The organism is Bartonella sp. B17 (assembly GCF_053795755.1).
The window spans coordinates 1,020,858-1,076,917 of the sequence record NZ_CP200032.1; the positions used below are offsets into that span (position 1 = coordinate 1,020,858).

General features: G+C 36.5%; 67 protein-coding genes, 2 tRNA genes and 1 pseudogene (2 of these 70 cut by a window edge). 44 read left to right on the forward strand and 26 right to left on the reverse strand.

Annotated features, from left to right (window positions below; translation table 11 throughout):
* Positions 1–483, forward strand: the 3' portion of a protein-coding gene (gene aspS, locus V4B18_RS04425; protein ID WP_455475271.1) for an aspartate--tRNA ligase. It extends 1,311 nt beyond the left edge of the window; 483 of the gene's 1,794 nt are visible here — the last part of the coding sequence; its start codon lies off the left edge, out of view; the stop codon is at positions 481–483.
* Between the two features lie 532 nt (positions 484–1,015).
* A complete protein-coding gene (gene parC, locus V4B18_RS04430) occupies positions 1,016–3,265 on the forward strand; it encodes a DNA topoisomerase IV subunit A (RefSeq protein WP_455475272.1) in 2,250 nt (749 codons plus the stop codon).
* Positions 3,266–3,381: 116 nt separating this feature from the next.
* Here the strand turns inward: parC and V4B18_RS04435 are convergent, their stop codons facing one another.
* The 10 genes from V4B18_RS04435 to rpe all read right to left on the reverse strand — a co-directional run bounded on the left by V4B18_RS04435 (position 3,382) and on the right by rpe (position 12,514).
* Positions 3,382–4,629 (reverse strand): multidrug effflux MFS transporter, encoded by a 1,248-nt coding sequence (locus V4B18_RS04435; RefSeq protein WP_455475273.1) that lies wholly within the window; start codon positions 4,627–4,629, stop codon positions 3,382–3,384.
* Between the two features lie 74 nt (positions 4,630–4,703).
* Entirely contained in the window at positions 4,704–5,033 is a 330-nt protein-coding gene (gene grxD / locus V4B18_RS04440; protein ID WP_455475274.1) for a Grx4 family monothiol glutaredoxin, read from the reverse strand.
* Between the two features lie 98 nt (positions 5,034–5,131).
* The gene (locus V4B18_RS04445) at positions 5,132–5,371 is read right to left on the reverse strand and encodes a BolA/IbaG family iron-sulfur metabolism protein (protein WP_455475275.1); all 240 of its coding nucleotides are present in this window, start codon (positions 5,369–5,371) and stop codon (positions 5,132–5,134) included.
* Between the two features lie 69 nt (positions 5,372–5,440).
* Positions 5,441–7,651 carry a phosphoribosylformylglycinamidine synthase subunit PurL gene (purL, locus tag V4B18_RS04450; RefSeq protein ID WP_455475276.1) on the reverse strand — a complete coding sequence of 737 codons (2,211 nt, stop codon included), beginning with the start codon at positions 7,649–7,651 and terminating at the stop codon, positions 5,441–5,443.
* A 308-nt stretch (positions 7,652–7,959) separates the two neighbouring features.
* Complete coding sequence (gene purQ, locus V4B18_RS04455) at positions 7,960–8,631, reverse strand: phosphoribosylformylglycinamidine synthase subunit PurQ (RefSeq protein ID WP_455475277.1); 672 nt, start codon at positions 8,629–8,631, stop codon at positions 7,960–7,962.
* A 12-nt stretch (positions 8,632–8,643) separates the two neighbouring features.
* Positions 8,644–8,883, reverse strand: a complete 240-nt coding sequence (gene purS / locus V4B18_RS04460) for a phosphoribosylformylglycinamidine synthase subunit PurS (RefSeq protein ID WP_455475278.1) — start codon at positions 8,881–8,883, stop codon at positions 8,644–8,646.
* A gap of 89 nt (positions 8,884–8,972) precedes the next feature.
* Positions 8,973–9,737, reverse strand: a complete 765-nt coding sequence (gene purC, locus V4B18_RS04465; protein WP_455476530.1) for a phosphoribosylaminoimidazolesuccinocarboxamide synthase — start codon at positions 9,735–9,737, stop codon at positions 8,973–8,975.
* Between the two features lie 167 nt (positions 9,738–9,904).
* Positions 9,905–10,453: an RBBP9/YdeN family alpha/beta hydrolase gene (locus V4B18_RS04470; protein WP_455475279.1), complete on the reverse strand. Its 549-nt coding sequence runs from the start codon at positions 10,451–10,453 to the stop codon at positions 9,905–9,907.
* Between the two features lie 74 nt (positions 10,454–10,527).
* Complete coding sequence (purB, locus tag V4B18_RS04475; protein ID WP_455475280.1) at positions 10,528–11,829, reverse strand: adenylosuccinate lyase; 1,302 nt, start codon at positions 11,827–11,829, stop codon at positions 10,528–10,530.
* Positions 11,830–11,839: 10 nt separating this feature from the next.
* Positions 11,840–12,514 (reverse strand): ribulose-phosphate 3-epimerase, encoded by a 675-nt coding sequence (gene rpe / locus V4B18_RS04480; RefSeq protein ID WP_455475281.1) that lies wholly within the window; start codon positions 12,512–12,514, stop codon positions 11,840–11,842.
* 146 nt (positions 12,515–12,660) lie between these two features.
* Here rpe and V4B18_RS04485 point away from each other — a divergent pair, with 146 nt between their 5' ends.
* Together V4B18_RS04485 and dksA are read left to right on the forward strand one after the other, a co-directional pair.
* Entirely contained in the window at positions 12,661–13,194 is a 534-nt protein-coding gene (locus tag V4B18_RS04485) for a flavin reductase (RefSeq protein ID WP_455476531.1), read from the forward strand.
* Between the two features lie 291 nt (positions 13,195–13,485).
* Positions 13,486–13,902, forward strand: a complete 417-nt coding sequence (gene dksA / locus V4B18_RS04490; protein ID WP_455475282.1) for an RNA polymerase-binding protein DksA — start codon at positions 13,486–13,488, stop codon at positions 13,900–13,902.
* Between the two features lie 52 nt (positions 13,903–13,954).
* Here dksA and V4B18_RS04495 read toward each other — a convergent pair whose 3' ends face one another.
* Positions 13,955–14,494 carry a flagellar biosynthetic protein FliO gene (locus V4B18_RS04495; protein WP_455475283.1) on the reverse strand — a complete coding sequence of 180 codons (540 nt, stop codon included), beginning with the start codon at positions 14,492–14,494 and terminating at the stop codon, positions 13,955–13,957.
* Positions 14,495–14,710: 216 nt separating this feature from the next.
* Between V4B18_RS04495 and V4B18_RS04500 the strand changes: the two genes are divergently transcribed.
* Positions 14,711–17,254: a response regulator gene (locus tag V4B18_RS04500; RefSeq protein ID WP_455475284.1), complete on the forward strand. Its 2,544-nt coding sequence runs from the start codon at positions 14,711–14,713 to the stop codon at positions 17,252–17,254.
* A 251-nt stretch (positions 17,255–17,505) separates the two neighbouring features.
* Here the strand turns inward: V4B18_RS04500 and purN are convergent, their stop codons facing one another.
* Entirely contained in the window at positions 17,506–18,117 is a 612-nt protein-coding gene (gene purN, locus V4B18_RS04505; RefSeq protein ID WP_455475285.1) for a phosphoribosylglycinamide formyltransferase, read from the reverse strand.
* Positions 18,114–19,202, reverse strand: a complete 1,089-nt coding sequence (purM, locus tag V4B18_RS04510; protein ID WP_455475286.1) for a phosphoribosylformylglycinamidine cyclo-ligase — start codon at positions 19,200–19,202, stop codon at positions 18,114–18,116. Before purM ends, purN begins: the two co-directional genes overlap by 4 nt.
* A 167-nt stretch (positions 19,203–19,369) precedes the next feature.
* Between purM and V4B18_RS04515 the strand changes: the two genes are divergently transcribed.
* The 10 genes from V4B18_RS04515 to V4B18_RS04560 all read left to right on the forward strand — a co-directional run bounded on the left by V4B18_RS04515 (position 19,370) and on the right by V4B18_RS04560 (position 26,046).
* Entirely contained in the window at positions 19,370–20,590 is a 1,221-nt protein-coding gene (locus V4B18_RS04515; RefSeq protein ID WP_455475287.1) for an AI-2E family transporter, read from the forward strand.
* The gene (hdaA, locus tag V4B18_RS04520) at positions 20,577–21,272 is read left to right on the forward strand and encodes a DnaA regulatory inactivator HdaA (protein ID WP_455475288.1); all 696 of its coding nucleotides are present in this window, start codon (positions 20,577–20,579) and stop codon (positions 21,270–21,272) included. Before V4B18_RS04515 ends, hdaA begins: the two co-directional genes overlap by 14 nt.
* Positions 21,273–21,863: 591 nt before the next feature.
* Positions 21,864–21,940, forward strand: a tRNA-Pro gene (locus tag V4B18_RS04525).
* A gap of 89 nt (positions 21,941–22,029) precedes the next feature.
* On the forward strand, positions 22,030–22,335 hold the full coding sequence (locus V4B18_RS04530) for an ETC complex I subunit (RefSeq protein ID WP_455475289.1): 306 nt from the start codon (positions 22,030–22,032) through the stop codon (positions 22,333–22,335).
* 39 nt (positions 22,336–22,374) lie between these two features.
* A tRNA-Arg gene (locus tag V4B18_RS04535) sits at positions 22,375–22,451 on the forward strand.
* 1,702 nt (positions 22,452–24,153) lie between these two features.
* Positions 24,154–24,381 carry a hypothetical protein gene (locus V4B18_RS04540; protein WP_455475290.1) on the forward strand — a complete coding sequence of 76 codons (228 nt, stop codon included), beginning with the start codon at positions 24,154–24,156 and terminating at the stop codon, positions 24,379–24,381.
* A 3-nt stretch (positions 24,382–24,384) separates the two neighbouring features.
* Complete coding sequence (locus V4B18_RS04545) at positions 24,385–24,666, forward strand: hypothetical protein (protein ID WP_455475291.1); 282 nt, start codon at positions 24,385–24,387, stop codon at positions 24,664–24,666.
* A gap of 559 nt (positions 24,667–25,225) precedes the next feature.
* On the forward strand, positions 25,226–25,414 hold the full coding sequence (locus V4B18_RS04550) for a hypothetical protein (protein WP_455475292.1): 189 nt from the start codon (positions 25,226–25,228) through the stop codon (positions 25,412–25,414).
* A gap of 84 nt (positions 25,415–25,498) precedes the next feature.
* Positions 25,499–25,642, forward strand: a complete 144-nt coding sequence (locus V4B18_RS04555; RefSeq protein WP_455475293.1) for a hypothetical protein — start codon at positions 25,499–25,501, stop codon at positions 25,640–25,642.
* A 230-nt stretch (positions 25,643–25,872) separates the two neighbouring features.
* Entirely contained in the window at positions 25,873–26,046 is a 174-nt protein-coding gene (locus tag V4B18_RS04560; RefSeq protein WP_455476532.1) for a DUF3987 domain-containing protein, read from the forward strand.
* Positions 26,047–27,159: 1,113 nt separating this feature from the next.
* On the opposite strand, the pseudogene V4B18_RS04565 reads toward V4B18_RS04560, so the two are convergent.
* The 8 genes and pseudogenes from V4B18_RS04565 to V4B18_RS04600 all read right to left on the reverse strand — a co-directional run bounded on the left by V4B18_RS04565 (position 27,160) and on the right by V4B18_RS04600 (position 32,650).
* A pseudogene (locus V4B18_RS04565) lies at positions 27,160–28,204 on the reverse strand (tyrosine-type recombinase/integrase).
* Between the two features lie 7 nt (positions 28,205–28,211).
* A complete protein-coding gene (locus tag V4B18_RS04570) occupies positions 28,212–28,430 on the reverse strand; it encodes a hypothetical protein (protein ID WP_455475294.1) in 219 nt (72 codons plus the stop codon).
* Positions 28,431–28,548: 118 nt separating this feature from the next.
* Complete coding sequence (locus tag V4B18_RS04575; RefSeq protein WP_455475295.1) at positions 28,549–29,172, reverse strand: lambda exonuclease family protein; 624 nt, start codon at positions 29,170–29,172, stop codon at positions 28,549–28,551.
* Between the two features lies 1 nt (position 29,173).
* Positions 29,174–29,959 carry a RecT family recombinase gene (locus V4B18_RS04580; protein WP_455475296.1) on the reverse strand — a complete coding sequence of 262 codons (786 nt, stop codon included), beginning with the start codon at positions 29,957–29,959 and terminating at the stop codon, positions 29,174–29,176.
* A 141-nt stretch (positions 29,960–30,100) separates the two neighbouring features.
* Positions 30,101–30,631 (reverse strand): hypothetical protein, encoded by a 531-nt coding sequence (locus V4B18_RS04585; protein WP_455475297.1) that lies wholly within the window; start codon positions 30,629–30,631, stop codon positions 30,101–30,103.
* Between the two features lie 14 nt (positions 30,632–30,645).
* Positions 30,646–31,377: an antA/AntB antirepressor family protein gene (locus V4B18_RS04590; RefSeq protein WP_455475298.1), complete on the reverse strand. Its 732-nt coding sequence runs from the start codon at positions 31,375–31,377 to the stop codon at positions 30,646–30,648.
* Positions 31,378–31,481: 104 nt separating this feature from the next.
* Positions 31,482–31,856 (reverse strand): hypothetical protein, encoded by a 375-nt coding sequence (locus tag V4B18_RS04595; protein WP_455475299.1) that lies wholly within the window; start codon positions 31,854–31,856, stop codon positions 31,482–31,484.
* A gap of 176 nt (positions 31,857–32,032) precedes the next feature.
* Positions 32,033–32,650 carry a LexA family transcriptional regulator gene (locus V4B18_RS04600; protein ID WP_455475300.1) on the reverse strand — a complete coding sequence of 206 codons (618 nt, stop codon included), beginning with the start codon at positions 32,648–32,650 and terminating at the stop codon, positions 32,033–32,035.
* Between the two features lie 188 nt (positions 32,651–32,838).
* Here V4B18_RS04600 and V4B18_RS04605 point away from each other — a divergent pair, with 188 nt between their 5' ends.
* On the forward strand, positions 32,839–33,030 hold the full coding sequence (locus tag V4B18_RS04605; protein WP_455476533.1) for a hypothetical protein: 192 nt from the start codon (positions 32,839–32,841) through the stop codon (positions 33,028–33,030).
* 25 nt (positions 33,031–33,055) lie between these two features.
* Positions 33,056–33,502 (forward strand): hypothetical protein, encoded by a 447-nt coding sequence (locus V4B18_RS04610; RefSeq protein ID WP_455475301.1) that lies wholly within the window; start codon positions 33,056–33,058, stop codon positions 33,500–33,502.
* Between the two features lie 210 nt (positions 33,503–33,712).
* On the opposite strand, the gene V4B18_RS04615 is transcribed toward V4B18_RS04610, so the two are convergent.
* Entirely contained in the window at positions 33,713–34,381 is a 669-nt protein-coding gene (locus V4B18_RS04615; protein WP_455475302.1) for a hypothetical protein, read from the reverse strand.
* Between the two features lie 71 nt (positions 34,382–34,452).
* Between V4B18_RS04615 and V4B18_RS04620 the strand changes: the two genes are divergently transcribed.
* The 7 genes from V4B18_RS04620 (at position 34,453) to V4B18_RS04650 (ending at position 38,676) form a co-directional block, all read left to right on the forward strand.
* Positions 34,453–34,899: a crossover junction endodeoxyribonuclease RuvC gene (locus V4B18_RS04620; protein WP_455475303.1), complete on the forward strand. Its 447-nt coding sequence runs from the start codon at positions 34,453–34,455 to the stop codon at positions 34,897–34,899.
* Between the two features lie 17 nt (positions 34,900–34,916).
* On the forward strand, positions 34,917–35,762 hold the full coding sequence (locus tag V4B18_RS04625) for a DUF1376 domain-containing protein (RefSeq protein ID WP_455475304.1): 846 nt from the start codon (positions 34,917–34,919) through the stop codon (positions 35,760–35,762).
* Positions 35,763–35,879: 117 nt separating this feature from the next.
* Positions 35,880–36,455 carry an Arm DNA-binding domain-containing protein gene (locus V4B18_RS04630; protein ID WP_455475305.1) on the forward strand — a complete coding sequence of 192 codons (576 nt, stop codon included), beginning with the start codon at positions 35,880–35,882 and terminating at the stop codon, positions 36,453–36,455.
* On the forward strand, positions 36,437–37,102 hold the full coding sequence (locus V4B18_RS04635; protein WP_455475306.1) for a tyrosine-type recombinase/integrase: 666 nt from the start codon (positions 36,437–36,439) through the stop codon (positions 37,100–37,102). The genes V4B18_RS04630 and V4B18_RS04635 overlap by 19 nt, the downstream gene beginning before the upstream one ends.
* Positions 37,103–37,282: 180 nt before the next feature.
* A complete protein-coding gene (locus V4B18_RS04640; RefSeq protein WP_455475307.1) occupies positions 37,283–37,525 on the forward strand; it encodes a helix-turn-helix transcriptional regulator in 243 nt (80 codons plus the stop codon).
* 132 nt (positions 37,526–37,657) lie between these two features.
* Complete coding sequence (locus V4B18_RS04645; RefSeq protein WP_455475308.1) at positions 37,658–38,398, forward strand: antA/AntB antirepressor family protein; 741 nt, start codon at positions 37,658–37,660, stop codon at positions 38,396–38,398.
* Positions 38,395–38,676: a hypothetical protein gene (locus tag V4B18_RS04650; RefSeq protein ID WP_455475309.1), complete on the forward strand. Its 282-nt coding sequence runs from the start codon at positions 38,395–38,397 to the stop codon at positions 38,674–38,676. Before V4B18_RS04645 ends, V4B18_RS04650 begins: the two co-directional genes overlap by 4 nt.
* A gap of 546 nt (positions 38,677–39,222) precedes the next feature.
* On the opposite strand, the gene V4B18_RS04655 is transcribed toward V4B18_RS04650, so the two are convergent.
* Together V4B18_RS04655 and V4B18_RS04660 are read right to left on the reverse strand one after the other, a co-directional pair.
* Positions 39,223–39,792 (reverse strand): ImmA/IrrE family metallo-endopeptidase, encoded by a 570-nt coding sequence (locus tag V4B18_RS04655; RefSeq protein WP_455475310.1) that lies wholly within the window; start codon positions 39,790–39,792, stop codon positions 39,223–39,225.
* Positions 39,785–40,150, reverse strand: a complete 366-nt coding sequence (locus V4B18_RS04660) for a helix-turn-helix domain-containing protein (protein WP_455475311.1) — start codon at positions 40,148–40,150, stop codon at positions 39,785–39,787. The genes V4B18_RS04655 and V4B18_RS04660 overlap by 8 nt, the downstream gene beginning before the upstream one ends.
* Before the next feature lie 191 nt (positions 40,151–40,341).
* Between V4B18_RS04660 and V4B18_RS04665 the strand changes: the two genes are divergently transcribed.
* Together V4B18_RS04665 and V4B18_RS04670 are read left to right on the forward strand one after the other, a co-directional pair.
* On the forward strand, positions 40,342–40,572 hold the full coding sequence (locus tag V4B18_RS04665) for a hypothetical protein (protein WP_455475312.1): 231 nt from the start codon (positions 40,342–40,344) through the stop codon (positions 40,570–40,572).
* Positions 40,573–40,819: 247 nt separating this feature from the next.
* On the forward strand, positions 40,820–41,179 hold the full coding sequence (locus tag V4B18_RS04670; protein ID WP_455475313.1) for a hypothetical protein: 360 nt from the start codon (positions 40,820–40,822) through the stop codon (positions 41,177–41,179).
* Positions 41,180–41,275: 96 nt separating this feature from the next.
* Here V4B18_RS04670 and V4B18_RS04675 read toward each other — a convergent pair whose 3' ends face one another.
* On the reverse strand, positions 41,276–41,926 hold the full coding sequence (locus V4B18_RS04675; protein ID WP_455475314.1) for a hypothetical protein: 651 nt from the start codon (positions 41,924–41,926) through the stop codon (positions 41,276–41,278).
* A gap of 362 nt (positions 41,927–42,288) precedes the next feature.
* Here V4B18_RS04675 and V4B18_RS04680 point away from each other — a divergent pair, with 362 nt between their 5' ends.
* The 18 genes from V4B18_RS04680 to V4B18_RS04765 all read left to right on the forward strand — a co-directional run bounded on the left by V4B18_RS04680 (position 42,289) and on the right by V4B18_RS04765 (position 55,719).
* Positions 42,289–43,713: a DEAD/DEAH box helicase gene (locus V4B18_RS04680; protein ID WP_455475315.1), complete on the forward strand. Its 1,425-nt coding sequence runs from the start codon at positions 42,289–42,291 to the stop codon at positions 43,711–43,713.
* Entirely contained in the window at positions 43,710–44,123 is a 414-nt protein-coding gene (locus tag V4B18_RS04685) for a VRR-NUC domain-containing protein (RefSeq protein WP_455475316.1), read from the forward strand. Before V4B18_RS04680 ends, V4B18_RS04685 begins: the two co-directional genes overlap by 4 nt.
* Positions 44,120–44,926, forward strand: a complete 807-nt coding sequence (locus V4B18_RS04690; RefSeq protein WP_455475317.1) for a hypothetical protein — start codon at positions 44,120–44,122, stop codon at positions 44,924–44,926. Before V4B18_RS04685 ends, V4B18_RS04690 begins: the two co-directional genes overlap by 4 nt.
* A complete protein-coding gene (locus V4B18_RS04695; protein ID WP_455475318.1) occupies positions 44,899–46,959 on the forward strand; it encodes a hypothetical protein in 2,061 nt (686 codons plus the stop codon). Before V4B18_RS04690 ends, V4B18_RS04695 begins: the two co-directional genes overlap by 28 nt.
* A gap of 110 nt (positions 46,960–47,069) precedes the next feature.
* Positions 47,070–48,485 carry a phage tail sheath subtilisin-like domain-containing protein gene (locus V4B18_RS04700; RefSeq protein ID WP_455476534.1) on the forward strand — a complete coding sequence of 472 codons (1,416 nt, stop codon included), beginning with the start codon at positions 47,070–47,072 and terminating at the stop codon, positions 48,483–48,485.
* Positions 48,485–48,994, forward strand: a complete 510-nt coding sequence (locus tag V4B18_RS04705; protein ID WP_455475319.1) for a phage major tail tube protein — start codon at positions 48,485–48,487, stop codon at positions 48,992–48,994. Before V4B18_RS04700 ends, V4B18_RS04705 begins: the two co-directional genes overlap by 1 nt.
* A gap of 2 nt (positions 48,995–48,996) precedes the next feature.
* Positions 48,997–49,299 carry a phage tail assembly protein gene (locus tag V4B18_RS04710; protein WP_455475320.1) on the forward strand — a complete coding sequence of 101 codons (303 nt, stop codon included), beginning with the start codon at positions 48,997–48,999 and terminating at the stop codon, positions 49,297–49,299.
* 35 nt (positions 49,300–49,334) lie between these two features.
* Positions 49,335–49,442 (forward strand): GpE family phage tail protein, encoded by a 108-nt coding sequence (locus V4B18_RS04715; RefSeq protein ID WP_455476535.1) that lies wholly within the window; start codon positions 49,335–49,337, stop codon positions 49,440–49,442.
* 12 nt (positions 49,443–49,454) lie between these two features.
* Complete coding sequence (locus V4B18_RS04720; RefSeq protein ID WP_455475321.1) at positions 49,455–51,533, forward strand: hypothetical protein; 2,079 nt, start codon at positions 49,455–49,457, stop codon at positions 51,531–51,533.
* Positions 51,505–51,948 (forward strand): phage tail protein, encoded by a 444-nt coding sequence (locus tag V4B18_RS04725; RefSeq protein WP_455475322.1) that lies wholly within the window; start codon positions 51,505–51,507, stop codon positions 51,946–51,948. Before V4B18_RS04720 ends, V4B18_RS04725 begins: the two co-directional genes overlap by 29 nt.
* Positions 51,930–52,148, forward strand: a complete 219-nt coding sequence (locus V4B18_RS04730; protein ID WP_455475323.1) for a tail protein X — start codon at positions 51,930–51,932, stop codon at positions 52,146–52,148. The genes V4B18_RS04725 and V4B18_RS04730 overlap by 19 nt, the downstream gene beginning before the upstream one ends.
* Positions 52,149–52,150: 2 nt before the next feature.
* The gene (locus V4B18_RS04735; protein WP_455475324.1) at positions 52,151–52,909 is read left to right on the forward strand and encodes a phage late control D family protein; all 759 of its coding nucleotides are present in this window, start codon (positions 52,151–52,153) and stop codon (positions 52,907–52,909) included.
* The gene (locus tag V4B18_RS04740; RefSeq protein ID WP_455475325.1) at positions 52,906–53,355 is read left to right on the forward strand and encodes a hypothetical protein; all 450 of its coding nucleotides are present in this window, start codon (positions 52,906–52,908) and stop codon (positions 53,353–53,355) included. Before V4B18_RS04735 ends, V4B18_RS04740 begins: the two co-directional genes overlap by 4 nt.
* 12 nt (positions 53,356–53,367) lie before the next feature.
* Positions 53,368–54,033 (forward strand): lysozyme, encoded by a 666-nt coding sequence (locus tag V4B18_RS04745; protein WP_455475326.1) that lies wholly within the window; start codon positions 53,368–53,370, stop codon positions 54,031–54,033.
* Positions 54,030–54,257 carry a hypothetical protein gene (locus V4B18_RS04750; RefSeq protein ID WP_455475327.1) on the forward strand — a complete coding sequence of 76 codons (228 nt, stop codon included), beginning with the start codon at positions 54,030–54,032 and terminating at the stop codon, positions 54,255–54,257. The genes V4B18_RS04745 and V4B18_RS04750 overlap by 4 nt, the downstream gene beginning before the upstream one ends.
* Positions 54,190–54,405, forward strand: a complete 216-nt coding sequence (locus tag V4B18_RS04755; RefSeq protein ID WP_455475328.1) for a hypothetical protein — start codon at positions 54,190–54,192, stop codon at positions 54,403–54,405. The genes V4B18_RS04750 and V4B18_RS04755 overlap by 68 nt, the downstream gene beginning before the upstream one ends.
* A complete protein-coding gene (locus V4B18_RS04760) occupies positions 54,386–54,604 on the forward strand; it encodes a hypothetical protein (RefSeq protein ID WP_455475329.1) in 219 nt (72 codons plus the stop codon). The genes V4B18_RS04755 and V4B18_RS04760 overlap by 20 nt, the downstream gene beginning before the upstream one ends.
* Before the next feature lie 302 nt (positions 54,605–54,906).
* The gene (locus V4B18_RS04765; RefSeq protein ID WP_455475330.1) at positions 54,907–55,719 is read left to right on the forward strand and encodes a DNA adenine methylase; all 813 of its coding nucleotides are present in this window, start codon (positions 54,907–54,909) and stop codon (positions 55,717–55,719) included.
* A gap of 160 nt (positions 55,720–55,879) precedes the next feature.
* Here V4B18_RS04765 and V4B18_RS04770 read toward each other — a convergent pair whose 3' ends face one another.
* Positions 55,880–56,060: the 3' portion of a hypothetical protein gene (locus tag V4B18_RS04770; RefSeq protein WP_455475331.1), read on the reverse strand. Its footprint extends 98 nt past the window's final position; the window shows 181 of its 279 coding nt (coding positions 99–279); its start codon lies beyond the right edge, outside the window; it ends in the stop codon at positions 55,880–55,882.

Consider the following 56,060-nt stretch of genomic DNA (forward strand, 5'->3'; position numbering starts at 1 on the left):
TTTCCATTTTTTGAATGGAATGAAGATGAGAAAAAGCTTGATTTTGCACATAATCCTTTTTCCATGCCACAAGGAGGAAAAGAGGCTCTTGATCATCAAGATCCTCTTACTCTTAAAGCTTTTCAGTATGATCTTGTTTGCAATGGTTATGAGATTGCATCAGGTGGAATCCGCAATCACTCTCCAGAAATGATGCTTAAGGTTTTTGAGCTTGCTGGTCTTTCTAAAGAAGTGGTAGAAGATCGTTTTGGTGGTCTTTATCGTGCATTTCGTTATGGAGCTCCACCGCATGGCGGTATGGCAGCGGGTGTTGATCGTATTATTATGCTTTTACAAGGTGTAAAAAACTTGCGTGAGGTTTCTTTATTTCCTATGAATCAGCAAGCACTTGATCTTTTGATGAGTGCTCCATCTGATGTTTCTGCAATACAATTGCATGATTTAGGGATTCGAATTGCTCCTGCTCTTAAGAATGATTCATAAAGTGTTATAGTAAGGTAAGGCGTTGATATCATTTTTGTGTGTAATAACGCCTTCAAATTATGTGTTAGTGCACATGTTGTTTATGGCAAGCTCGAGTATTCTGCTTTATTTTATCTTTTCAATATTGTAAAAAGGATTAACATACCAGTTTATAAAAATAATACGGTGCTAATAAACATTGTATTGTTTTAGGAGTTTTTAAATTTCATAATTTTTTAAGTTCTCTATAGTATATTTATATTTAAAGTGTATGTGATTATTATAAATATAGTGTATTTGTGTTGAATATTTATAAAATTAAATAGCTAATTATAATTTTAATTTTGAAAAGTATTTTTATTATAAAATAAATAATTTTACTATTTTATTAAGATAAATTTTCAAATTTATATAATTGTTTGTTCATATTTTAATTACAATGTTTATTTTATAGAGTTGATTTTTTAAATAATTAATCAGCTAATGAAAAATTACACTTGAGAAATTTTATAAAATAATTACTCGTCATTTTAAAAATTATTCTCCTAATGCTATGTCTAGTAAAATGAATTTACCTTTTGATAAAGAACATATTAAGTTAATAGAGTTACGTTCTGCTTTACAGGAGCGCTATTTATCTTATGCGCTTTCTACTATTACTCATCGTGCATTACCTGATGTACGTGATGGATTAAAACCTGTGCATCGGCGTATTATTCATGCGATGCGTTTACTCAAACTTAATCCTGGACAGTCTTATGCTAAGTGTGCGCGGATTGTTGGTGATGTAATGGGTAAATTTCATCCTCATGGTGATGCATCTATTTATGATGCATTAGTGCGCTTGGCTCAAAGTTTTGCAGTTCGTTATCCATTGATTGATGGGCAAGGTAATTTTGGTAATATTGATGGTGATAACGCTGCTGCTATGCGTTATACAGAAGCGCGTATGACTGAAGTGGCTGCATTGCTACTTGAAGGGATCAATGAAGATGTTATTGATTTTCGTCCAACATATAATGAAGAAGGAGAGGAACCTGTTGTTTTACCTGGAGCTTTTCCTAATCTTTTAGCTAATGGTTCATCAGGTATTGCCGTTGGTATGGCAACATCTATTCCACCGCATAATGTTGCTGAATTATGTGATGCTGCGTTACGTTTGATTGCTTACCCCGATATAGATGATGAGGAATTAAACCAGCTTGTGCTTGGTCCTGATTTTCCAACAGGCGGTGTTTTGGTTGAGCCTAAAGAGAGTATTGAAGAATCTTATCGTATAGGACGTGGTTTTTTTAGGTTGCGCTCGCGTTGGCATCAAGAAGGTGGTAGCCGTGGTTCTTATGTGATTATTGTCACTGAAATTCCATATCAAGTTCAAAAGTCACGCCTTATTGAAAAAACAGCAGAATTATTGCTTACACGGCGGTTACCAATGCTTGAAGATATTCGTGATGAATCAGCAGAAGATATCCGCATTGTGCTGGTTCCAAAAAGTCGTACAGTTGATCCTGAACTTCTGATGGAGTCTCTTTTTAAGTTAACTGATTTTGAAATAAGATTTCCTCTAAATCTTAATGTTTTGTCTTTTGGAAAAATACCGAATGTTCTTTCGTTACGTGGGTGTTTGCAGCAATGGCTTGAACATCGTCAAGAAGTACTTATTCGTCGTTCCACTTATCGTCTTGATGAAATTGATTGCCGATTAGAGGTTTTACAGGGGTACCTTATTGCATATTTAAACCTTGATGAAGTAATTCAGATTATTCGTGAAGATGATGAACCAAAAAAGAGATTGATTGATCATTTTAAATTAACGGAAAACCAAGCTGAAGCTATTCTTAATATGCGGCTACGCTCTTTACGTAAACTTGAAGAATTTGAAATTCGTAAAGAATTTGAAGCTTTGGAGATTGAAAAAGCAAAATTACAGAATTTGTTAAATTCTAATACAGAGCAATGGAAGATGATTTCAGAAGAAATAGTAAAAGTCCGTAAAATTTTTGGTCCAGAAACCTCTCTAGGAAAAAGGCGTACAACATTTGAAAATGCACCGAGATATGCTGTTGATGAAATTCATCAAGCAATGATTGAAAAAGAGCCAGTGACTATTATTATTTCTGAAAAAGGTTGGATGCGTGCTTTAAAAGGCCATTTAAGTGATTATAAAACGCTTTCTTTTAAAGAAGGAGATTGTTTGAAGTTAGCATTTCCAGCATTCACTACAGATAAGATTGTTATGATCAGTATAGGTGGAAGATTTTTTACTATTAATGCTAATGCTTTACCTAGAGGTCGAGGACATGGTGAACCAGTTCGTATTTTAGTTGATATGGATGATGGAGATGATATTTTCACGGCTTTTGTGCATAATACGCACGAAAAACGGCTTTTGATTTCGTTTTATGGAAATGGTTTTATTATCCCTGAAACTGAGATAATTGCTAATACACGAAAAGGAAAGCAAATTATGAATGTGAAGTCTCCTGACAGAGTTGCGCTTTGTATTTTGGTAAAAGGCAATCATATCGCAGTGGTTGGAGAAAATCGTAAGATGCTTATTTTTGCCATTAAGGAAATACCAGAAATGAGTCGTGGTAAGGGTGTACGCTTACAGCGATATAAAGACGGTGGTGTTTGTGATGCTAAAACTTTCAATTTATCAGAAGGGTTAAGTTGGCAAGATGCTGCAGAACGTAACTTTAATCGTAAAGCTGATGAACTTACCGAGTGGATAGGTGTGCGCGGTGGAGTAGGACGCTTAGTTCCTAAGGGGTTTTCAAAATCAGGAAAATTTACGAATTAACATTATACAAAGCTTCTTGTAAGAAAATTATAAAAACATAAAAAAACAATAGCTTAATTTAGTCTATTGAAGCATGATTTAAAATTTTGGAAATCTTTTTCATAACTATGTTTATTTTATTTTGGATTGTATTGCGTGAAAAAGCGTCCGCGCTCTGCATATAAAACGAGAAATACTGCAATAAGACTTAAGAAAAAAAATCCTGCTGAGTTAGGAATTGTTGTGTTATCAAATTGTTGAGCAATAACAAAAGAAAGACCTGCTCCAATAGAGCTTTGAAGAAAACCAGACACAGCAGATGCAGTTCCTGCAATTTCTCCTAAAGGTTCAAGAGCAAGTGTATTAAAATTAGCCATTATGCCTCCGCATGTAAACATTAATGTGCAGTATAACAACATATAAAAAGGAAAAGGGACAGCACCATCTGAAAAAATTGAGCCAATAAACCAAATACATGAAATAATGCAAAATAAGAGAAGCATAGTATGAGAAATACGCCGCATTCCAAGACGCACAACAAATAGAGAATTTAAAAAGGATGCTATAACTTGAAATGCAGCACTAATTGCAAAGGCTACAGGAAACCAGAATCCTAAATTATAGATTCCTTCATAAACTTGTTGCGAAGTATTTATAGAAACAAAAATACAGCCTAAGACAATAGAAGCAGCAAGTGTATAACAAAGGCTAAAACGGTTAGTTAGAACAAGCCAGAGATTATTCTTGACAGATGAAAAAGAGAGAGAACGTTGTGTGTGAAGAGTCTCAGGTAAACGTAAATAAATCCAAATCATCAATCCAAAACCAATAATGGCCATGAATACAAAAATAAGTTGCCAATATCCGAACAATAAAATTATTTGCCCTGTTGCGGGTCCAACCATTGGTGCAATGAGAAAAACCATCATAACTATAGATATGACTTCTGCCATTTTTCTGCCGCTGTAAAGGTCACGTATAATAGAAATTGTAAGCACACGCATAGCTGCTCCTCCAATTCCCTGTAAAATGCGCAAAATAAGCAACGTAGATAAACTCGATACAAATACAGAACAAACGGCCGCAAGTGAATAAAAAGCAAGACCGATAAGAATGAGCTTGCGTCGCCCATAACGGTCACTTATAGGACCAAAAAATATTTGTGTAAGACCATAGCTGATAAGATAAAAAGAGATAATGTAATGCTGATAATTTTCATCAGAAACGTGTAAATTTTCTAAAATACTAGGCATAGCCGGTAGCATGATATCAATAGCTATGGAGTTAATTATCATGAGTGCTGCAAGGATAATTACGAACTCTTTATACCCAATTTTTTTTTTGATTGCATCTATGTGTTTTTGTTCATCAATTGAGTATAGCATACGCATCCTTAAAAAATAAAAAACTTAATTAAACAACGTTTAACAAGCATCTGAAAAAGATCTGAAGTAATTTACTACATATTAAAAGGAATGTTTTTTTCTTTTAAAAGATTTTGCAATTCATTGTTTTGAAACATTTCTTTAACGATATCGCAACCACCAACGAACTCTCCTTTAATATAGAGTTGCGGAATTGTTGGCCAATTTGAATAATCTTTTATTCCCTGACGTAATTCATTTGAAGTTAAAATATTAACTCCCTTATAATTTAACCCCAAATATTCAAGAATCTGAACAACTTGCCCAGAAAATCCACATTGCGGAGATTTAGGAGTTCCCTTCATGAATAGTACGACATCATTTTCTTTAATTTCTTTATCAATAAAATCATGAGTAGTGGTCATTCTTATTCCTCAATATTGCGGATTTTAAATGTTACGCATTCATTCATGTTAGCATCATTTTTCTAATCGTATTTACAGAATGAATGCAAGGATAAATTTTAAAATTGTTTTGGAATGCTTGTTTGAAGCGCTAAAGCGTGCAGCACATTTCCTACATTCCCTTTAAGAGCATCATAGACCATTCTGTGCTGCTGGATGCGACTTTTTCCTCGAAAACTTTCTGAAATAACTTCTGCTGCGTAATGTTCTCCATCTCCCGCAAGGTCGCGAATTACCACTTTTGCATCAGGAATATTCTCACGAATAAGAGCTTCAATTGCATGAGCATCCATCGCCATGGTTATTTTTCTCCATTTATTTACTATTTCCGTAAAAGTAGCATATAACTAATAGAAACAAATATCTATTTATTTTTCACCCATAAATTCTAGAAACCAGCTTTCATAAGCTTTTGTCAGTTTAGATACGGAAAGTTGTAATACATCTTTTATATCAAGTGTATCACCTTCAACTATACCAAGTTTTGTAATGGGGATTTCATTTATTTGTGCTAAATTTTTAAAATCATTGAGTGAATCTGGTTTAATAGCTAAAAGATAGCGCCCTTGGTCTTCACCAAAAAGTTCAGCATGATGTGGTGATTTGTTACTTAGCTTTATTTTAATTCCTTTATTTGCTTTAATCACCATTTCTGCTAGCGCAATGGCTAATCCTCCATCAGAAATGTCATGAGCAGCATGAACAAAACCACGATGGATCACATCTCTAACAAATTGTCCATGCTTTTTTTCAAGCTGTAAATCTACGGGAGGTGGTGCACCTTCGTCAATATTCAAAATTTCACGTGCATAGATTGATTGTCCTAAATGTGAGCCGCAAGATCCAATTAAAACAATACTATCTTTATTTTGCATACCACTGATTGTTGCTATTTTAGACCAATCATCGAGAAGTCCGACACCAGCTATTGTCGGTGTAGGCAAAATTGCTTCTCCATTGGTTTCATTATAAAGAGAGACATTGCCTGAAACGATAGGGAAGTCGAGAACAGTACAAGCTTCACCTATTCCTTTAATGGCGAAAACCAGTTGTCCCATAATTTCAGGTTTTTCGGGATTACCAAAATTAAGATTATCTGTAGCTGCTAATGGTGTTGCACCTGTTGTGCTAATGTTGCGCCAGCATTCTGCAACAGCTTGTTTTCCTCCTTCATAGGGATCAGCTTCGCAGTAGCGAGGTGTTACATCAGAAGAAAAGGCGAGAGCACGTTTATCATTGTTGTTGATACGAATGACTCCTGCATCACTACCGGGGCAGACAACGCTATTTCCTTGTATAAGTGTGTCGTATTGTTCATAGATCCACCTTCGTGAACTTTGATTAGCAGAATTTAATAATGTAAGAAGTACATCGGCAAGGTTTTCAACTTGCTTGATTTCTTCTACTTTTAGAATAGTTTTTTTAATAGGCGCGCTCCAAGGGCGATCGTAAACAGGAGCTTCGTTTCCAAGATCTTTGATTGGAAGGTTGACCACTTCTTCTCCTTGATGAAATACACGGAAACGTAAGTCATTCGTTGTCTTTCCAATAATAGAAAAGTGAAGACCCCACTTATGAAAAATTTCAGCTGCTTGTTTTTCTAATTCTGGTTTAAGCACCATGAGCATACGTTCTTGGCTCTCAGAAAGCATCATTTCATAAGCTGTCATATTTTCTTCACGAACGGGAACTTTATCAAGATTAAGCTCTATTCCTAAATTTCCTTTTGCACCCATTTCAACAGCAGAAGATGTTAGTCCTGCTGCCCCCATATCCTGAATAGCAATAACAGCTCCAAGTTCCATTAACTCTAAACAAGCTTCAAGGAGGCATTTTTCAGTAAAAGGATCACCTACTTGAACAGTTGGGCGTTTTTCACTGATTGAATCATCAAATTCGGCAGAAGCCATTGTTGCTCCACCGACACCGTCACGTCCTGTTTTAGCTCCAAGATAAACAACAGGGAGTCCTATTCCTTGTGCTTTGGAGTAAAAAATAGAGTCTGTTTTTGCAATGCCAGCTACAAAAGCGTTAACAAGAATATTTCCATTATAACGCGCATCAAAATTTACTTCTCCGCCAACGGTTGGAACACCAAAAGCATTGCTATAGCCACCAATTCCAGAAACAACACCAGAAACAAGGTGACGTGTTCGAGGATGATTTGGAGCTCCAAATCGTAATGCATTCATTGCTGCAACAGGGCGCGCTCCCATTGTAAAAACATCACGTAAAATACCACCAACACCTGTTGCTGCACCTTGATAAGGCTCAATGTAAGAAGGGTGGTTATGGCTTTCCATTTTAAAAATAACGCATTCCCCTTGACCAATATCAATAACACCAGCATTTTCACCAGGACCTTGAATGACACATTTACCTTTTGTCGGTAAAGTTTTAAGCCATTTTTTAGACGATTTGTAAGAACAATGTTCATTCCACATTGCAGAAAAAATTCCAAGCTCAGTAAATGTTGGCTCTCTGCCAATCAAGGTTAAAATACGTTGATATTCATCGTCTTTTAGGCCGTGTTGTGCAATTAATTCTGGTGTAATGGCTATGTTGTTACAAAGATTCATGGGTATTCCATTTCGTCCAATTAATCGAAATTCATCATTTTTAAATTTAGCTGCTTAGCTTATCAATGATTGTGTTGTTTGGTAATGAAACCATTTATAAATAACAGGCTAAAATTTTGATTGTTTCTTAGTAGCTTCAAATTTCAAAAGTGATTTTGAGGGAAACTTTTGTGTTTAAAGCGAGATAATATTCATTATTGTTCATAGCGAGCTTGATCCGTAAATTTATCGCGTATGGTTGAAAGATGAAGATGATACAGATATTTCATTTAAAACGATTAAGTAGTAACATAAAGTCTTTTTTATCATTATCTGTTTGCCACTTCTAAAACGCTTTGAAAAAGTAGAAGACCATCGCTACCACCATGTGCAGGTTCAATTAAATTTTCAGGGTGAGGCATCATGCCAAGAATATTCCCAGCTTTATTAACAATACCAGCAATATCATTAATTGAACCGTTAGGGTTGGTATTTTCTGCATAGCGGAAAACAATTTGTTCATTGTCTTCCATTTTTTTTAATGTTTCACTATCAGCAAAATAATTTCCATCGTGATGAGCAACAGGGCAGCGAATAATTTGTCCTTTAGAATAATATTGAGAAAACTTCGTATTGGCGTTCGTTACTTCAAGTTTTACTTCACGACAAACAAATTTTAATGAAGCATTACGCATCAAAGCACCAGGAAGTAATCTAGCTTCCAATAAAATTTGGAATCCATTACATATACCTATCACCGTGACTCCTTTTTGTGCTTTTTCACGAACAGCTTGTAAAACTGGTGTTCGTGCAGCGATAGCTCCACATCTTAAATAGTCACCATAAGAAAAACCACCAGGAATAATAATAACATCGACATCTGGGATTGTTGTGTCTGTTTGCCAAATTTTAAATGGTTCAACTTTTGTTATACGAGATAATGCTGCAATCATATCCCGATCGCGATTTAATCCAGGTAATTGAATGATAGCAGTTTTCATGGAGTAATCCGTTTAAAGAAGTTCTATAGTGTAATTTTCAATGACAGTATTAGCAAGTAATTCTTTGCACATTTGTTCAAGCTCTTGCTTTGCAGTTTCAGCAGGCATATCATTAAGCGCAATATCAAAAACCTTCCCTTGGCGGATCGAATGAATGTTTTTGAAGGCTAAACTCTTTAAAGCACCAGCAATCGCTTCACCTTGTGGATCAAGGACACTGTCTTTTAAAGTAACTGTAACGCGTGCTTTCATTTTTTATTTCCTGTTGCTAAAAATATTTCTCTTTTAAGGAGTAATACTTCGTATGTATAAAGAAGAGCGACATTACGTCACTTGATTTTCTATTTTACTAAAACTGGACCACTTGGTCGGGGAGGCTCATTTTCATTAATGATACCGAGACGCTTTGCTACTTCTTGATAGGCGTCAAAAATCCCTCCCATATCACGGCGAAAACGATCTTTATCCATTTTTTCTTGTGTTTGCATATCCCATAATCGGGCAGAATCAGGTGAAATTTCATCAGCAAGAACGACGCGCATCGTTTCGTCTTCCCATAAGCGACCAAATTCCATCTTAAAATCAATCAATCGAATATTAACACCTGCAAAGAGGCCTGAAAGAAAATCATTAATACGAACTGAAAGTTGCATAATATCTTCAATTTCTTGTGGAGCTGCCCATCCAAAAGCAGTAATATGCTCTTCAGTCACCATTGGATCATCAAGAGAATCATTCTTATAATAAAATTCGATAATGGATTGTGAAAGAGCGGTTCCTTCTTCTAAACCTAAACGTTTAGAAAGAGAGCCAGCTGCAACATTACGGACAACGACTTCCAGTGGAATAATTTCAACTGCTTTGATGAGCTGCTCGCGCATATTTATACGCTTAATAAAATGTGTTGGAATACCTAAACGACTAAGATGACTAAAAATATGTTCTGAAATACGGTTATTTAAAACACCTTTTCCGTCAATGATTTCACATTTTTTAGCGTTAAAGGCAGTTGTATCATCTTTAAAGAATTGAATGTAGGTTCCTGGTTCAGGACCTTCATATAGAATTTTGGCTTTGCCTTCATAAATACGGTTACGACGATTCATCATGGTTCTTTGTTTATTTGAGAAATTTAAACAGTACTGATAAAGTAATACTATCTTAATTGATAAAAATTCTCAATGATTGCTACAATAATTCTTACAATTTTATCATCTAGATTTTATAAAAAATAAGGATACGTTGGAAGGCTAAAAAAATTGCTTCTGTGGAATCAAAGCTTTGCAAAAAAATGAGCAAGAATCATAAGCCCTTCAGGCCAAGGCCCATGGCCAGATTCTACATTAATATGTCCAGATTGTCCTGCATCAATAAAGAGTGCTCCCCAATCGTCAGCGAGTTTTTCGGCTACTGAAAATTCACAAAATTGATCATTGCGGCTAGCTACGACCACGGATGGGAAAGGCAATTTTTCACGGCGGTATGGTCCAAATGTCTTTAAGTGTTGCGGGCGTATTTTTTCATTGGCAACATCAGGGGGTGCAACAAAAAAAGCGCCGGAAACTTTTTCTGAATTCTGTGCAATTGCATGAATAGCTGTGGGAACTCCTAATGAATGGGCGATAATAGCAACAGGTTTTTGAGCTTGTGCAATGGCAACGCTAACTTCATTAACCCACTCTTCACGAATAGGCTTTGACCAATGGGCTTGTTTAACGCGACGAGCTGTAGACAATTTTTGTTCCCAACGTGTTTGCCAATGATCAGGATCAGATCCTTTATAACCAGGAATAATGAGAATATCGAGTTGATTTGCTTTCATGGATCTTTCATTGTAATGCACTTTAGATCATGCACTAAAGGTAACATATTTATTCTTATATGCAATTATTGTTATTATCCAAAGACGCGTTTAAAAATCGTGTCGATATATTTTGTGTGGTAAGAAAGGTCAAATTTTTCGCGAAGTTCTGATTCACTTAAAGCTTGTGCAACATCTTGGTCGTTGAGCAATTCTTCTAAAAAATCTTTTCCTTGTTCCCAGACTTTCATTGCATTTCGTTGTACAATTTTATAAGAATCTTCACGACTGATGCCCGCTTGCGTCAGCGCTAAAAGTACGCGTTGTGAATGAACAAGACCACGAAATTTATTAAGATTTTTTTGCATGTTTTCCGGATAGACAATTAAATTTTCAATTACGGATGTTAATCGAGCAAGAGCAAAATCAAGTGTAATGGTGGCATCAGGGCCAATATAGCGTTCAACAGATGAATGGGAAATATCACGTTCATGCCAAAGAGCTACATTTTCCATAGCGGGTATTGTAAATGCACGCACCATACGCGCTAGTCCAGTTAAATTTTCTGTTAAAACTGGATTACGTTTATGAGGCATAGCAGATGACCCTTTTTGTCCAGGTGAAAAATATTCTTCGGCCTCAAGAACTTCTGTTCGTTGCAAATGGCGTATTTCTATAGCAAGTCTTTCAATGGATGAAGCAATAACACCAAGTGTTGCAAAGAACATAGCATGACGATCACGTGGTATAACTTGGGTAGAAATGGGTTCAACATGCATCCCCAATGCTTTTGCTACATGTTCTTCAACGCGTGGATCAATATTAGCAAAAGTCCCTACGGCTCCTGAAATGGCACAGGTAGAGATTTCTTCGCGTGCTGCAATAAGACGTTTGCGACAACGGGAAAATTCTGCATATGCAAGAGCAAATTTAGCTCCAAATGTTATCGGTTCAGCATGAATGCCATGACTGCGTCCAATCGTAATTGTTTCTTTATGTTCAAAAGCACGCTTTTTTAATGCTTCAAGAAGTTGCTCTAGGTCTTTTAGTAAAATATCACTGGCGCGCATCAATTGAATATTAAACGCTGTATCTAAAACATCTGATGAAGTCATGCCTTGATGAACAAAACGTGCTTCTGGTCCAATAAATTCAGCTAAGTGAGTTAAAAATGCAATAACATCATGCTTGGTGATAGCCTCAATTTCATTAATGCGATTTACATTAAATTCGGCTGTTGCTCCTTTTTCCCAAATAATTTCTGCAGCTTCTTTGGGAATGATTCCTAATTGAGCAAGTGCATCACAAGCATGGGCTTCAATTTCAAACCAAATGCGATATTTTGTTTTTGGTGACCAAATTGCCACCATTTCTGGGCGAGAATAACGTGCGATCATAATTTTTTCCTTATTGCGAGAGGGTTGCAGCTTGGCGCAATGCATTAATACGTTTTTTGTAAAGCTCTTTATTTCCATCTTTATAAATTGCAGAGCCTGCGACAAATACATTTGCACCAGCTTTTGCAGTTATTCCGATTGTATCGATAGTAATACCACCATCAACTTCGAGATCAATAGATCGGTTAGCAATCATGCTCTTGACTCGTTTGATTTTATTTTTCATTTCTGGAATGAAACTTTGTCCACCAAAACCAGGATTGACTGTCATGATGAGGATCAAATCTAATTGATCAAGTAAATATTCAAGTACATGTTCCGGCGTGCTGGGATTAAGTGAAATCCCCGCTTTTTTTCCCATTGCTTTGATTGTTTGTATTGAACGATGAAGGTGAGGGCTTGCTTCAGCGTGAATGGTTATGATATCTGCGCCAGCTTTTGCAAAAGCTTCAAGATAAGGATCTACAGGTGCGATCATCAAATGAACGTCAAATATAGCTTTAGTTAATGGACGTAGTGACTGGATGATATCAGGTCCAAAAGTGATATTAGGAACGAAGTGTCCATCCATGATATCAAGATGAAGCCAATCTGCGCCAGCATCAACAATGTCTAATACTTCTTGACCAAGTTTAGAAAAATCAGAAGCCAAGAGTGAAGGTGCGATGAGATGGGAACGAGGCATTAATATCTCCTTGATTGGCTCTTTTTAACATGTAGTTCTGTGTATTGAAATATCATTTATATTATGATGTAAAAGAATGAGAATGTGTAATAGATCTTTTAGTGAAATATTTCTTGGAATTTTTAAAAGCTATATAAGTGAAAGATATGCCAAATAATACAACATATTTAATGCCTAAACCTCAACATATTGTTAAGGTCTCTTCGCAAGAATATCGAGATACGATGAGTCATTTTGCAGGAGCTGTTCATATTGTGACAACAAATGGCATTAAGGGAAAGCGTGGTGTAACAATCTCAGCTTGTTGTTCCTTATCGGATGATCCTCCAACACTTTTGGTTTGCTTAAAGCGTTATAATTCTAAAAATAAGTTATTTATGGAGAATGGAAATTTTTGTGTTAATAGTTTAGCAGGAAAACACCGCTCATTAGCGGATATTTTTTCTAAGCGTTGCGCTTCTTCACAAAATGAGCGTTTTGATTTTGCACAATGGAGCACTTTGCTAACAGGTGCACCTAGCCTTTCAGATGCTTTAGCGTCACTTGATTGTCGTTTAATTTGCTGTTACGAACATGCGACCCACTACGTTTTAATTGGTGAAGTTGTTGCAATAAATCGTAGTCATGAGAAAGATGCTTTAATATATGTAAATCGTAAATATCATACTTTGCCATTGTAAGTGCTTTGTTTTGCATATTGGAGTGTTTTTTATGCATTAAATTTTACATCCCCAAAGGCGATATCATTTTCTGTGCCTTTTAGGCGCATTTTTACTAAGTGCGGCTGAAATTTACAAAAAATATATGAAAAAATTCATCATGAAATTAATATATTATAAAAAATAGTAGTTAAAAACTTCAGTAATAACTTTAAACATATCTGTATGTTGTTATAAGAAGAATTTTGCTCTTGCTTTGGCTCGTATTGCACAATATATAAACCGCACATATCATATATGGAGGTTTATGGCATGAGCGAACAGGTTGATAGCCAGTATCGTCCTAGTGAAGATGAGCCTTTCATGAATGAGCGGCAAAGGGCGTATTTTCGTGCTAAATTGATTTCTTGGAAAAATGATATATTGAGAGAGGCTCGTGAAACTTTAGAAAGTTTGCAAGAAGATAGTGTTGGTCAGCCCGATTTAACAGATAGAGCATCTTGTGAAACTAATCGTACAATAGAATTGCGTGCTCGTGATCGTCAAAGAAAGCTTATCTTAAAGATAGATGCAGCTTTGGAACGCATTGATAATGGTACTTATGGATTTTGTGAGGAAACTGGTGAGCCTATCAGTATAAAGCGTCTTGAGGCTAGGCCGACTGCAGTTTTGTCGTTGGAAGCACAAGAACGTCACGAACGACGAGAAAAGGTTTATCGTGATGATTGAAATTCATCAAAATGGTAAACAAATGAAGTGTTTAGTGCTATAATCGTGTATTTCATTTTTTCTGGACAGGAACAGATAAAAATGGTTCCTGTCGCCCTTCAATTTCGGCAGTGATTGCTGAATCTTTTAGATGTTGTTTCATAACAGGCGTGGAGGTGTCATCATACATCTGCTTCACTTCGTCTATGAAAAAAGGTACTTCTTTTGTAAGTTTTGGATTTTTAGTGATGTCTGTCACTGTTAATGTCGATTGTGTATTTCTTTTTTGTTGATAGATGCTTTCGTGTGTGGTTCTTGTGCTTACGGCTTTAGATTCTACAATAATATCTTTTTGTCCGCCAATAAGAAGTAAATGTTCAGTATTATCATGACGTATCAAAATAAGACGACGTGTACGATCGATAGTGATTGTATCGCATATGGTTAATCGCGATGGACACTTCTTTCTGTTTATATTAAAGTTTTTTATATTTAAACGATACAAGAATACGATGATTGCAAAAATAGCTACAATCATTATGATGAAAAGCACAAGGCTTATGACTATGTTTGCTGCAGATGTGCCTATTTGGCTTGATAACCAGACACGCATGTCATTCCTCCTATTTTAGAGTGAAAGCATTGTTTTTTATTTATGTAAGTTTGTAAAACTACCTTTAAAACTCACTTAAAATAATATGAAACATGATTCTTTTCACATTGAGTAGCTTTTACTATTAGATCAATGTTACCATGAAGTATATTTCATAACAATGATCATAAAGATAGTTTGTAGTGTGAGAAATAGCTATAATTGAGACAAATAGAAATGAATAAAGGTTTTGAAAATATTAAAAGATCATCGTCTGCTTCTGTAAATTGGGGCACTTTGGCTTTTTGTATTGTTTTTATTATAGTTTTCTTGTTTATTGTGGGGGAAGAGGGTTTTTTTTATCAATTAAATCCTTTCCAAAAAATTATGTTGATATCTCTTTTAGCTTTAGCGGTTATAGGGGTTACTGCGCTGATTTTGATAGGAATGGGGGTTTTGAGATATAATGCGACGCAGTTGCATGAAGATTTTGATTTTAGCGTTTTTAATAACATAGATGATGCAATCGTAGTCTCTGATCTATCAGGTTTTGTTTATTATTCTAATCAAAATTATCGAAAAATTTTTACCTATAAGCCTGAAGCCTCTTGTTATGCAGTTATTGCTGATCTTCCAGAAGCTAGTGCGCTTTCGTACCGTTTAAAAGTGGCCGCATATAATAATTTGACAGCGCAAGAAGAGCTAAAAGTAGAGCAACCAATTTTCTCCCATTCTACACAAAAAAATTCTGCTTGGTATAGCATTTCTATTCAACCGATAACAAAGCGGAGAAAAAAGCTTTTATTTTGGCGTATTACTGATATTTCGCATTTGCAGGAATATCGTGAAACTTTTTTTTCGAATCTGCAAGAAGCTATCAATCACTTGGATCAATCCCCTGTCGGTTTTGTGTCTGTTAACACACAAGGGATGATTCTTTATGCAAATGCAGTTTTTGCTAAGTGGTTTTCAAATGATTTAGAAAATTTTACTGTTAGTCAATATAGTTTTGATCAGCTATTTAATGGCGCTAAAGTTAACAACACATGGAATGATATTTGTTTGCAAAATAACAAACATCAGAGTTCAGGCTACTCTATACCTTACACATTTTCTTTATGTTTAAATTCCAAGACAGGCAATAAAAAAATATTGGACTGCTTTATGTGTACGACTTCTTCTTCAGAAGATAAGGCCATTTACCGTATTATGATGATGCCACAACAGATACAAAAGGGGGAAGATAATTATCAATTAAAATTATCGAGCGCGTTCGTAGAGTATTTTGATGCAAGCCCTTTTGCAATAGCAGTTTCGGATCAAAAGGGACAACTAATTTACTTAAATAGTGCTTTTTCATCATTAATGGGATGTAAGAAAAAAACTGTAAATCTTTATGCTGTAATATCTCGTCGTGATCATGCGCAGTTAGAGCGTGCATTTCAGAAAATTACTGTAAATAAAAATTATCCAGTTTCGATAGAAACGGCTTTAGAAAATAATGAAGAACGCCATTTGCGTCTTCATGTTACATCTGTAACATCATACCATGATGATGAGACACGAAATTTTGTAGTTATATCTGCCATAGAAATAACAGAACAAAAAAAACTTGAAGATAAAATGATACAAAGTCAGAAAATGCAAGCGGTTGGGCAATTGGCTGGCGGGATTGCACACGATTTTAATAATGTTTTAACAGCGATTTTGATGTCATGCGATCTTCTTTTAAATACTCATCGCAGTTCTGATCCGGCGCATGCTGACCTTATCAATATAAAAAATAATGTTAATCGTGCAGCTGCGCTTGTACAGCAACTATTAGCTTTTTCTAGAAAACAAACGCTTCGACCTGAAAAAGTTGATTTTACAGAGCTTTTGTCAGATATCCGCAATCTTATTTTACCTCTTTTAGGCAATAATATTCAGTTAAAAATTATTCATGGGAGAGATTTGTGGAGTGTTGAAGTTGATCAAGCATCGTTCCAGCGCGTTATTATGAATTTGGTTATTAATGCACGTGATGCTATGCCAGATGGAGGCATTGTCACAATTGCGACAAATAATATTACAAAACAACAAAGTGCTGAATTTGATCATGTTGGTTTTGCTATTGGTGAGTATGTACAGCTAACTATTTTAGACACAGGAACTGGTATTTCATCTTCTATACAAGAAAAAATATTTGAACCATTTTTTACAACAAAAGAAGTTGGAAAAGGAACTGGGCTCGGTTTATCAATGGTTTATGGAATCATTAAACAAACAGGTGGATACATTCATTGCGATAGTCAAGAAGGAAAAGGTACTGCATTTCATATTTTCCTTCCCCGTTATATTCCTGATATTGATACAGAAATTTTCCAGCAGATTAAAAAAGTCGAAGAGCAGGAAAAAAATACAGATTTAACAGGATCCGCTACTATCTTACTCGTTGAAGATGAAGATTCTGTTAGAATGGGTGAAGTCAGAGCGCTTAAAATGAGAGGATATACTGTTTTGGAAGCGGCAAGTGGAGTTGAAGCGCTTGCTATTCTTGAAGAAAATAAAGGTGTTGTTGATATTATTGTTTCTGATGTGGTAATGCCAGAAATGGATGGGCCGACTTTGCTTAAAGAGTCACGTAAAAGATATCCTGATATCAAATTTATTTTTGTTTCTGGATACGCAAAAGATGCTTTTACTAAAAATCTTCCAGAAAACGCTCTTTTTGGTTTTTTATCTAAACCATTTACTCTCAAACAATTAGCTTTAGCAATTAAAGAAACTTTAGCACAATAAAGTGAAAATTATACATCCTTAAGTCTTAGAGTGGAATGTAAGGATACCTTAAATAAGGTAACCGTAGTACACGTAAAGTCAATAAATCAAATGAATAAGACTAATTTTTGCATCTAAAGTTTGAAAATTTGAAAATACAATACATTTTGTACAAAATTTCATGAAATAATAGATCTAATTGCACCAAAATTTTTATATAGTTCAAGATATAGAGAGCGAAAATAAGTTAAGGTGTAACTTTAGAGCAATAGTTAAAAGGAAAAAAGCTGTTGTTGAGCATCTGTTGTTGTACTATTTCCTTCTATGAAGGTTTTTAAGACTTCTGGATAGAGCTTATGCTCAGCTTGAAGCACTCTTTGTGCTAAGCTATCTGCAGTATCGTTAGAACACACTGGAACAGCAGCTTGAGCGAGAATTTTTCCTGCATCCATATCCTCTACAACAAGATGAACAGTGCAACCAGTAATTTTAACACCTGCTTGTAAAACTCTTTCATGCGTTTTTAAACCTTTAAATGAAGGTAAAAGAGAGGGGTGGATATTTAAAATTCGTCCTTCATAAAGCTTTATGAAATTTGATGAAACAAGACGCATATAACCGGCAAAACAGATAATATCTGGCTGATATTGAGCTAAAATTGTAAAGATAGATTCTTCGTGTGCTTCTTTTGTTGGATAACTTTTGCGATCTACAATATGAACAGGTAAATTGTTGTTACGTGCTTTTTCAATACCAGCAGCATAAGGATTATCGCAAATAACTGCGACAATTTCAGCAGGATATTCTTTTTGTTTGCTTGCTTCAATAAGGCAAAGCATATTAGATCCATTTCCAGAAATAAAAATAACAATTCGTTTTTTCATAAATGAAGTGCACCTTTACAGACAATTCTTTTATCTTGGCATTTTGTTAAAGTGCCAAGCAAGGTAACATGTTCTCCTTGTGCTTCAAGTGCTTGCGTAATTTTTTTAACTGCGTGCTGCGCTACGATAACGATCATACCAATACCGCAATTAAATGTGCGCAACATCTCTTTTTCTTCTATTTTCCCCTGTTTGGCAATCCACGAAAAGATTGGTGGAACATGGATAGCGGAAAGATTAATTTCAGCACAAAGAGAAGATGGAAGTACGCGTGGAATATTTTCAAAAAAACCTCCACCTGTAATGTGAGAAAGAGCTTTAATTCCTTCATAATTACGTATAACGGGAAGGAGTGATTTGACATAAATGCGTGTGGGTGTAAGAAATGCCTTACCGAAGCTCATTTGAGGGCTAAAAGGGGCTGGATCATCCCATTTTATGTTATTTTGTTGAACGATTCGTCTAACGAGAGAAAATCCATTAGAATGGATTCCAGATGAGCTAAGACCCAAAATAATATCACCTTCTGTAAGATATTTTGAAGGTAATAACGCATTACGTTCTGTGGCACCTACAGCAAAACCTGCTAAATCATAATCTTTTTTTGCATACATGTCAGGCATCTCTGCGGTTTCTCCTCCAATAAGGGCTGCTCCTGCTTGCTGACATCCTACTACGATCCCAGAAACGATCGCGGCTCCTTGTTCAGGATCAAGCTTTCCGGTTGCAAAATAATCGAGAAAGAAGAGAGGTTCAGCACCTTGTACGAGCAAATCATTAACGCACATGGCTACAAGATCAATGCCGACAGTATCATGGATATCTGTTTCAATGGCAATTTTTAATTTTGTCCCTACGCCATCATTTGCTGCAACAAGGATAGGATCTATGAAACCTGCTGCTTTTAAATCAAATAGTCCACCAAATCCGCCAATTTCTGCATTTGCGCCTGTTCGTTTTGTTGAGCGTATGTAGGGTTTAATTTTTTCTACCATGGCGTTACCAGCGTCGATGTTAACACCGGCTTTTGCGTAGGTAAGACCATTATTATTGGATTTATCATTTATGCTATCTTGATTGCTCATTAGAATGCCTTCCTTATGGAAAAACAGGTTTGGATGTTTATGCAATGCCATGATAGAGTTTTCTCTGCAAGAGGTATTGATATTTAGCATTTGAGAAATAAATGGCTTTGCTTGACCTATGTGGAAGAAATTTATAATCTTTTATAGAAAATTTGTTTGGGACATTTATGAACAAAATATCAGATAATCACGATAATTCTGCTTTGCAGTTAGTGAATAAAAAAATTAACGAGAATGAGGTTCGTGGTCGCTACACGGCTTATATACCTGCTTACGCTCAAGTACCATTACCAAACAATATGAAAAAACAAATCTTTTTTTGGCTTGGTGCGTTGTCTTTTTTTATTTTCTTTATGTTTGTTTTTGGATCAATTTTGCTTCCTTTTGTGGCAGGAATTGTATTAGCTTATTTTCTTAATCCTGTTGTTCAACTGCTTGAAAAAATTGGTATTCATCGTGTTTTTGGTACTATCCTGATTACTTTGTTTATTATTATTATTTTTGTTGCTGCTTTAATAATTTTGATTCCTATTATCAGCGGGCAAATACAGCAATTTATGAAGGATGGTTTGCCGATTTATATTAATCGCATGCAGACTTTTTTTGTTGAGTATAATTTTGATTGGGTAAGGCGTTATTTTGGTAGCGATCCGCATAAATTACAAAATAATATTAAAGGAATTTTGGGACAAGGATCTGATTTTATTACTTCTCTTTTGAATTCGCTTTTGCAATCAGGAAAATCTATAATGGATATTGTCAGTCTATTTGTAGTGGCACCTGTAGTGGCATTTTATATGTTATTGGATTGGCCACGTATGGTTGCTGCGGTTGATTCGTGGATACCACGAGATCATCTTGAGACTGTTCGCAGTATTTTTCATGAAATGGATAGAGCTGTTGCTGGATTTGTTCGTGGACAAGGGACTGTTTGTTTAATATTGGGAGGGTATTACGCTATCGGTTTAACTTCCTCAGGACTCAATTTTGGTCTTTTGATTGGTCTATTTATTGGTATTATTAGCTTTATTCCTTATATTGGCTCAATGAGTGGCTTTATATTATCTGTTGGTGTTGCGTGGGTTCAATTTTATCCAAATAATTGGAGTTGTATCATTATTGTTATGGTTATCTTTTTTATTGGTCAATTTATTGAAGGTTATATTCTTCAGCCCAAACTTGTGGGTTCGTCAGTGGGACTTCATCCGGTGTGGTTGATGTTTGCGCTTTTTGCTTTTTCTTCGTTATTTGGTTTTACTGGTATGCTTGTTGCTGTACCTGCTGCTGCTGCAGTTGGTGTATTAGTGCGTTTTGCTCTTCATACTTATTTGAGTTCTCAGATGTATTTGAGAAGTGAAGATTTGGAGCAGTTAAATGAAGAAAAGTGAAACGCAATTGCCATTAAATTTTTCTGACACATCTGATACAGTTTTTCAATTTGATGATTTGGTGGTAACGGAGAGTAACCGTACGGCTTTTCAACTTATTGACTATTGGCCAAATTGGGTCTTACCTATTGCAGTTTTGGTTGGAAAAAAAGGATCAGGAAAAACACACTTTTCTAATGTATGGGCACAAAAAGCTGATGCTTTAAATATTCATCGAGAGAAAATTGATCAGGCGATTGCTGTGGCTTCTTCAGGAAGACCATTTTTAATTGAAGATATCGATACAGGTAAAATTAGTGAGACAGGACTTTTTCACTTAATCAATAGCGTTAGGCAAGCAAATCTTAATATGCGTCAAGCTACTTTATTGATAACTGCGCGTACAGTGCCTTCTATGTGGAATCTATCGTTAAATGATTTAAAAAGTCGCCTTAATTCAGTTATGTTGGTTGAGATTAATCAACCTGACGATGCATTGTTAACAGCTATCGCTTTTAAATTTTTTTCGGATAGGCAGATTATAGTTCATCCAGATACTGTTTCCTATCTTGTAAGCCGTTGTGAGCGCTCCTTATTTTCTTTAAAACGCGTTATTGATTCTGTTGATCAATTAGCATTGCAAAGAAAAAGAAAAATAACGCGCACTGTCATTGGTGAAGTGCTCAACATGCAAATTCAGTAAATAAATGTGGTAAAATTATTTAATAAAAAGTGCTATTATTCTGTTATTATCTCCAATATATAGAGAAAAGTATAGTTGTTTAATTTTTTGTTTTTACTATGTTTTTTTAAATTAGCGCATTTTTATTTATATCATTATGTATATTAAAAATATAAATTTCATTGTGTATTTTGTAAAATGGTACGGAAAAATGAAGAAGTCGAGCAGAGATTTTTGACCAATGTTTTTAGTATAAGCACTAAATTCTGTGTTAATAGAGGGATTACATTGGAATTTCCACTGTTTTTTAAGATTTTGTAATATTCAGATCATTTTTGCTTTTCAAATTATATTCACTAAATATTGTTTGATTCAATTACAACGATTTTTAAATAATATGACAATGTATATTTTTATGAAAAGATTATTTGTTATTTTGTATAATTTAGTTTTTTGTGGATATCATCTTTATCTTTGTTACTTAATGGAAAAATTTTAGAATAAAGCTCTCCTTTTTAAAGATAATGAAACAAAATTTTAAAAAGATGTGTTTTTCTCTTGCACTTCTGTTACGAAAATTTTAGGAAATATACATAAAACAATTGCAAATAGCGGAGCGTAGCGCAGCTTGGTAGCGCACCTGATTTGGGATCAGGGGGTCGTAGGTTCAAATCCTATCGCTCCGACCATTTTTGTTATATATAGAAAATTTACCCAATTGGGTGCGGTATGGCAAGAGCCATTATTCAAGTGTTGTGTAGTCCAAAGGAAGAGAACCATGATTGCACGTATTTATAGTCCTGCAAAAACTGCCATGCAGTCAGGAAGAGGAAATACTGGTTTTTGGTTTTTGCAATATGAGCCAACACGGGCAAAAATGCTTGAGCCTCTTATGAGGTATACAGCAACGTCTGATATAAATAATCAGATAAGGATTCGATTTAACAGTAAGGAGGAAGCAATCGCTTTTGCACATAAAAATGCTATCCCTTATCGTGTAGAAAAAATGCATAAACCAGTTCGGCGTACTGTTTCTTATTCTGATAACTTTCGCAGTGATAGACTGCAACCTTGGACACATTAATGATGATGCTATTTTAAATTGAAAAGATGATCAATTTTTGGTCCCGTAGCTCAGCTGGATAGAGCAACGGCCTTCTAAGCCGTGGGTCACAGGTTCGAATCCTGTCGGGATCACCATATTTAAATAAAATCAATAAGTTATGTAAAAGTTTGGGAATCTTATTCCAGTGATTCTTTTAACTTATCTTTCTGCTTATCTTAAATATTTTTGTAATTTTTTGCTTTTTTATTGCGAGTAGCTTTCTAACAAGCATTCCTTGGTATGGAGTGAAGCCATATTGTCTGCAGTACAGACAGAAATGTTTTCACTTGTGAAACTGTTACAGCTGCATTGACAGACGCGTTGCTACTAATTTTCTCAATTTATGTTCTGATTTTTTTATTCCAGTTACATTACACGTTTCACGAAACAGATTGCTAAAGCTTTATTTAATCGGACTCATTTCAATTATTTCTGTGAATACAGAAGATTGGAAGAAAAACATCCGTGTGAATTGGCTTTTTTTGTTTTTAATAGATAATATTACCCGTTATGGTCTTTCCAGCTGGTTAAAAATTGCATTGCTACTATGATGAAAGACTGTACAAAAGGACACTAATTAGACACGCTCATGTATACCACATGTCCATTTATTACAATATTTATCTACATCTTCTTCTAACTATTATGTAAAATATTTCGAGTTAAAAGATTTTGGTCTTTACTATTCAAGGCAGGATCTTGTTTATAAAAGCATTATCAACTGTTCAATTGAAAAGGTTCTTTAAAGTCGTAAAAGGATGTTTTGCTGTGGTGTAAAGGTGTGTCATGCTTTTTTATGCTTATAGCGTTATATTGCTTTTCTATGCGTTTATAAGCGCTATCACCAATATACTTAGAAACATTGCTTAGGATTCTATATTTAATTTTTATCGATTCTGATTGATTGTGCCATTGCATGTTTTGTCAATATTGATGTGTAGTGATCAATCAGAGATTCTTTCTGTAAGTTTGATGTACCTCATGTTTTTTGAGGATCCGTTTTATGCTTATTTTATGATAAGTACGCAATTATCAATAAATTCTTGTATTCTATAGATTCCTTTAATTTGAAATCGTGAAATGTGTAACATATCATATGAATTTTATCATGGTGAATACATTCATGAACAAGGTGAGGGGGATGGTATTTGGGCATGGTTAAAACTTTGCAGTTAATAGAGTGGCAAGCCTTATTGGAACTGTATTCTTTTTGCTCGTTTTTAAGTGGTGAAAAATCGTCAATATTTATAAGTATTTTTCATGGTGTTTGGTGTTATGATTTTATCGATATGAATTAACAACTTTCCAATAAGTTTGATTTTTATTAATTTACATTCTTGTTTTTTAGCTTCTATTTAGGCGCGAGCAATGTTTGGCTGGGTTTATGGCGTCGTGAACTATATTAAGTCTCCTAATTTAGGTGAAATTTACCTGTGTATATCACATATTTAATGAAAAGTTATTATGCGAGAAGGTGGGAGTGCTTGGGGGAGGAAAGCACCCCCATAGTGTTAAGCGATTTTTATCGAGATTTGTTCCATGTTTTGCTCTATTTTTGTTGATGTGTTTAATCTGCTTTTCATCACGATTTATGCGGTACATTTTGAGACACAAGTGGGCTGATTGACTATCAAAGTACGGATCCGTAGCTCACAAAATCACATCATTTGTGTTTTGCGAGCCATTTGGAATTGCATTTGCGTGCTATATTCAAGCTTGGTGTTCTTGTGAAGCGCTAGGTACTGCACGTTATAGGAAAAAATAGTTAAATTTTGCAGATAAAAAGTGGAAATATATATGAACCTTGATGAAGATGTGAAAGATTTTTTGTGTAAAGATCGTATTGAATTACAAGATTCAGTTCTATTGATAATTGGAATAAGCCCAATAAAACGCAGAAGCAGAAAAACTGAGAGTGAAATGTATGAATATACCTCTTTGGGTTATCCAATTGTAGACGGGTGCTCTCTTGTCGTCATTGAAGATTTGCTAAAATGGTTTTCATCGCAATATGAGAAAGAATGATTTTTGTTACGTGATGTAACACCATCTGAAATTTTATTGTCCAGCATTGATGTTCATGAAACAGAAAGATACGAATTTATGGATTTCAATCATCTTCGATACGCTCCGAAGTTTACAGCAGTTGTTGCGGCATGGGAAGCTATCACGAAGACTACACCAAAGAAAATTGTCAAACAAACACTTGAAAAGTATCTGATTGTAAATGCTGCTCAATATAAATTAGTGGATGAGAAGGATAATCTAAAAACAGGGCTTATTGGTCAGTTGGCAAGCGTGGCTAATTGAAATCCTACTGCAGGTGTTCTGCCAACACAGGCTAATTCTCCTTCCTCAAAAGAAGCTAATAAATAATAAAGTTCAATTTTAATTTGTTTTCTAGAAGAGATTTAAGATAATCTCTCCTATGTTTTAACTCATTGTTTATTTTTATATTTTCTGTCTTTATTCTAATAAAAAAAGAAAAGTTAGGATAATTTCTTCTAGGTTTTTATCTAATCTCAAATCTCCTCTAAATTGTCCTTTTTGTTTGCAATCAGCATCCTTTTTTGTTTCATAAAACAGTTTTTCAAGATTTTTTGTTCTTAATTTTAAATGAGAAAACATTAATCTAGGGGAGATTCAAGCTAATTTTCTTAGATTTTAATTTATTGTTTTTGAATAATAAAGTATTTTGGATCCGATCAGAATGTTTTTTTAAAGCATATTAAAAGCACTAAAAGACCCAAACCTACCTCCCAGTTTTCATAATTTTTCCCTCTATTTTTTCATCATCTTTAGTGGATATCTCAAAGCGCACGTTTTGGTTTTTAAAATTTGATTTCCTAATAAGAAGGATAAAATAAATATGACAAATATTCATGATCCACTTTTAGACTGTCGTAAGAGTGCAAAAATCTTGCAAATAAGTGTGCCCACATTCTGGTGGCGTTGTTACAGGTGGAACAGTTTTTTAAGTGAACATGATGGACAGCATTATGTCGTTTGTGAAGAGATAGAAACTGTCCTTGCGCTGGTTTCTGGTCATGCTCCATGAGCCTGTTAATCTTCTGGCTTCTCTTTCGACAAGTAGGATGAAAGCACTCAATTTATCAAAAATAAAGCTTGCCTTACGGTAGCGATGGATGGAGATGAAGCAGCTATTACAGCAGGCTTTACTCTCGCAGCACGTGCCTATCAAAATGGTTTGATTTTTTTCATGATGCAAGCCTCACAAGGCAAAGATTTTAATGATGTCTTGTTTTTTCAGTGGAAAGCATTATGACCAAAACAATAGTAATATATATATTTAGAAGTCATTCCTTATGAAACAGCTCTTAAAAATATAGAGGAACAAGCCTCAATTCATTAAAACGAGCTTATTGTCCCGTAGAGCCATTCATGCCTGATATGCTTCCGGATGCATTATGTGACTATGTTTATAACATTGTCGACCGTCGATAATCATCAGCAGATTTTGTAGCTGTTTCTGCTCTCTGTGGTTTAGCATCCATTATCGGTAATGGTGTACGTGTCGTTCCAAAACAGCATGATGACTGGATGATCGTTCCCAATCTTTGGGGAGTGATTATCGGGCGACCATCGACAATGAAATCATCCGCAATCAAATCTGCTCTTGCTCCTCTTTATGCTTTTCAAGATGAAGTGCATAAAAATTGGAAACAGTAAAAAAAACAGGCTGAGATTGATGCAGTACTGAACACTTTGCACATGAAAGAAAGGACAAAAATGCTACAAAAATTCTTAAAAGTAGTGATTGTGAAAACGCACGGGTCATTTTAACTGAAGGGCTAAAAAATAAAGATGATGTTTCAATGAGGCACTTTATCGAGAATGGTACTACTGTGGAAAAACTTGGTGAATTTCTGAATGAGAATCCATGTGGACTGTTACTCTTTCGTGATGAAATTTACGGTTTATTATCAAAAATGGAGCGCAAGGATTTTCAATTTACTGAAATAAGAAAAATTCAATTTCAACAAGGGAAATAACTGCAATGAGAATGGAGCTATTTTTCCCCCTTAAGGTGAAACACAGCTGCTGAATATGGTAGAAATCATCTTATATTAATCAAAACTGTTATTATGATAATAATAAAAGCGCGACGAAAAGCTCGCATTGATAGCTTTTAAGTATTATTTTTGCAAATAAATCATAGACTTATTACTGATAATGAATGATAAGTTCAATTAATTAAAAATTAATGTTAGAACTTGAAAGAAAATTAGCTGTGAGTCCACACGATTTGTCATCAGTAGGCAAAACCGCTGTGCTTAAGCAGAAAGATCAATGACTCCACGAAACAAATATTATTGTTTAGTTGCTTCGATGTTCAAAAAAATTATAAAAATTCTTGAAATTATAACTTCAAAAATCCTCATAACCTCTTTTAGGGTGGTTTTGAATGTGTTGAGAGTTCGTATTTTAGCTAAAATAAATATTTTTTAATGATTATCTATAGGGTAACATAGATTTGCAAATTTGATATGTTATTTATGGGATTATTATTAAGTTGTGAACTTTTTTCTTTTACGTCAGTAATCGTTTTTTAGAGAGCATAGTCGTAGATTTCCAATAGCTTGTTTAGAGTTCCGCTGAGCGCTTTCAATCAAGCAATAAGAGGTGGATTAAAAAAACAAAAATTACTAATTTATTGATTATTTACATTATTAAAAATAAAATGGTTCCCCCAGAGAGGGTGATACTTTTTAATAAAATCAATGTGTTAGTTTAATGTGAAGGAATCTTGCGGTTATTGATTCTATTAAGTTTTTTGGGGTTCTATCCCTCACTTTTTTGAAGCTTTTTTATCGCTTCGAGAGCGAGTCTTTTGCGGTTCGCACTCTTAGTGTAAAGAGATGCCATACTATCTTCTGTCCAGCCAAAAAGTGCTTTCATTTGCGAAACTGTAGCACCTGCATTCGCTGCATGTGTTGCCGCTAATTTTCTTAACCCATGGGCTGATTTTTTTATGCCAGCTGCATTACACGCTTCACGAAATAGGTTGCCAAAACTTTCTTTAACAAGTTTATTTCCGCTTTTTCCGCAAATAAATGTTTCATCTCCGATAGGACTAGTTGCAAGTGTTGAGGCTAGTTTAGGCAAAATCGGGAGAAAAACATCTGTTTTAAATTGGCTCTTTTCTGTTTTTAAGTGAATGACATTATCTGTAACATCTTTCCAGCCGATCCGAACTGCATCAACCACGTCGCAAGCCAGTATACAAAAGCACATTAATCCAGACGCGTTCATGCGTACCGATAGACCAGCGTTGATAATATTTGTCGATGTCTTCTTCTAACCACGGCGTGAAGCCATCTTTGTTTTTTAAAGGTGGTCTCTTTACTCCTAAGGTTGGGTTATTTTCCAAAAGTCCTTGATCGATTGCCCATTTAAAAAGACCATTGAGCGATTTCAGAAAATTTTGAGCAGTTGTTGGTGTTTCTTTACGTCGTTCAACTCCCGCTGCAATATGTGCTTTTTTGATTTCTCTGTATGGAAGGTTTCCTATGGAATCGCACACTTTCATTAAAATGAGTTCTCTTTGTCTTTTTGTAGCTTTAGCGAGGCTATACCAATTGACGCTATTAAAATACTGTTTAAGAAGCCATGCAAAGGAGCCTTCAATCAGTTTTCCTGATTTAGGTTTAGGAGGGATGATGCCTTGCAATTCAGCAAGTGCGCTTTTATAGCTGTCAACAAATTCTTGCGTTCCATAGATGCCGTGTACTCTACGCCGCGATCCATGACCGATGCGTACATACCATACAATTTTGCCATGTTGGGTAATTTGTTTAACAAGATGAGGAGGGTGTGGTTTTGGCATGGGTGCTTCACATCTTAGAGAGTAAAGATTCGTAATATTCGTTCTTTTGCAAGTCTAATAATTTGTCTGGATGGGATGTTGTTTTAGGAATTCCGATTCCAGCTTTGAGATAGATTAACAATTCACCCGTTGGTTTGATTTCCACAACCTCTGCTCCTTGTTTTTTGGCTTCTCTTAAAGCGCGGGCAATTGCTGGTTGGGTTATAGTCGGTGGACGATGAGCCATATCTGATCTCCTAATTTTAGGTGCAATTCATTTGTGGCGTGAATCACGCATTGAATAAAAAGTTGTTATGAGAGAGGGCGGGGGTGCTATAAGAAGGGGAAAAAGCACCCCCATAGTGTTAAGCAGCCTTAGTCAATATCTGCTCCATGTCTTGCTCTATCTCTGTTAAAAAGGTCTCGACCGCTTTATTAATATGTTCAATCTGTTCTTCATCACGGTGTATGCGTCGTATTTTGAGACGTAAATGTGATGATTGGTCGGTAAAGCGTGGATCGTAGCTCACAAAATCACACCATTCGCGCCTTGTACAAGCCATTTGGAATTGCATTTGTGCGACATATTCAGGCTTGATCTGGTTATCGATAAAAAAGCGTATATGGGTTGTTGATTTGGGGCATTTGACTTCGATTAATCCCTGCTCTCCAATAAGACCATCAGGACTTGCACCAGCCATTGCAATTGTGGGGTGGGGCACAAAGCCGCATCTTGTTATATTGGTATCATAAATGAAGCTATATTCTTCAATTGCATCCTCTTCATGCTCAATACCCCACCGCATGTCTTCGGTTTCATAATGTGGGCTTATTTTTCCTGTTAGGCGCTCTGTAAGGAGTGTGATTTTGTATTCATCATATTTGCTTGTCGGCAGTCCTTTGGCTGTTCTATTAATGACACTGTAAACATTTGAGGCACTGACTTTTCCCAACCGTGCTTGAAACCATTCTGCTGTTCTTTGTTCCATCTCACACCGCCATTGCCTGTTCTTGCGGGATTGGCTCATATTCAGCGTCTTGTATGGTAGTGTCTTGTCGTGCTTGAGCCATTTGTGATTGTTGTTTTCTTTTTAAACCATCCAAAACAGTTTGTGCTTTCTCATAAGAGATATCACTAAGCTTTTCGACTTTGGCAAAAGAAAGCACTTTTGCTTCCTGTGTTTGTGTTTGATCCATTAATTTTTGGATTTGTATAAGCACTTCATTTGAAATAAGCTGGCTTTGTGTATTGTGGTTTGTGCCGTTAATGCGTGCGGCTTCGTCTTCTTCATAAATACCTGATAACCCAAAAGCATAACGTGCGCATTGTATGGTAGCTTTATGGCGCAACATGCGTGCAGGGTACTTTATCCAAACATCTGTGTTTTGCTTGCATTCTGATAAATATTCGGTGACTTCGATAGGGTCTTTAATGTTTTTCAGACGTATTGCACATTTGATGGCAATCAAATTGCCATTGTTGTCGAGCTGATCTTGAAAAGTCATGCCATCAAAATCTGGGTTTGATTTGATGATTTTAATCCACCCATCAATAGAGACAACAGGTATAAGACCTCCACCTTTTTTAGGGAGTGCATAGATTTCTTTTGTGAGAGGATTAAGTCCATAAGTATTGGCAACACAAATAAAAGCAGCAAACTCTTCATGAGAAAAAGGGTATTTTGTGCTGGTACAAGTTTTGATAATTGTTTCTCGAAACTCGTCATGGGAGAAACCATATTTTTGTGCCATGACTGTTAATGGAGAATTGGTCATATTGAATCCCTCATTTATGCGCAATCCACCCGTGGCGTGAATCACGCATTTGTTTAAAATTGTTTTGAGTTGTTAAAGTTTTATCTTTTGAGGCTGTGTGACCTTATCAGTAAATTTGTACTGCCTCATGATCTAAAATCTTTATCTTAAGACGGTTTCATTCCCAGAAATTTTTGCACTACCGTCAACTTCGGCAGTTCCGCAAATAATAGCACCACCAAAAATACGTGCGTTACCACAAATATTTGCTTCACCACAAACTTTAGCTTTTTCAGAAACATGAGCTCCTTGGTAGACTGTGGCATAACCATAAACTTTAGCTTTATCAAAAACACGAGCATCATCTGAAATTTGTGCATTACCTTCAACTTTGGCATTGTCAAAAATTTCTACATTTTTTGAAATTTCTGCATCACCACCGATACTTGCATCATGGTATATTTTTGCTTGATCATTAATGATAGCGTTGTCACGTATTTTAGCATTACCAAACACTTTAGCATTACCATCAACCCAGCAGCCTCCATCATGCGATAAGTTTCCTTCATGCTCTACCCAGCCCCCTAAATCACCTGCTTTTACATCTCCAAAGTCCCTAACAGCTTTAATTCGATAAAGCTTTAATCCGTTAATTTCGATTTTTTCATCGGTCATTTCGTATTTATTTTCCATAATTTTTTCCTTTATTAATGTATGCTTTGTCTTTGTAATTCTTGAGAAAGAATGCTGATGCCTTTGGTGGTTATCTTTGTTGAAGGCAGAACCTTTTCTGTTCCATCAGGTTTTTGAATGGTGATGATTGGACAATCCATCAGACCTTTCTTGATCTTGTCCTGATATGGTAACAATGGAGATCCTGGAGCACGTCGGTAAATCCAACTTTTTTCCTGTAAAAAGTGAAGGAAAAATTTTGGCTGTACTTCCAATATTTTTGCCGCTTCAGTCAATCCAAACAGACCGTCGTGTCGTTGTAAGTTTTCTAGAGCCATTGCTTTTGGTTTCAGCACATTGACTTCGCTTTTTAAATCTTCCAATTGTGTAATACTTTCCAGAAGTAGTTTCTTAATTGCGAGAGGGTCTTCGAGAGCATTTGTAAGGTTTAAAGATTGTTTTGCACGTCGTTCGCATTCAATGAAATATTGTCGTGCTTGCTTGCCTTTTTCATTACGCTCTACCATGGCAAGCTCCTTCGCCATGTCGAGTGTGAGGTAGTAGTCTTTTAATTTTCCACCCCGGTAAAATTTTACCGTGGTCGTAAAATCTTGTTTCTCAATAAAAGAATATTGTTCAATACGGTTGTTAATCCAATTTCTAAATTCAGATTTTACTTCCAAAAACGCATGCAATTCACGCGCGTTTACTGTTTGAATAATTTCACCGTCAACAGTGTTTTTTGTGATGGTTATAAGATGATGCATTATAAATTCCATATTCATTGAGCTGAATAGCAAGAAGCTTTTCATTGCAGGTTTCATATTTATGGGATTGGAAAGAGCGTTCTCTAAAACGTCTCTAGGTTTCTTTACAGAACGTCAGAAAGGCGTAGGCGGTGTTGCACCTCGTAAGTGCCGTACATCGCATCTTCATATTCTTGCTTTGCTATTTCGTCATAAAAAGCATCAAAAGCATCGCTCTCTTCTATAAAAGGGTGTCCAGTGCTGTTGGATTGAAGAATATCATTTTCCTTGATGTATGCTTCTGCAATCTCTTCGCTAATGTCTTCACAGTATTTCATTGAATTATCTATACAAAGTATTTTTATAACACCTTCTGTGCCTTCAAGAACCTTCAAAATTTCGAATTCATCGTAGAATGGTCCTGATTTAGCAACGTGGTCATCATCATTGTAGACGATCAATAAAATTTCATCTGAGTTTACAAAAATTGGCTTTTTCATAATTGCTCCCCTCTAAACGCCTCTTGGCAATTGCTTGTCTGTGGTTTATAATCGATTATTATAACTATAATTATAAAATATCAAGTAAAAAATTATAAAAAATTATACTTTTAAAATTATCACAATACTTCATTGAGTGAAAAAACAGGGGAGTGTACTTTTAATTTTAGAAATGGTTAAAGGTAATTACGAATCATTTTACCGTAAGTGCCTTCTGGAAGGATAGCAAATATTTCTCCAATCCATGTAATTTTAACGTTCTTAATAGGTAGCGCATTCCATGAAAGAAGATCTATTTCTCCATTCATTCCTCTACTAATTTTCTTTATATATCTCTTGTTGTCGTGTGTTAAAACAACTGCTTCTTTACCAAAAAAAGATTCTATCGTTTTGATTTGGCGCCGTCTAACAATAATCATGTCTCCATTTTTGTAAGCGGGGAGCATAGATTCTCCTCTAACTTCAAAAGCAATCATATCATCAGGGAAAGTGAAGGGGATTTCTACTTGTGTAAGACCTTCTTCAGGGATTTGTTCAAAACTTGGATCTATTTGTGTTCCTGCTCCTATATAACCCATGAGAGGCACGAAAGTTGTGAAGTGATTTTCTCCTGTTAGTTCTCTGTATAGTTTTAAAATGGCATCCCGATTAGAGCCTCGAGGGTCTGAATCTTTCAACCACTTTGAGACTGAAGCTTGTGTTACATTCAGTCGTTTAGCCACATCTTCTTGCGTTAAGTTAAATTCATTCAGAATCTTTTTTAAAGTGTTTATGATATTGGATTTATTGCTCATAGTTCTGCTTACCTTATTTTTTTATTGTTGATAAAGATTAATTTCTTGACTTTATATAACTATAATTATAGTAATTATCAAAGGTGAAGTTATGATCGGAGCCTTTAATGAATCAACGAGAAGATTTTAAGAATTTTATTAAATCAGTGCGGATCAAATTTAATTGGACACAATCAGAAATGGCAAAAATGCTTGGTGTGACTCAAGCGGCTGTCTGTAAGTGGGAAAAAAGAGGGTCTATCTCTCTAATAAATTATTTAAAGTTACAACGGGAACTACAACAAAAATTGCCTCAGTTAAAATTTGTCAACGGTTCCCCTGTGCATATGAAGACATGCCAACAGCACAGCATGTTAAAACAGCACAATTCACACTCTTGAATAAACGGCACTAGAAAGAGCAAAGATGGCAAATAATCAGCACCAGATCACTATAAGCAAAGATCAGCTGATCGATCTTGTTAATAAGATTGAACAGAGTGATATGTGTTATGATGCCTGTCCGCTTGATGAACCACCTTCTCAAGTAAGATTATATTTTCCATCAACAAGTTTTATTCTCTATACGCTGCACAGTATCTTTGAGAATGATGATAGAAGTTATTTTACATTATATCCGTACGATGATTTTAACCAATGGTTTTCATCTGTGTTTACGCAAGCTTTTACTGCTTGGTTTGACAATTATTTTTCTAGAGATTTGTTATCTTTTGATCGCTTAAGTGAGCTGGTCTTTTTTATGACCATAGTCAAAAATGAGCTTAATAGCTTAAGGGATCAGCTCATCGAACAGAAAAAAGAAGAAATCAAATTAATAAATCGTGCATGCAGCATGGATATAAACACGCAATAACCTTAAGGGGGAAAAACATGAAAAGAACACCAGGTTATACTTTCAGCTGTTCAGAAGGTTTAATACATGCAATAGGTTTTCCAGAGGGTTGTACAATCGTTTTTGGTAATTCTGATTGGAATTTTTCGTTTGATGAAAATAACCATTTAGTAGCAAAAAATGATTTAGGATCAATGTTGTACTTAGAGATACACGGTAACACACAAACTTTCAAAGAGAAGTTTCGGGGATTATTTGGGAAACACAATAAGTGGTCTGCATATTAAATAAAGCACCTCGTAATTGATATGCTTTTAATTGATCTGTTACATCTTCCATTTCATTCCATGCTGATTGGATTTGTTCAGCTTCTTCTGTAGGAGAACGCAAAAATGCTCTTTCTAGATAAATATTAGCACTAAAAATTTTTGTAAAATTATATGTCGGAGAAAATTGAAAAGTGAGTTTAATAGAAGCCCAGCATGTGCGATCAATATCTGCCCAAAATTGTGTTCCCATAATGGCAAAACATTTTGTATGGGCTGGAATATTTATGTCTTTCAAAGATACTTCTAAAGCTGGCATTGCAGGTGGGGTTATAAGATGAATTCTATCTTTTATATTATGGTGATAAGGAAAAGTAGGTGCATTAAACTGGCCAACAGAAAGAAATACTTTAGGAGAAGAATTAGTATGTGCCCGATTGATAGCAATATCTTCTTCTAAACAGTAAACAGCAGAAACAGAATGTAATTTAATATCAAAGGGGGTTACGTTATGAAAATTAAGCCACGCAATATCATCAGCAAAATTTTCATAACAAGATGTAACATATAAAGGTTGCAGTGGAATGCTATTTATTTGATTGTTTGCGTTTCGAATTGCATCATTATCAGGCATTTTTCCCCCTCATTTCGAAAACAACAGCCATTGAACGGCATTATAAAAATATTCTTGTAATGGAACTTCAGATGATTAACACGATTCTTTGCCTTGATCTAGGCACCAAGACAGGCTGGGCGATTTGTGGTGCAGATGACCACATAATCAGTGGAACAGCCAATTTCCAACCACGTCGTTTTGAGGGTGGGGGAATGCGTTATTTGCGTTTTAAGCAATGGCTCACAGAAATGAAGATGACCGCAGGTCAAATTGGTGAGGTGTATTTTGAAGAGGTGCGCTGTCATGTGGGTACCGATGCTGCTCATGTTTATGGTGGTTTGTTAGCAACCTTAACAGCATGGTGTGAGCATCACACAATTCCTTATGAAGGCATTCCAGTCTGTACAATTAAAAAAGCGACGACAGGGAAGGGGAATGCCTCAAAGGAAGAAATGATAAAGGCGGTGCGTTCTAAAGGACATGCGCCACAAGATGATAATGAAGCAGATGCTTTAGCAATTTTACATTTAATTTAAAGGGAGGGAAATCGGGCATGTCAACTAAGTTGCCTTGGACGAAGCTTAACGCGGGTGAATGGATGAATGAGGTTTCTTGTTTATCTCCAACAGAGAAATGTATTTATGTGATGTTGCGGTTTCAAATGCTTTACGCTGGCGAACCTCTTTTGAATGATGCAAAGGCATTAGCTCTTTATGTTGGTTATCCAGCTAAAACGTTTATCAAAGCGTTAGACCTTTTATTGCTTAAGAAAAAAATTATCAGCTTAGCAGATGGTCGTTTATGGAATTTAGATGTTGAAGCAGAATTAAGTGATAGTAGAGAAAAATCAGAATCTGCATCTAAAGCAGCTAGGACTAGATGGCAAAAAGCTAAAAACAAAAATGATGATGATTGTTTAAAAGAGAATGACCTCGTATATGATCCGCATATACAGATGCAATGCGAACGCGATGCAGACGTAATGCACGTGCATATGCAAACTGAATGCGACGCATATAATCTGCATAATGTTCGCATTGTGAACGATGCTGAGCATGAGGTTGAGCAAAAAGAAAAGAAAAGATCCCCCCCCACCCCCCTAAAAGAAAATAAAAATAAAAAAACTAACACTATCGTGTTAGCAAAAAAAGAAAAAGAAATGGGTTCTGATAATTCAGAAACTGAGGATCAGGTTCACGAGCAAACAGAGATTGATGTTCTGGAGAATTTTTCAGATCCAGTCAAAACATCATCAGAAAACCATTTTCCTATTCACCAGAAAAATAACGAGGGTACCCCTGATTACAAATTAGTAACAATAGACTACATATTTATAAAGATAGCATCATATTTGAAACAAAATATGTATAATAACCAAAATTTTGTAGACAAAACTTAAATCATTTGTAGATATTCTTCATCATTTAAATAAATATAAAAACAGGGGGTAAAAGGTGCCCCGTAGGGTGCCCCGCAGAAGGGGTATTTAAGGGGGGGCTTTCAGAGTTTTTTTAAAATGTCAACAAAATTTACTGTGCTTTCTATTGAAGCTCTTAAACCTAAAAAAGAGGTCTATGATATTTCTGATATGGAACAAGGGCTTTATATTCGAGTAAGACCTTCCGGAGTAAAATCCTTTGTCGTGAGATTTAAGTTTTCTGGCAAAATGCAACGTCTTACTTTAGGGCGTGTTGGGGATATAAATTTGTCCGAAGCGCGAGAGATGGCGCGTGATGCAATGCGTAAGGTGCGTGCAGGTACAAATCCAGCAGCAGAAAAACAAAAAGTAAAAGCTGCACGTTTAGCTGAAGAGCAGGAAAACATTGAAGCTTTTTCAGTTGGTAAAGCTTTAGAAACATATATCAATTTACATGTTTCAAATCTTAAATCCGCTAAAGAGATAGAGCGCACATTTAGGGTTGATGTTTTTCCAAAATGGAAAAATCGAGATATTCGTACCATTGCTAAAAGTGATGTATTATCATTGATATTAGGCATAAAAATCGTGGCTCAAAGATACTGGCCAATCGCGTTCTTGCTCATTTACGTGCGTTTTTTAATTGGGCTATCTCTATGGATTATGCTGGTTTAACGGTGTCACCTTGTCAAAATTTAAGAATGCTTTCCTCTGAAGTTAAACGAGATCGCGTACTGAATGATGATGAATTACGTCGCGTTCTTAAAGCTATACAAAAAATGGGGACACCATGGAATGAATGCTTTTTGTTGCTTATTTTAACAGGAGCAAGACTTAATGAAGTAGCAGAAGCTGTCTGGACAGAGATAACATTGAATGAAGAAGTTAATGAATGGCTTTTACCATCAGCTCGCTCAAAAAATAGTCGTGCACATTTGTTACCTTTATCGCCTATGGCTGTACAAACGCTAAAACGTATTAATCCACTTCATAAGTGTCCGTATGTTTTTAGTGTTACGGGAAAAACGTCTATTGTAGGATTCTCTAAAGCCAAAAAACGATTGGATCAAATTATTAAAGAAGATAGTCAAGATAAAGTGGGCTTAGAGCCTTGGAGATTCCATGATTTACGTCGTACTGTGGCTACAGGTATGGCTCGCTTAGGTGTGCATCCTCATGTAGTTGAAGCTGTTTTAAATCACGTTTCAGGGGCAATGGCAGGCGTAGCCGGTATATATAATCGCCATGGATATTACAATGAAAAGAAAGAAGCTTTACAAATCTGGGCGCAGCACATTGATGAATTATCGCAATCATATTAGCCGTCTAAATTTATCCTGAATTATTTATCCACAAACTTTATAGTGTTAATATATATAGATACTGTAATCTTTTTTTGAATATTTTTGTTATTAATATGTAATCATGATTATGATGTATGTTGACATATTATATCTTATATGACACTTATTTGTATACATAAACATAAAAAGGATTATAATATGATAACAAATACAGATAAAAATATTAAAGTTATGTTAACGGTGTCTCAAGTGCTAGAGCATTTTAATATTAGCCCTACAGCATTGTGGAATTGGACACACGACAAAGAATTAAACTTTCCTAAACCAATAAAAATAAGAGGAAGGCGATATTTTTTAGCAGAAGAAATAGAGCGTTTCCAAATGCGTTTGAGAGAACAACAAAATGGTTCTTTGAGTGAACAAGAAGAGTCTACGGCATAATTTTATTAAAAGTGTTATTAATATGTAATCATTTTTTCTTATATGATGCAAAAAATATATAAATAGCACGATAATACATTTATCTGACGAGCCAGAAATTTCAAAAAACACTAAAATACAAGGAGTTCAATCATGAACGCTCTCATACCAATATCAGAACAAATCATCGATCAGGAAACTGTTCAGACGGTAAATGCACGTGAATTGCATGCGTTTTTGGAAGTAGGAAAAGATTTTTCAAATTGGATTAAAGATCGTATCAATAGATACAATTTTATTGAAAATCAAGACTATATAGTTTTCACCAATTTTGGCGAAAACCTTCAAGGCGGTCGTCCTTCTAAGGATTATGCTCTTACCTTAGACATGGCGAAAGAGCTTGCCATGGTAGAGCGTAATGATAAAGGCAAGCAAGCACGGCAGTACTTTATCGAGTGCGAGCGACGTGCGAAGCAAATATCCGCACCACAGATTGATTATTCAAGTCCTGAGGCAATGCTTGGCTTTTTAAAACACCTAAATGGTCAAATTGAGCAGAGAGATAATGTTATTGCTGAACTCAAGCCAAAAGCAGAAGCGCTTGAAGGTTTAACACGCTCTGATGGTTTGTTTGGTCTTACAGAAGCAGCAAAGATATTAGAAGTACGACCAAAGGATTTAATCGATTACTTGCGTGCCCATGATTGGGTTTATCGACGTGCTCCGGGGTCTCCATTGTTGCCTTATCAGGATAAAATAAAGAGAGGTCTGATGGATTGTCCAACCATCACAGTTCAAAGACCCGATGGCACGGAAAAAGTCTTGCCTTCAACAAAAATCACCACAAGAGGGCTGGCGTGTTTGAGAGAAGAAATCCATGGGGGTGTGCAATGAATACTGATATCGACTCTTTGTGTGATTCATGGATAACATTATTTCACCTTTGTAATGATGATCGTTTTGGAGATAACGATTGTAATGCTATGGTTAAGACCATGAGTGTAATAGAGAATGCTCTCGTTTTAAAACTTCAAGATGAAGTTCCCAATGTTATTAGAACTTTGGCGATCCTTACAAATTTTGGAGATTCAGGATTTCCTCGAATTATGAATTCTTTTCTAAAGGCTTATGATCCTAGTTTGGAAAGTCCTGTTATAAAAGTGGTAGTATAAAAATCGCTATCATTTAAAATTTAAATCAACAGCTGTACAAAATGATCTTTTCAACTAAAAAGAACACTCACTTCAGTTTTGAATTGAGTGTTTTTTCTTGATTGAATTTTTTAATTTACTTTATATCATATATTTAACACAATTCGGTCAATTAATTTTACTGCAAAATCATTTTTTTGACAAGATTATAAAATTTATCCAGTTTTTATTTAAAATAAAATTTTCATAAAAGTTTTTTTTACAAAAAGAAGCGACCACCTCTTTTTTAAGGAAGTAGCCGCTTTTTTCTGATTATCAGTTTTGGATAGGAATTCTCCAAGCTTTAAAACCATAATCCCTCGCATACAGTATCTTGCCTGTATGAGGACACTTTCGCCAAACACGAAAGATGTATTTTGATGCCTTTGTCATAGGCATCATCTCCTTCTTTGAGGTGGAGTTAGTCTAGACAAAAATCCTTTATGGTGATACAATACTCGCTGGTTCGTACAAGATTGCGTTACCTTGAGGGAATTTTTGTCAAGCTTACGCTAGCAAACCTCATACCTAGCGCAAACTTTTAGTGGGTTTGAGTTTTGGCTCAAACCCATTTACTTTTTTATATCTAGTTTCAGCGGCTTTTCGTGAAACTCCACAATTTTTCATTATTTCATCTATTGTTGGCTGCTGTAATATGAATTCGCGCGACATTAAAAGTGCAGCAGCGAAATGGTTAGCTTGTTTTTCTGCACTACAATAAGTGGCTATTTTACGAGAATTGGCTATACGCTGGAAAGGTAAATTTGTATGTAACATGAAATGACCAAGCTCGTGAGCTATCGTGAAATTTGAGCGCCCATCGTTGTAGCAAGCTTTTTCATAGACGTCTCTCCTTATGGCAATGTATTTTCCTTGCGGGTGTGTAAGTCCTTCTGTGCTTTCCATTTCTTTTTTTTCACGTATCCAAAAATAAAAACTTAAGTCTGGCATCATTTTAGGTAAGCAAAACTCAACAAAATTTAATATAGGAAAAGGTTGGTCATGTGATAGTCTTAATTTTTTTCGAAGCTTATTAGCTATATTATCAATTTCTGCCCAGCGACGAGGCAGTACTTCATAATCTAAGCTTTTACTCATTTGATTTCTTCTCCATTTCCTCTATCTGCTGCCTAATTTTTATTATCTCTTCCTCTGAAAGATTATCAATCACTCTAGCAAACATACCAATTGTTTCACGAGAGAAGAAACTTGAAGCTTCTATCTTAAAACTTTTACGACAAATATCGGCATCTTTCCTTAGGGAGTTTGCGGTTTCTTGATTTAAATTATACGCTTTAATTATTTTTTCTTCCATTTGAGACGGAATAGGTTTTTTACCAATCTCTACAGATGATAAGAACGCAGAGGATACTCCTATTTTTTTAGCCATATCAAAAAGACGCTCAGCACGATCAATGCGGAGTTTTCTCAAATTTTTTCCAAAAGAAGTTAACATTTTAAAGCCTTCTTGGATTTCGTGATTAAATAATGATTGTTTAGGAAATTATTCTATTTTTGTTTATTTGTCCAGAATATATTTTAAATTTGTCCAGAATATATTTTAAAAAGGTGAAAATTATATGCATCTTAGGATAAAATGAACAGAAAGCAATTTTATTCGTTGACAATATGGCAAGAATATGTCTATTGTCGAATCAGGTGCCTCAAAAACGCCTTGATAGTAAGCGGATTGGTTACGAAACAATCTCTCTCCGCACATTAAAAGCTTTGACTCATTATATGCGAGAAGCGTATAACGATTTTGTCGGGTGTAGTTACGCTATACAATACCCTTTATGGGGAAGGCGTGACGACGGACTTACTACCGTGTTTTTGAGCACCCGGCACTCCTCTGGAGTGTCAATCAAAAACGTTTAATTAGTAAGGGGTTCTCATGAATACTTTCACATCAATGTTAAGAGGCGCTGTTAGTAGTGTAACTTCAGATTATGATCTACTGAGACAGTAAAGTTCATTAATCACATCACAAAACATAATAATTGATAAAAATATCTTCTGTTTTCAAACAGTAAGAGACAGGATGAGCTGTACCTAAAATACTGACCCAGTTCAGCTTCTCTTTTTAGTAAGTTTTTTAAAATGATTTAATCAAGGGGAATCCATTATGGATACACATACAAATAATAGCGTGAGTTCAGCAGCAATAGAAACAATAGAGTGGAGATGGAAAGAGGCACTTCCAAACATGGATGTTAAAGAGTCTGTACGAGATGGTACTGCATTGGGACGTGCAATTGCTGAAGAATTTTTAGCTTTGATGCAATCTGGTGTTTTGCCAAGAAAAAATCATGCTTTACTCGTTATGCTTTCTACATGGGATACTATTTACAAATATAGTTTTGAAAAAACATCTCGTGTATTTTTAGAAGCACAACGTCATGGTTTTTTAGTACGTATATCAGAAATTCTTACGAAAGATGCACCATCTTATTGTTTTGATTCATTTAATCAATATGAAAACTAAGACGCGCAAGTAAAACTAAGCCATCAATTTATAATTGATTTTAATTGCACTACGACGTGTTTCAAATAGAGAGTGCCGTAGTGCTTTGCTAAAAGTTTAAAAAAGTGCCAAAGCTCTTGTTGGGGCATAAGCAATAATTTCTTGATCGGTGAGGAGTTCATTATTACCATGACTCAAATTATATTTTCCTGCAATTGTGCCTTCTGTCACTTTGCGCAACAGGATTTTTCCATTTGCCAACCAGAGAAGGTGAACATGGCCAACCATTGCATCGTGATTGATGGGTTGCCGTTCATCAAAGACTGCAACTGCACCGTTAAGAACCGACAAAGCACTGTTAGCTGTTTCATAACGCAATACAAAGGTGCCGCTAGCTGGTTTAATATCAACAGTGATCGTTTCATAAGAATAGTTCGTTGGATAAAAGACAACTTGCATGCGGTCGTCAATTGTTCCTCTTATTTGCAGCGGGGCAGTATCACTTTCATCAATGGCGAGTAAGAGGTCTTTTTGTTCGCCACCAACATTTTGGATAAGTTCTCGAAATGGAACATGGATGGTGGAGGCTAATTTTTGTAAAGATTGAAGCGAAAAGGGGCGGAGTCCACTTAAAAAATGATACATATAAGTACGATTTTTTACACCAATTCTACGACCAAGTTCGCTGATATTTTCAATGCCAGCGTCAATCATTTTATCTTCAATCCATTTACGATTAATGCTGTGTCGCACAATAGCTTTTGTCATAGAATCATCCTTTCAAGTTTATAAAAAATGTATTCATTTTTATAAATTTGTCAACATATTGTGCATTTTTTAATCACTATTTTAGTTATAGGATTATCACGATGTAATCATTTTTTGAAAAAATTAAGATAATAAATTAAAGGAAGGTAATTACAGAATGGCGAATAAAAATCGATATTCTTGGTGTTTTTTTGTGAAAATATTTATTAAAAAGTTATCAAATATGTTGTTTTGTTTGGTATATTGTTTAGTTATTGAGTAATTTTTGTGTAAAATTTTATTATTTTATAATCTTTATGTAGAGTTATAAAAATTCATTGACATGCAACTCATAAAGATGTGTACGAAGAAGGAGCCATTTTATGGCATTTTATTTACGTCCTTATCAAATAGAATGTATTAACGCTTTACGGGCGGCATTGCGAAAACATCAATCTGTTTTGCTTCGTTTGCCAACAGGAGGTGGAAAAACTGCTTTATCGGCATTTATGGCGGGCACTGTAGCTAGCCGTGGTGGTCGAGTGGTATTTGGCGTTCACAGGCGAGAGCTTATACGTCAAACAACTGAAACCTTTGATAGCGTAGGTATTCCGTACGGAGTTATAGCTTCAGGTTATCGTTCTAACTTTAATGAAAAGGTACAGATTGCTAGTATACCAACTTTAGTGCGAAGGTTGGATTTGTATCCAATTCCAGATATTTATATTCCTGATGAGGCACATCATACTACCGCTACAACATGGGCGAAGGTGCATAACTATTATCGTGAAGGCAAAACAAAAATTGTTGGTCTTACCGCAACGCCACAGCGGCTTGATGGCGAAGGGCTTCAAGATTGGTTTGATCATATCGTTCATGGACCAGAAATAAGCTGGCTTATAGAAAATAGTTATTTGTCTCCTTATCGATTATTTGCTCCATCAATTCCTGATCTTTCTGGTCTTGCAAATTCAGGAGGTGATTATAATCGAACGACCTTAGCTGAGCGCATGTCCGGTACTAGGATTACTGGTGATGTCGTATCGCATTATAAACGCTTTGCAATGGGAAAGCGGACAATAATTTTTTGTGTCTCTATCAAACATAGTCAATCTGTTGTGGCAGAGTTTCGTCAAGCAGGAATTAAAGCAGAGCATATTGACGGAGACAGTCCAAATCGTGATCAGCTCATTAATGATTTTCGTCTCGGCAAGATAACCGTTTTGTCTTCGGTTGATTTAATTTCTGAAGGTTTTGATCTTCCCTCTATTGAGTGCGCCATCTTGTTGCGTCCAACTCGTTCACTTTCACTTTATTTACAACAAGTTGGACGTGCTTTGCGGCTATCTGAAGGTAAAACAGAAGCTATCATACTTGATCATGCTGGGAATAGCATTCCTCTATCACAAGGAGGAAGAGGACATGGTTTACCATGTGAAAATAGAGAATGGACATTGGAAGGCAGAAAAAAGAAGAAAGGGAATATATATGACAAAGGAGAGAAGGTAAGTGTTCGGCAATGTCCCAAGTGCTATCGTGTTCACCTTTCTCAACCATATTGTCCAACATGTGGACATGAATATGAGATCGCAAGCCGTGAAATAAAGCAAGAAGATGGTGAATTGGTTGAGGTATCGCGTCAACAAAAAATTCGAGAAAGCAGAATAGAGCAAGCCAGTGCACAGACTCTTGAGGAGCTTGTTGAGCTTGGCCGGAAGAAAAAATACAAAAATCCATATGCGTGGGCAAAGCATGTGATGAATGCTCGTCACAAGAAAAAATTTTCAAAGACGGGAATGTTCGCATGAAAAATCCATCAGATTTAATGAAATTTGTGCAGTTACGTTTGTCTGATATGGGAGCTACGGTGTGGCGTAATAATACAGCATCTGGCTGGACAGGAAAATCTATTCCTCTTGCGCCAAAACAAGTTTATCGTGCAAAAGGCAATGAGCGTCTTGTTTTTAATGCTAATTGGTTAAGAGCAGGGCTTTGTGAAGGATCAAGTGATCTCATTGGCTTTAAGACCATTACTGTAACTCCTGATATGGTTGGCAAAAAAGTTGCCATCTTTCATGCGTGGGAAGTTAAGTCATGTTCTGGAAGACTTACTAAAGAGCAGCTTAACTTTATTAACTACATCAATGAAAATGGAGGGTTTGCGACAACAGTCAGATCTGCTGAAGAAGCTCGTCATTCGTTTTATGGAGGGGAATGATGCACAATATAAAGAGTGACTTCATTGCGGCTATGGAACGTGCAGGAGTTTCTATAGATGTCTCTAGCAATAAGGGCGGGCATCCTATTGCAGATGGGAAACTTCATCGTGCTGATAGCTTTGGGCATAAGGCGCGTAATAAGAAATATGTATGGTATTTTTTACATATAGGAGATTGGGGAGCTTATGGAGAGTTTGGTGACCATAAACTTGGCATTAAGGATACTTGGAAATATAGAGAAAAGCATACAAAATTCACTGCTAAAGAGCGTAATGAGCTTCAAAAAGCTACCGATGCGGCAAGAAAGGCACATGCAGAGCATGTAGCCTTACTGCATAGGAATGCTGCTAATGTTGCAAAGGTATTACTGTCGGACAAATACAGCTGTGATGCTGATTATAGGCATCCTTATTTATTTGCAAAAAAATTAAGTCCTACAAAGGGAATAAGGCAAATTGTTAAAGAAACTTCTTATATTATTGATCCTGATGAAGAAAGAAAAAGAACCCGTCTTGGAACGCTTTTAATACCAGTTATGCAGATTAGTGAGAATGGCTGCGAGATTGTCGGACTTCAATTTATTAATGATAATGGTAAGAAATATTTTTTACGGGGCACGCCTGTCGGAGGAACGTATCACTCCTTTGGTGGGGAACCAGATTTAGACGGGGATGTCTATATAGCTGAGGGATATGCTACAGCGGCACGCATTCATCAGGCTACGGGTGATATGCTACAGCGGCACGCATTCATCAGGCTACGGGTAAGTATACCGTGGCGGCTTTTTCGGCCACTAATCTAAAACCTGTTGCTTATATTATGGCTAAGCATTATGCAGGGCGACGCATTATTATAATGGCCGACAATGATCGATTTACGGATGGTAATCCAGGTATTACAAAAGCAAATGAAGCAGCTAGGGCTGTTCAAGGAATTGTTGTGGTACCACAGTTTAGTGACGATGCAAAAAAAGGAACAGATTTTGATGATTTAGCACAACTTTATGGCATTGATGCAATTCGCAAAGCGATTGATACTGCACTTTCATCATCAGCTCCTGCTCATGAAATAATAGATGAGCCTTTAAAAGAAAGTGCTGTGGATTTTACAAATCTTAAGCAAGAGAGTAAACAAATTTTACGTAATTTTGGTGCTCCACATTTTCGTTGTCTTGGGATTGATGGTTTATATTTTTATTATCAACCTCTGGATGTAGCACAAGTGGTTAAGCTTTCAGCTTCAGCACATAAAATTGAAAATTTGCAAGTGCTGGCACCTATAGAGTGGTGGGAGATACATTTTCCACGTAAGAATGGTATTGATATGAAAGCAGCAGTTAATGGCTGTTTTCGTGCGTGCAAAGTACGTGGCAAATTTGTACCGCATAATGCAATAAGAGGACGCGGTGCTTGGTTTGAAAATGATACACCGATTTTTCACTCTGGCGATCAATTAATTGTTAATGGTCAAAAACAAGCTATAGGAGACTATCAGACTCGCTATGTGTATGATGAAGGAGAGAAAATTCCTGTTAAGCTAGATAACCCATTGACAACAGATGAGGCACGGCAATTTTTAGCATTGTGCCGCTCACTACATTGGCAAAACCCTGTTTCAGCGATATTACTTACAGGATGGTGTGTGCTTGCTCCTGTTTGCGGCTTTTTAAAATGGCGTCCCCATATGTGGATCAGTGGTGAGGCTGGAGCAGGGAAGTCTACAGTTATGGACAAAATTGTTAAAGTAGCGCTTGGCGAGACGGCACAAAATGTACTTGGCAATACGACAGAAGCAGGTATTCGCGCTATGTTAGGTCAGGATGCTTTGCCGATTATTTTTGATGAAGCCGAGCCACGTGATTTAGAAAGTCGCGGGCGCCTTAAAACAATTATGGATTATGTTCGCGCCAGTGCATCAGAAAGTCAAGGCATGATTTATAAGGGCACTGCAAATCAAGATGTTAAAGGTTATCGTGCTCGTTCAATGTTCATTTTTTCTTCTATTAACATGCAGATAGAAGGTTATGCTGATGAAAGTCGTATCACGCAATTAGTTTTGACTAAGCCTGTGGGTGATGTTGAGAGTGAAGAAAACAAGCGTCATTATGCGCGTTTACTTGATGATATTATGACACTTATGACACCTGATTTTGCTCAACGTCTTTTGGCACGCACAATTTTGCATTTACCGATTTTGCGTCGTTATGTTGATGTGTTTACGGAAGCAGCAACAATTCACTTTGGAGCACAACGTTTAGGTGATCAGATTGGACCAATGTTAGCGGGTGCTTATATAATGGCTACTACCAAAGACATCACAGTAAGTGATGCGTTAGAATGGATAAGTAAACATAATTGGGATGATATGTCGGCCAAGGATGCACCAAAGGATAATATACGATTTTTGGAACATCTTACGGGTTATATGGTACGCTATTCTACGCCAGAAGATGGGAATTGGGAACGGACAATTGGAGAGTTGTTAGACATTGCTGCTAATGCGCCAGACAATCATCAAGATATAAATGTAGGTCTTATAAAAAACAAAGAAAAAGCGTCTGCTCTTCGGGCATTAGCTCGGCTTGGCATTCGGCTTGGTCAAGATAAAGAACTTGGTACTATCGTAGAAATTAGTACGACTTATGAAGGGTTTCGTCAACGTATATTGGCGCGGACAGAGTGGAGCGGAACCAAATATCGTAATATTTTAAAAGCTGTCCCAGGCGCTTATGCAGGCAAGGGGAATCGTTACTTTTTTAGTGGGATTAATACGCCTTATGTTGCGGTACCAATTGATGCTTTGTTGCAAAATAAAACTTCTTTTTATGCTGAATAATTAACTAAAGCCACCCCATGCGACAGTTGTCTGCTGTTGGCTAAGAAATGATCTCCTATAATTGCATTTGTCGCGAACATCTGATGCGATTAGAAGGGGCAAGTCAAAACATGTCTGGAACAGATTTTTTACATGGCGTTGAAATAATAGAGATTGATGATGGTCCGAGGCTTGTTCGATCAGTTAAATCTAGCGTCATTGGTTTGGTGGGAACTGCTCCTGATGCGGATCCTATAGCTTTTCCTTTGAACACACCTGTACTTGTTGCAGGATCTCGTATGAAAGCAAGCCAGCTTGATACTAAAGGCAAGAGTCGCGGAACATTGCCTACAGCAATAGAACAAATCTTTGACCAGGTTGGTGCTTTTGTCGTGGTCGTGCGCGTTGAAGAAGGCAAGAATGAACATGATTTTAGTAAAATCATAGGGGGATACAATCAAGAAGGTCAAGATACTGGGATTTTTGCTTTTTTATCGAGTCAGCCAAATCTCGGTGTAACACCACGCATATTAATAGCACCAGGATTTACGCATCAGAGCTTGGTTGGTGTGGATAAAATAGAACTAACGAATGCGGGCAAAAATTATACGAAAGCGCAGGTTAGTCTATCTGATGGGGGTGGAGTAAGTGCTAGAGCGCATGCAATTATAAAGGATGGCAAAATTACAGCTATTCAAGTGCTCGCTGCTGGACAAGGATATGTTTCCACCCCCACAGTTATCATTGAGGGAGATGGAACTGGAGCAACAGCAAAAGCAACAATTGGAAATGTAGCAAATCCTGTTGTTACTGCTCTAATTCCTATAGCAGAACGATTGCGTGCAATTATTGTAGCTGATGGTCCATCAACTACAGATGAGGATGCAATAGCTTATGCTAAACACTTTGATCACAAACGTGTCTATATGGTTGATCCATTTGTTAAACGTGCAATTAATAGCTTTAAAGAAACCAGTATTGTAAACTTACCTGCTTCAAGTTCTGTTGCTGGTGTAATTGCAAAAGTTGATAGCGAAAAAGGGTTTTGGTGGTCACCGTCTAATCAGCTTATAAACGGTATTGTTGGCATGTCACGTCCAATTGATTTTTCCTTAGATATTCCATATTCACGTTCCAATTTGTTAAATGCTCAAGGCATTGCAACAATCATTAATGAGAATGGTTATCGGCTTTGGGGTAATCGTACTTTGGCAAGTGATTCAAAGTGGCAATTTTTATCCGTGGTACGCACAAGCGATATTATAAATGACTCTATTTTACGTTCGCATTTGTGGGCGGTAGATCGCAATATCACAAGTGCTTATTTTGATGAAGTTACAGAAAGCGTTAATGCTTACCTTCGCCAACTTAAAGCACTTGGAGCAATTTTGGGCGGACATTGCTACGCTACTCCAGAGCTTAATTCAGAGCAGTCAATCAAAGAAGGTAAGGCATGGTTTAATATTGATTTTACACCGCCTTATCCTGCTGAACATATTATTTTTCATTCTCGTATTGTTGATGATTATTTAGAGGAAGTGCTCTAATGGCTCTTTTATCTACACCGCGTATTTTAACAAATTTTAATCTTTATTTGGACGGTGGTTCTTATGGGGGACGATGTGACAGCGTCACTTTACCTAACTTGACCGCAACAGTTGAAAGCCATCGCGCTGCTGGCATGAACGGAAGTATAGATATTGCCACAGGGATTGAAGCCTTAACGATGCAAATGGTTATTTCAGATTTTGATCCAAAGCTGATTACTTTGTTTAACAACGATGATTGTGCCATCACTTTGCGTGGTGCTGTGAAGGCGCAAGGAAAAGAAAAAGAAGAGGGCGTTATTATCAATGCGCGCGGACTTTACAAAGGTTTGGAGTTTTCTCAATGGCAAGGTGGTTCCAAAACGACGCAAACTGTAAGCGCTTCTCTTACGTATTACCGTTATCGCCAAAATGACGTTGATTACGCAGAAATTGACCTTTTAAACATGGTGCAAAAAATTGGTGGTGTTGATCAACTTGCTGAACAACGTAGGATTTTAGGATTATAAAAATGGCAATGAAGCTTACAAAAGAAACAAACTATGAACTTTTAAAGCCTGTTACATTTGAAGGCGTTGAGCATAAAACTATTACTCTAAGGCGTCCCATAGTTAAAGATTTACGAGATATAAGTGAAGAGAACGGCATAGAGAATATGGAGCTTATGATTTCTCGACTTTCTAATTGGCCACCTGAAGGTGTGGAAATTCTCGATATTGCAGATTTTGCCAAACTGAGTGCCATTGTGGAAGATTTTGTAAATCCAGAAATGAATGATGCAGTTAAGTTGGGAAACGGAAGGCAGGCGCGTTAATAAACTGGGACGCGTGTGCTCATTTAATTGCTGATATTGCCACCGTGTTTCATTGGCCGCTTACAGAATTATTAGCTATGACACCCCAAGAATTAATGTTTTGGCGTGAAAAAGCGCGCGAGCGATCTGAGCAACAACAATAGAGGATTTGCACCATGGCTAGACCTGCTATTAAAACTGATATGCAGTTGGGGCTTGTTGATAAAGTTAGTAAGCCCATAGCTGCTATACAAAAAAAATGGCGCAAATTTTCACGAGACCTCAGGTTACGTCAGCTAAACAAGTCGTTTAAAAATATGACGCAATCCGTAAAAAATCTCAACAGTGCATTTTCACAAACAATGGGGCGTGCTTCTAAACTTACGGCTTTGCTTGGTCTTGGAGGTGGTGGTCTTGTAACGACTATGGCGCTTCTTGGCAATAATGTTAGTAAAGCTGCGAGTGAGCTGGATAAATTTTCTAAGCTAGTGGGCGTTGATGTCGAAACTATGCAAGAGTTGATTTATGCAGGAGAAAAGTTTGATATTTCTAATTCTTCTATGGTTGATGGATTAAAGTCGCTTAACAAATCAGCATATGAGTTTGCTCTTACTGGTAAAGGGGGAGCGGCAGAAGCTTTTAGAGCACTTGGTATAAGTGCTACAAATATGAAAGGGAAACTTAAAAATCCAGTTCTCTTATTTGATGAGATTATTGAGCGAATGAGTAAGCTTGATAATCAAACGCAGATCGATTTATCTTCTAAGATATTTGGTGGTAATAACGACGAATTCCTAAGATTAATGGGACAAACGCATAAACAACTTATAAGTATCTATAAAGAAGCTCGCCAATCAGGCACTATATTTAGCAAAGCAAGTGTTGAACGGGCAAATGCTTATCAAAGTAGTCTTCAAGAGCTATCGGTAACCTTAAGTGGCTTGAAAAAGCGCTTAGCTATTGGTCTTCTTCCATCTCTTGAAAATATCATCAAAGTAATGAATCAATGGCTAAAAACTAATAAAGAGTGGATTCAAACTAAGCTGACAAGCGCACTAAAATGGCTAGAGCAAACAATAAAAGACTTGTTAAACCCCGCTTCTGATTTACGTCAAAATATTGAATCTTGGAGAATGAGCTTTGTAAATTTTTTTAAAAAATTAGAGCCAATTGTAACTTTTATGGGGGGACCATTTAAAGCCACTTTAATGGTTTTGGGTTTCTATATAGCTGGTCCTATGGTTATGGCTGTAGGTTCTTTGTCTATTTCGCTTCTTAAGATGGCAGGATCAATAGGTGTGACTGTTCTTGGCAGTCTAGGTAAGCTGTTTGCTGGATTAAATGTGCTTAAGGTAGTAGCAGGAGGTTCGTTAATCAAAGTTATAAAGTTATTAAGTGTAACTTTTTTAAGATTTGGAATTACTCTGATGACTACGCCAGTTGGTTGGATTATTGCAGGGATTGCTGCTGTGGTTGCCATTGGGGTATTGCTTTATAAAAATTGGGATAAAATTGTAGCTTGGTTTGGTCCAAAGCTAAAAGCTCTAGGAGCTTGGTTTAGCAATTTTGGCTCATATGTTTCAGAGATGATAAGCAATCTTTTGGAGAATATCAAAGGCTTCTTTACTAAAATTTTGGGTTTTTTAAAGGATATTGATTGGCTTGGCATTGCGACAGGAATGATCACGGAGTTCTATAATGGCATTGTGAGTAAATTTTCTAGTATTTGCGAATTTTTTGCCAATATTGGTTCTCTCATATGGAGTGCAATTTCTAGTGCTGCAAGAATCTGGAGTAGTATTGGCAGCAAAATTATTAATTTTATCTGGGATGGACTTAAATCTGGATGGATCAATGTAAAAAGTTGGTTTTCTAGCGCTATAGGCAAATTTACCAGTTGGATGCCAAATTGGATGAAGGCTAAGCTTGGTATAAAAGTTGATACTTCAGGTGTAAAAAATACAACTGGAGATGCAGAAAATAGCATTAATTCACTTGCTGCTAACATAGATGGGATTAAATCTTATAAAGCTGCTGTCCCAATGAATGGAAGCAATGAAGGCGCATTTTGTCAACCATTGCAAACACAAAAGACGATTATCAATAATACTATTGATGCTACCGTTCGTATTGAAGCTCTTAATATTAATAATCCTGATGGTTCACCTGCTAAGATCAAAGCTCTTATAGAATCTATGCTTGCAAAATTTGCAGCTGAACAACGACGTGCTCTCGCATCAAGTTTATCGGATTAATGTCATGGTGATGATGGGTTTAGGGGACTTCCGCTTTTCATTAAATACGGCAGCTTATCAAAGTTTAACACAGACAGATAGCTATCCATGGGTAGAGCAACAACGTTTGGGGCGAAAACCCGCATACCAAATTATTTCCAAAGACTCAAAAGAAATAACCCTTGATGGAATCGTGTTTCCTAATTGGCGGGGTGGGCAAAAACAAATTCACGCTATGCGCAAAGAGGCGGAGAAATTAACACCATTATGGCTTGTCTCAGGTTTAGGAGATGTTTTGGGGCGCTATGTCATTTTATCTATTAGTGAAACTCAGGATTTGTTTGGCGCTTATGGACAGCCAATTAAGCAAGAATTTAGTTTAGAATTAAGAGAGTATGGAGACGATGTGGAGGAAGAATGGCTGCACAATATTTAAGTCACGACGGTGATATGGTTGATGCTATTTGTTGGCACTATTATCCAAAACATCAGCAAGCGCTTGCAGTTGAAGAAGTTTATCGCACCAATTCAAATCTTGCGGAATATGGTGCTGTTTTGCCAAGTGGGATAATGATTATATTACCAGAACTTCCTAAAGAGCGCACGAGACCTATCATTAATTTGTGGGGACAATAACTGTGAAGCCAATCTGGAAAATTACTGCTGACGGCTACGATATAACACAAAAAATATCTACCCGTCTTATATCTTTGGCAATAACCGAGGAAGCTGATCATAAGAGTGATAAAGTATCCATAGAGCTTGATGATAGTCCACGTGAGGTGGATGATGCTGTTTTAGATATTCCCCTGATTAATACAGTTATTGAAGTAAGCTTGGGTTATGAAGGAAAGGGAATGCGTGCGATTGGTACCTATTTTATTGATGAGATCAGTGTTAGCCCATCACCACGCACACTCAAAGTCACAGGTCATGCTGCAGCAATGGGGAAAAATTATCGCACACCACACACGCAATCATGGCATGGAATGACTTTGGGTAAAATCATTGAAGAAATAGCGGTGCGGAATGGTTACGAAAGTATGATTGATCCAGCTGTAGGAGATATAATAATCTCCCATGCTGATCAACATAATGAAAGCGATATGTCTTTTGCGGTGCGGCTTGCTAATCATTATGATGCTGTAGCCCGCCCGATGTCAAATAAGTTGGTTCTTGCAGTACGTGGAACGGGCAAATCTATAACGGGAACAAGCTTGCCCACATTAGAGATATCCGAAAAAAACTGTTCTGACTGGTCATTTGAATATAGTGCTCGAAAAGAAGTGGGTACAGCAAGTGGCTTAAAAAGCGGTTCAGGAAGTGATCAGACAGCGGCAGGTGGCGCTACTTATACCAATCCAAATACCCACACAGATAAGGATGATCTTATATGAGTGTGGAGACTGAAGGGAAGAGTGGTGGTGTGCGTGCTTGGTACCATGATATTCAAGCAGGTGAAAAAAAATCTGTGACCATTGGAAGCCCTCCTTACTGTGACTTGCGTTATACGTATCACAATGAAGATGAGGCTAAATCTGCTATTAAAACTTATCAAGATCGCTCTTTGCGAGGTGAAGCTAAATTTTCGTGCGATATAGGCGGAAATCCTAACATCATGGCGGAGGCAGTTTTACGATTAAATCCTGCCTTTAGACCATATATTCCACGAGAGTGGCGCATAAAAACTGTCAAACACAAAATTGATGCCCTTAGTGGTTTTGTAACCAGTCTTGAATGTGAAGTTTTTGCTGGGAGCCACCAATCTTCAGATGATTTGTTTTCTGAAAATTACAAGCTGGAGGACAGCAACACACATACAGACAAAGACGATTTTATTTAAATAGGAAAAAGTATGACGCGATCAATCAATAAAGAAGGGCTAAGGCTTATTAAACAATGGGAAGGTTTGCGATTAAAGTCTTATCAGGATGCTATTGATGTATGGACAATTGGTTATGGCCATACCAGTACTGCTGGAGAACCTTTGGTGCATAAAGGTATGAGTATCACGGAAAGAGAAGCAGAAACTATTCTTTGCCAAGATTTAAAACAATTTGAGAATACTGTTGAGCAAGCAGTTGCTGTCCCTTTAACGGATGAGCAATTCTCGGCATTGGTATCTTTTTGTTATAATGTAGGGAGAACGGCTTTTTGCAATTCGACATTGCTCAAAAAGCTGAATAAAGGGGATTATGAAACAGTGCCAGCCGAATTACAGAGATGGAGTAAAGCAGGGGGAAAACGTCTTCAAGGTCTTGTAAATCGCCGTGCAGCAGAAGCAGGTTTATGGGCAAAGGGGTCTTATGTTTGTTCAAATTATCAACCGGTAGAAACAAAAGAACCAACAGGTGCTTTCAAAGCAGAAATTCTTGCACCAATTATTAGTTCTTTTTCTGGGTTTGGAGGCTTGTTAGCGGGCAATGGCCCAGTTCAATGGGCTTTGGCAGCCATTATGATTATAGCTGCCTGTATCGGTGTTATGTTTATAGCCAAGCGTTTTCATGAGCAACGCTTATGATCTGGCGGATAAAGAAAAACTTGATACTCATGATGGCAGCTTTGGTTGCTTTTTTTATTGTTATAGCGAAAGCCTTTTACCTTGGAAAGAAATTTGAACAACAGAAGCAAACAAAGAAAGCTTTAGAAGCAGCAACAACAAGGCTTAGGGTGGAAAATGAGATTAACAAGAAAAGTGATGCTGATGTGCGTGCTGATCTCTCTGACTGGGTGCGCGACAAATAGGTCTGTTTCCTGTCTAGGTTGGATGCCCATTTACTTAAGCAAACAAGATCTGAACTCCATCAGCTCAAACTTAGCAAGAGATATCTTAAAGCATAACAAGCAAGGTGAATGCTTGTGCGGGTGGAAACATGGCCAGAAAAAAGACTGAGCAAATAACAGAACTTACGGAAGCAGAAAAAAAAATGCTTCAAGAGATGATTGTTACCTACCAAAGTGTAAAAATGATGTCTCGCTTTATGAAATGGATCGTATTTATCATCTTTTTATTCATTTTTGAATTTGCACGCTTTATGGATGCACTAGACAGTATCTTTGCACACTTGAAGCAGTGGTTTTCAAAAAATTGAAAAACATATATAAAACACATCATCTTTTCTTAAAAAATCTCGATTATATTTTTATATGATAAAAAAAGACGTATTTCATAGAGATACGTTCGATAATTATTCCATACCACAAAAATTATCTGTGAAGCAGCAAAACAAGGGGAGAAGCAAAACCAAAAATAAAAGGCTGGGCTGGTTATCCAGCCAACGGGAAAAGTTTAGCGACAAACCCGTCCGATGCCAAAAGACATAACATCGCAGCCATTCTTATCATTTGAAGCAATGAGAAGGCGGCTATTATGTATGGAAGAAGTTAATAAAGTATGGAGACAATTTATTCTGAAACATTACAATCTGTTGCTCCTGTGACACCAGCAGCAGCTTATATTGGTGGCAAAAGAAAGTTGGCCAAAACCCTTGTCAAAATCATTGAAGAGATTCCGCACAACATTTATGCTGAACCTTTTATTGGGATGGGAGGAATTTTCTTTAGAAGAAAATTGATCCCTTCTGTAGAAATCATCAATGATCGTTCAGGGGATGTGGTCAATTTTTTCAGAGTTTTGCAACGCCATTATCAGCCATTTATGGATCTTTTGAAGTTTCAGATCAGCAGTCGTCAGGAGTTTCAACGTCTCTCACGACAAGATCCAAAGGATTTAACCGATTTAGAGCGTGCTCTTCGATTTTTATATCTTCAAAGATTAGGCTTTAATGGTCAAGTTGTTAATCGCACGTTTTGTGTTGGAAATGATCGCAGCGTACGGTTTCATTATTTTAAGGTTGAAGCGTTATTAGAGCCTCTTTACCGCCGCTTAGCAGGGGTCATAATTGAGAATTTAGATTGGTCAGACTTTATGCTTCGCTATGATAAGTCAAATGTCTTGTTTTACCTTGATCCGCCTTATTGGGGTGTTGAAGATTACTATGGGAAGGATTTGTTTAAGCGGGAAGATTATCCGGTGATGGCGACGATTCTTGCGCAATTAAAAGGCAAGTTTCTTCTTTCTTTAAACGACGTACCAGAGATTCGGAAAACCTTTAGTCAATTTCATATAAAAGAGGTCACCACACTTTATTCATTTGGCGGTTCAAACATTGCCAAGGAGCTTATCATCACAAATTGCGCTTTTTAACAAAAAAATACTCTTTGAGTTGAGGGGCTTTAAAAGCCCCTTTGGAGATCCCTTGAAAACCCTTTGAAAAAAATGGATTGGTACAAAACCTGGTGGCAAGCTACAATGATCTTAATACTTCCCGTCTTGAAGACGGGAAGACGGGAATTTCGTGATAAAGTTAAGCTACTTTTATAACAGGACTTTCCAAACTAGGATCATAAGCCTTCAGAAAAGCACTCATAATTTGAGGAAATCCTGAATCCCCAAAATTTGTAAGGATTGCCAAACTCTTAATAACATTGGGAACTTCATCTTGAAGTTTTAAAACGAGAGCATTTTCTATTATACTCATAGTCTTA

Coding starts and splice junctions, on each gene's coding strand:
- parC (WP_455475272.1), top strand. CDS start 1,016: ATGTCTAGTAAAATGAATTTACCTTTTGATAAAGAACATATTAAGTTA.
- V4B18_RS04435 (WP_455475273.1), bottom strand. CDS start 4,629: ATGCTATACTCAATTGATGAACAAAAACACATAGATGCAATCAAAAAA.
- grxD (WP_455475274.1), bottom strand. CDS start 5,033: ATGACCACTACTCATGATTTTATTGATAAAGAAATTAAAGAAAATGAT.
- V4B18_RS04445 (WP_455475275.1), bottom strand. CDS start 5,371: ATGGCGATGGATGCTCATGCAATTGAAGCTCTTATTCGTGAGAATATT.
- purL (WP_455475276.1), bottom strand. CDS start 7,651: ATGAATCTTTGTAACAACATAGCCATTACACCAGAATTAATTGCACAA.
- purQ (WP_455475277.1), bottom strand. CDS start 8,631: ATGAAAACTGCTATCATTCAATTACCTGGATTAAATCGCGATCGGGAT.
- purS (WP_455475278.1), bottom strand. CDS start 8,883: ATGAAAGCACGCGTTACAGTTACTTTAAAAGACAGTGTCCTTGATCCA.
- purC (WP_455476530.1), bottom strand. CDS start 9,737: ATGAATCGTCGTAACCGTATTTATGAAGGCAAAGCCAAAATTCTATAT.
- V4B18_RS04470 (WP_455475279.1), bottom strand. CDS start 10,453: ATGAAAGCAAATCAACTCGATATTCTCATTATTCCTGGTTATAAAGGA.
- purB (WP_455475280.1), bottom strand. CDS start 11,829: ATGATCGCACGTTATTCTCGCCCAGAAATGGTGGCAATTTGGTCACCA.
- rpe (WP_455475281.1), bottom strand. CDS start 12,514: ATGCCTCGTTCCCATCTCATCGCACCTTCACTCTTGGCTTCTGATTTT.
- V4B18_RS04485 (WP_455476531.1), top strand. CDS start 12,661: ATGCCAAATAATACAACATATTTAATGCCTAAACCTCAACATATTGTT.
- dksA (WP_455475282.1), top strand. CDS start 13,486: ATGAGCGAACAGGTTGATAGCCAGTATCGTCCTAGTGAAGATGAGCCT.
- V4B18_RS04495 (WP_455475283.1), bottom strand. CDS start 14,494: ATGCGTGTCTGGTTATCAAGCCAAATAGGCACATCTGCAGCAAACATA.
- V4B18_RS04500 (WP_455475284.1), top strand. CDS start 14,711: ATGAATAAAGGTTTTGAAAATATTAAAAGATCATCGTCTGCTTCTGTA.
- purN (WP_455475285.1), bottom strand. CDS start 18,117: ATGAAAAAACGAATTGTTATTTTTATTTCTGGAAATGGATCTAATATG.
- purM (WP_455475286.1), bottom strand. CDS start 19,202: ATGAGCAATCAAGATAGCATAAATGATAAATCCAATAATAATGGTCTT.
- V4B18_RS04515 (WP_455475287.1), top strand. CDS start 19,370: ATGAACAAAATATCAGATAATCACGATAATTCTGCTTTGCAGTTAGTG.
- hdaA (WP_455475288.1), top strand. CDS start 20,577: ATGAAGAAAAGTGAAACGCAATTGCCATTAAATTTTTCTGACACATCT.
- V4B18_RS04530 (WP_455475289.1), top strand. CDS start 22,030: ATGATTGCACGTATTTATAGTCCTGCAAAAACTGCCATGCAGTCAGGA.
- V4B18_RS04540 (WP_455475290.1), top strand. CDS start 24,154: ATGAACCTTGATGAAGATGTGAAAGATTTTTTGTGTAAAGATCGTATT.
- V4B18_RS04550 (WP_455475292.1), top strand. CDS start 25,226: ATGACAAATATTCATGATCCACTTTTAGACTGTCGTAAGAGTGCAAAA.
- V4B18_RS04555 (WP_455475293.1), top strand. CDS start 25,499: ATGGATGGAGATGAAGCAGCTATTACAGCAGGCTTTACTCTCGCAGCA.
- V4B18_RS04570 (WP_455475294.1), bottom strand. CDS start 28,430: ATGGCTCATCGTCCACCGACTATAACCCAACCAGCAATTGCCCGCGCT.
- V4B18_RS04575 (WP_455475295.1), bottom strand. CDS start 29,172: ATGGAACAAAGAACAGCAGAATGGTTTCAAGCACGGTTGGGAAAAGTC.
- V4B18_RS04580 (WP_455475296.1), bottom strand. CDS start 29,959: ATGACCAATTCTCCATTAACAGTCATGGCACAAAAATATGGTTTCTCC.
- V4B18_RS04585 (WP_455475297.1), bottom strand. CDS start 30,631: ATGGAAAATAAATACGAAATGACCGATGAAAAAATCGAAATTAACGGA.
- V4B18_RS04590 (WP_455475298.1), bottom strand. CDS start 31,377: ATGCATCATCTTATAACCATCACAAAAAACACTGTTGACGGTGAAATT.
- V4B18_RS04595 (WP_455475299.1), bottom strand. CDS start 31,856: ATGAAAAAGCCAATTTTTGTAAACTCAGATGAAATTTTATTGATCGTC.
- V4B18_RS04600 (WP_455475300.1), bottom strand. CDS start 32,650: ATGAGCAATAAATCCAATATCATAAACACTTTAAAAAAGATTCTGAAT.
- V4B18_RS04605 (WP_455476533.1), top strand. CDS start 32,839: ATGCTTGGTGTGACTCAAGCGGCTGTCTGTAAGTGGGAAAAAAGAGGG.
- V4B18_RS04610 (WP_455475301.1), top strand. CDS start 33,056: ATGGCAAATAATCAGCACCAGATCACTATAAGCAAAGATCAGCTGATC.
- V4B18_RS04615 (WP_455475302.1), bottom strand. CDS start 34,381: ATGCCTGATAATGATGCAATTCGAAACGCAAACAATCAAATAAATAGC.
- V4B18_RS04620 (WP_455475303.1), top strand. CDS start 34,453: ATGATTAACACGATTCTTTGCCTTGATCTAGGCACCAAGACAGGCTGG.
- V4B18_RS04625 (WP_455475304.1), top strand. CDS start 34,917: ATGTCAACTAAGTTGCCTTGGACGAAGCTTAACGCGGGTGAATGGATG.
- V4B18_RS04630 (WP_455475305.1), top strand. CDS start 35,880: ATGTCAACAAAATTTACTGTGCTTTCTATTGAAGCTCTTAAACCTAAA.
- V4B18_RS04635 (WP_455475306.1), top strand. CDS start 36,437: ATGGATTATGCTGGTTTAACGGTGTCACCTTGTCAAAATTTAAGAATG.
- V4B18_RS04640 (WP_455475307.1), top strand. CDS start 37,283: ATGATAACAAATACAGATAAAAATATTAAAGTTATGTTAACGGTGTCT.
- V4B18_RS04645 (WP_455475308.1), top strand. CDS start 37,658: ATGAACGCTCTCATACCAATATCAGAACAAATCATCGATCAGGAAACT.
- V4B18_RS04650 (WP_455475309.1), top strand. CDS start 38,395: ATGAATACTGATATCGACTCTTTGTGTGATTCATGGATAACATTATTT.
- V4B18_RS04655 (WP_455475310.1), bottom strand. CDS start 39,792: ATGAGTAAAAGCTTAGATTATGAAGTACTGCCTCGTCGCTGGGCAGAA.
- V4B18_RS04660 (WP_455475311.1), bottom strand. CDS start 40,150: ATGTTAACTTCTTTTGGAAAAAATTTGAGAAAACTCCGCATTGATCGT.
- V4B18_RS04670 (WP_455475313.1), top strand. CDS start 40,820: ATGGATACACATACAAATAATAGCGTGAGTTCAGCAGCAATAGAAACA.
- V4B18_RS04675 (WP_455475314.1), bottom strand. CDS start 41,926: ATGACAAAAGCTATTGTGCGACACAGCATTAATCGTAAATGGATTGAA.
- V4B18_RS04680 (WP_455475315.1), top strand. CDS start 42,289: ATGGCATTTTATTTACGTCCTTATCAAATAGAATGTATTAACGCTTTA.
- V4B18_RS04685 (WP_455475316.1), top strand. CDS start 43,710: ATGAAAAATCCATCAGATTTAATGAAATTTGTGCAGTTACGTTTGTCT.
- V4B18_RS04690 (WP_455475317.1), top strand. CDS start 44,120: ATGATGCACAATATAAAGAGTGACTTCATTGCGGCTATGGAACGTGCA.
- V4B18_RS04700 (WP_455476534.1), top strand. CDS start 47,070: ATGTCTGGAACAGATTTTTTACATGGCGTTGAAATAATAGAGATTGAT.
- V4B18_RS04705 (WP_455475319.1), top strand. CDS start 48,485: ATGGCTCTTTTATCTACACCGCGTATTTTAACAAATTTTAATCTTTAT.
- V4B18_RS04710 (WP_455475320.1), top strand. CDS start 48,997: ATGGCAATGAAGCTTACAAAAGAAACAAACTATGAACTTTTAAAGCCT.
- V4B18_RS04720 (WP_455475321.1), top strand. CDS start 49,455: ATGGCTAGACCTGCTATTAAAACTGATATGCAGTTGGGGCTTGTTGAT.
- V4B18_RS04730 (WP_455475323.1), top strand. CDS start 51,930: ATGGCTGCACAATATTTAAGTCACGACGGTGATATGGTTGATGCTATT.
- V4B18_RS04740 (WP_455475325.1), top strand. CDS start 52,906: ATGAGTGTGGAGACTGAAGGGAAGAGTGGTGGTGTGCGTGCTTGGTAC.
- V4B18_RS04745 (WP_455475326.1), top strand. CDS start 53,368: ATGACGCGATCAATCAATAAAGAAGGGCTAAGGCTTATTAAACAATGG.
- V4B18_RS04750 (WP_455475327.1), top strand. CDS start 54,030: ATGATCTGGCGGATAAAGAAAAACTTGATACTCATGATGGCAGCTTTG.
- V4B18_RS04755 (WP_455475328.1), top strand. CDS start 54,190: ATGAGATTAACAAGAAAAGTGATGCTGATGTGCGTGCTGATCTCTCTG.
- V4B18_RS04760 (WP_455475329.1), top strand. CDS start 54,386: ATGGCCAGAAAAAAGACTGAGCAAATAACAGAACTTACGGAAGCAGAA.
- V4B18_RS04765 (WP_455475330.1), top strand. CDS start 54,907: ATGGAGACAATTTATTCTGAAACATTACAATCTGTTGCTCCTGTGACA.